The following is a 54,831-nucleotide window of genomic DNA, read 5'->3' as shown; positions in this document are numbered from 1 at the left end:
CGCCGATGCCGAACCAGAGGGCGTGCCCGAGGTCGGGGACACCGGCGTAGCCCCACACGAAGTCCAGGCTCACCGCGACGATCGCGTAGAGGAACGCCTGCGCGAGGAGCTGCTGGTAGTAGGTGCCGGTGAGGTACGGCGCGACCAGCACGACCACGGCTGCCGCCGCCGTCGCGACGACGACCGGCCTAGACATGGGCCCTCCTGAAACGCCGCAGGTCGATGCCGTCCGGCAGGACGCCGAGCACGACCACGGCCACCGCGATGACCGCGACGGTCGCGTACGCGGGCTTGGACCAGTAGGCGAACCCGACCTGCACGACCGCCAGCGCGATACCGGAGATGACCAGGCCGTGCAGCGTCCGGCCGGACATCATCACCGCGAGGAAGGCGGGGATGAGCAGGTTGCCGGCGAAGTTCGGGTCGATCCCGGAGATCGGGCCGAGCAGGACGCCGACGAACCCGGCGAGCGCGCAGCCGAGCACGAACGTCGCCTGCCGGACCAGCAGCGTGTTGATGCCGCTGTCCTCGGCGAGGTCCGGGTCGGCCATGCACATCCGCACCCGCAGCCCGACCCGGGTGAACCGGGTCAGCGCCCACATCGCGACGACCAGCAGGATCGCGGCGACCACGAGCAGCACCCGGTACTTCTGCCAGGTGGTGCCGAACAGGTGGAACGAGCCGTGCAGCGGGGTGGCCATGACGCGGCTGTCCGGGCCGTACCGCAGCGTGATGAGCTGGGTCAGGATCAGCGACAGGCCCCAGGTGGCGAGCATCGTCTCCAGCATCCGCTCCCGAACGCGGCGCAGCAGCAGCGTCTCGGCGGCGGCGCCGATGAGCCCGGCGAGCACGGCGGCGGCGAGCGCGCCCGTCCAGAAGCCGAGCCGCGGCCCGATTTCCAGTCCGGTGTAGACGCCGACGGCCATGAAGCCGGTCTGGGCGAGGTTGACGATGTGCATCAGGCCCAGCACGATCGCCAGCCCCATCACGACGAGCAGCGTGGTCGCGCTCGCGTTGACCATGCTGATGAGGACGGTCATCGCGGCTCCCGCCCGCTCACTGCCGGCACCCGACGGACGGGTCGGCGGACGGCACGGTCTGCAGCACCGACGAGGCGGTGCCGTCCGCGCCGACCTTCCAGATCCGCATCGGCATCGTCACGTAGCGGTTCGCGGCGGCGGTGAGGGTGCCGCTCGGCGTGTCCGTGCTCGCCGACGACAGCGCCTTCCCGATGGCCGCCGACGTCGGCTTCGTGCCCTTGGGCAGGCCGTCGAGCGCCTTGCCGACCAGCGTCATGCCCTGGTAGCTGAGGATGGCGTCGCCCGGGTTCACCTTCGGAGCCGCCGCCTTGAGCGCCGCGACGTAGGCGGTGTTGGCGGCGTTCCGCGCGGACGGGTCGTAGGGGCCGGCGTAGACCACGCCCGCCGCCGCGGAGCCCAGCGCCCGGGCGGTCTTGGTGACCATCTGCATGTCGCCCTGGATCAGCTTCTTCGTGCCCGCGTTCGCGGCGAACTGCTTGTGGTAGGTGATGTTGTCGCCCGCGACGACGGCGCTGAACACGGTGTCGGCGCCGGACGAGACGATCTTGGCGATGTCCGGCGAGAAGTCCGAGGTGCCGAGCGGCTCGTACCCGGTCCCGACGACCGTGCCGCCGGCGGCCTCGACCTGCGACTTCACGATGGCGAAGGTCGCCTTCGGCGAGGCCGAGTCGGTGCCCATCAGGTAGAACCGCTTCGACCCGTGCGCGAGCAGGTACCGGATGAGCGGCAGCGCCGCCTGCTTGGGCGAGGGGCCGTAGTTCCACATGTTCGGGAAGCAGAACTCGGCCGCGCCGGTGGCGAACGAGACGTACGGGATCTTCCGGGCGGCGGCGACGGCCCGGCACGCCTGGGCGTTGGCGGCGGGCTGCCCCGCCACGATCAGGTCCACGTGGTCCTGGTTGACGAAGCGCTGGCACACCTGCGTCGAGGTGGCCGGGTCGCTGGCGTCGTCGCCCTTCTTCAGGACGATCTTGCGGCCGCCGGCCTTCTCGTGCACCTTGGCGGCGCTCTCGACGCCGCCGGTGAAGCCGCCCGCGTACAGCGCGGCGGTCCCCGACAGCGGGGCGATGTAGCCGATCTTGATGGTCGAGTCGTCGCCGCCGGCCTCGCTCGTCCCGCACGCGGAGAGCGGAAGCAGCAGGGCCGCGATGGCCGCGCCGAGGGTCCGCGCGCGGACCCTCGATGGACGGGCGGGGGTGGATGGACGGCTTCTCCCGGTGTTGGCGAACATCCGGGCACCTCCTTGGTGACACGACGCCGCGCAGGGCGCGAAGGAGTGCGTGGGGTGGGGTGGTGCAAGGCCGCGGACGTCACCGCCGTCCCGGCATGCGGGCAGGACGGCGCAAGCGCACGGTGCGCCGCGTCGTGGTGCGGGTGATAGGTGGCGCGTGTGATCAGTGATGCAGGTGATGGACGGGGGTCACCACCACACGTCGCGGTGGGCGTCCTCGACCACCTCGACGAGCCGGGCGACGGACGGGGCCTCGAGGTCGTCGAAGCGCAGCGGCCGGCCGTCCCGGTGGGCGCGGACGGTCCCGAGGGCCAGGTCGGCGAACTGGGCGGCGACCGCGTCCAGGCCGAGCGAGCCGCCGTCCTTGTACCACTGGGTCACCAGCGTGGTGGAGCGCATCAGCGCGATGCGCGCCAGCGACGCCGACCCGAAGTCGAACACGCCCTCTGCCCGGCCGCGGGTCAGGACACCGGTCCACAGCCGGTTCGTGTGCGCGCGCTGACGGCTGATCGCCGGATGGTCGGACCAGTCGCGCGCATGCAGTTCCTGCTGCAGCAACTGGCCCATCTGCGGGTGCTTGACGGGGATGATGATGTGCACGCCGATCAGGGCGGCGAGCTGCTCCTCCGGGCGGTCGACGATCGCGCAGGCGTTCTCCAGCGCCCGGCCGTGTCTGCTGAGCCCTTCGAGCACGAGGTCCGTCAGCGCCTCGTCCTTGGAGCTCAGGTAGTGGTAGAGCATCGAGGTGCTCACGCCGGCTGCCGCGCCGATCTCGCGGATCCCGGTCGCGTGGAATCCTTTGCGCGAGAACAGCTCCAGCGCCGCCTGCGAGAGCCGGACGCTCGCGGGCGCGTCGTCCGCGGCCCGGCGGCCGCGCCGCCCCCGCGCCGTTCCGTCGGCGTTCCCGCTCATCCGGCCTCCTCGATGCGCCGCTCGGATGTCTGTCGATCGATCGGTCGATCGAACTCTTTCCGCCGACGGTACCGATCGACCGATCGATCGGTCAATAGCGCGGCGAGAAGGTTTTACGGGCACGCCTGCCCTGGTCGCGGCGGGGTCAGTCGGTGGTGAGGGTGTTGAGGTCGTGCGCGGCCTTCGTGAGGAGGTCGTGCATCGCCCGCTCCGCGCGGTCGGGGTCGGCGTCGCGGACGGCGTCGCGGACGGCGCGGTGGCTCGGGACCGGGTCGTCGTGGGGGCGCACGCCGTGCACGAGGCGGTCGCGCTCGGCGAGGCCGACCTCGATCACGACCTCCATCCGCTCGAGCAGCTCGTTGTGGGTCGCGGTGAGCAGGGCGCGGTGGAAGTCGAGGTCGGCCTGGACGGCGCGGGTCAGGTCGCCGTCGGCGGCCTTCATGGCGGCGAGGGCATCATCGAGGGCGGCGAGGTCGTCGGGGGTGCGGCGCAGGGCGGCGTAGCGGGCCGCCGGGGGTTCGATGATGCCGCGCACCTCGGCGAGGTTCTGCAGGAACGCCTGGTCGTCGCGGTTGGCGAACTGCCAGCGGATGACGTCGGGGTCGAGCAGGCTCCAGTCGGAGCGGGGGCGCACGAACGTGCCGCGCTTCTGCCGCGAGGCGACCAGGCCCTTCGCCGCCGGCACCGTGAGCGCCTCGCGCAGCGCGGTCCGAGGCGCGCCGCGCCTGGGCCGGGAGGCGGCGGCCGAGGCGCTCGCCCCGCTCGCCGCCGGCGCCGACGTCGTCATCGCGTCCCCGGACGAGCTGACCCTGCTCGGCGACGGCCCGCCGGACCGCACCGCCGCCCGGCTGCTGGACGGCGGCGCCACCGAGGTCGTCGTCAAGAACGGCGACGAGGCCCGCTCGTACACCGCGGACGGCGCGCGCGCCGTGCCCGCCCATCGCGTCGACCCCGTCGACTCGATCGGCGCGGGCGACGCGTTCGTCGCCGGGTACCTGTCCGGCCTGCTGGACGGCCTGGACGCCGAGGCACGCCTGCGCCGCGCGCACACGGTCGGTGCCTTCGCGGTGCTGACCCGCGGCGACTGGGAGGGCCTGCCCCGCCGCGACGAACTCGACCTCATCGGCCTTCGGGAAGGAGCCGCGCTGCGATGACCTGGACCGTCCTGGAGAACACCGGCCCGTGGGAGCTCGGCGAAGGCCTGCGCGCCCCTGGCCCGGCGGACGGCCGCGTCCTCACCACCGCGGCGACCGCCGGCGGCCACCCGGTCGTCCCCTTCCGGCTGGGACGCCGTACCGTGGATGTTCGGTGAGCCTTACCTTATATTCGACCGATGCGCCCTTCTGAGATCCGGACGGTGACCACCGAGGCCGAGCTGCGGGAGATCGTCCCCGACCCGCCGCGGCCCATCTGGGACAAGGACATCGGCCGGATCGACGAGCACGCGCGCACGATCATCGCGCACTCGCCGTTCGTGCTGCTGGCGACCGCGGACGAGCAGGGCGCCTGCGACGTCTCGCCGCGCGGCGACCCCGCCGGCTCGGTGCTGGTGCTGGACTCCCGCCGGCTGGTGCTCGCCGACCGTCCCGGCAACCACCGGGCCGACAGCTTCCGGAACGTGCTGCGCAACCCCCGGGTCGGGCTGCTGTTCCTCGTGCCGGGGATGAACGAGACGCTGCGGGTGAACGGGCGGGCGACGCTCGTGTCGGACGCGCCGTTCTTCGACGACCTGGCGGTGCGGGGAAGGCGGCCGCGGCTGGCGCTGCTCGTCGACGTCGAAGAGCTGTACATGCACTGCGCGAAGGCGTTCCTGCGGTCGGCCCTGTGGGATCCCGGCACATGGCCGGACCGCAGCAGCCTCCCCACGCTCGGGCGGATTGCCAAGGACCACATGGGGCTCGAGCACCTGTCCGCCGAGGAGATCGACGCGGACCTCGCGGTGGACGCCGCGACGAACCGGTACTGAGGCGGGCGGCCCGGCGCCGGTCAGCGGGGCGCGGCGACGACGCTGTCGCGCAACCGGGCGAGGGCGTCGGCGCGGACGGCGGCGAACGGCGCCGCGGGAACGGTCGCCGGGCGCAGGGACGGGGCGCGCGGCCGGCGGGACGCGACGTCGCCGAGCGCGCCGAGGATCTCCGGATGGCCACCCCACGGGCCGCCGACGACGACGTGCTCGGGATCGGCGAGCGAGGCGATCGCGGTCAGCGCGCCGCCGACCGCCTCGGCGAGCGCCGTCCGCAGCGCGGCGGCCTGCGGGCCGCCCCCGGTCGCCGCCGCCAGAAGCCGGTCGACGTCGATGGCGGTGGAGCCCGGCTGCCGCAGGCCGAGCAGGCCGAACACCTCGATCAGCGGGATGGCGCGGCCCCCGGGCCCGGCCGTGACGAGGTAGGCGATCTCGCCGGCGAGCCCGCCGTGGCCGCGCAGCACGCGCCCGTCGTGCACGATCGCGCAGCCGAGGCCCTCGCCGAGGTAGAGGTAGGCGAAGCTGTCGCCGCCGGGGCGGGCGGCGAGTTCGGCGCGGGCGGCCCAGTTGACGTCGTTGTCGACCGTGACGGGCCCCGCGACGTGCCGGGCGAGGACCTCGGCCGGGTCGAGTTCGCCGATCAGGAAGGGCGCGCCGGGCAGGTGCACCAGGCGGCCGGTGGCGCGGTCGACGGGATCCGCGGCGCTCACCACGGCCAGGCGGGGAGGCGTCCCCGCGAGCCGTCCGGCGACCTCGTCGAGGACGGCGGCGACCCGGTCGGCCGGCGCGGGCCGGCCGGCCTGCGCCTCCGCGCGGCCGACGGTCTCGCCGTAGACGTCGATCGCCTCGGCGACGACGCCCTCGGGCGCGATGCCGACCGCCCATGCCGTGCCCGCCGCCGCGGCGAGCGTGTAGTACGAGCCGACCCGGCCGCGCCCGCGCCCGCCCGGGGTGCGCTCGCCCGAGTCGACGACCAGTCCCGCCTCGACGAGCCGCCGGACGCTCTGCGCCGCCGTGGGCTTGGACACCCGGGCCTCGACCGCGATCTCCGCCCGCGTCAGCCGCCGGTGCCGGATCAGCGCGCGCAGGACGTGCTCGTCGGTCGCGCTGCGGACCAGGTCCAGGGACGGTCTGGGGGCGGTCATGGCCGGATTCTAATAAGGGGCCTTGCCTGGAAAGGTGCGCGGGGCGTAGCGTCCGATACAAGTAAGGAGTCCTTTCTAGAAGGAGCCGCCATGACCGCACCCACCGCCCCGGCGGGCACGTCCCAGCCGCCCCTGCCGCCCCTGCCGCACTGGGAGGAGGCGCCCGCCGACCTGCCCGCGGCGATCCGCCAGGTCAAGGCCGCACTGCGGGCCAGGATCGCCGCGTCCGGACGCACCGTCGAGGAGGTCTTCGGCGTCGTCGAACGGCTCGTCCGCGCCGAGGCGGACGACGTCGCCGCCGCCCGCGCGCGAGGCGAGACGGTCTGGCCGGTCGTCGACTACGCCGACATCGAGGCCGGGACGGTCCCGGACGAGCAGGTCCGCGCCCTGCACCGGCGCGGCTGCCTGGTCGTGCGCGGGCACTTCCACCGCGAGCAGGCGCTCGAATGGGACCGCGACATCGTCGGCTACACCGAGCGCAACGGGTTCTTCGACGCCTACCGCGGGCCCGGCGACGACTTCTTCGGCAGCGTCGGCTCCAAGCCCGAGATCTACCCGATCTACTGGTCGCGGGCGCAGATGCAGGCCCGCCAGAGCGACCGGACGGCCCGCGTGCAGGCGTTCCTGAACGCCCGGTGGAAGCACGAGTCCGAGGGCATCCGCTGGTTCGACCCCGGCCGCGACTCCCTCTACCCCGACCGGATCCGCCGCCGCCCACCGGGAACCGCCTCGGGCGGCCTCGGCGCCCACCTCGACCCCGGGACCCTCGACCTGTGGATGACCGGCGCCTACCAGCGGGCGTTCCGGCACCTGTTCGACGGCACCGTCGAGCAGTACGACCCGTGGGACGCCGCCCACCGCACCGACGGCCCCCAGTACCCGGGCACCACCATGTGCTCGGCGTTCCGGACCTTCCAGGGCTGGACGGCCCTTTCGGACATGGAGCACGACCAGGGCGTCCTGTACGCCGTCCCGATCCCGTCGGCGATGGCGTACCTGATGCTCCGGCCGCTGCTGCCCGACGTCCCCGACGACGACATGTGCGGCGTCACCGTCAACCGCGTCTTCCCGGTCAGCGAGCGCTGGCACCCGCTGCTCCTCGAGGCCGTCGCCGGCATCCCCGACGTCCGCGCGGGCGACTCGGTCTGGTGGCACTGCGACCTGATCCACGGCGTCGCGCCGGTCGAGGACCAGAAGGGCTGGGGCAACGTCATGTACATCCCCGCCGCCCCGTGGTGCCCGCGCAACGAGCGCTACGCCGCCGCCGTCCGGGAGGCGTTCGCCACCGGCTCCAGCCCCGCGGACTTCCCCGCCGAGCACTACGAGCGGTCCTGGCCCGACCGCTTCCGGCCCGCCGACCTCAACGCCACCGGCCGCCGCGGGCTCGGTCTCGACCGGGCCGGCACCGAGCCCGGACGGGGGTGATCGCGGTTTCACCACGGGGGCGGTTACCGCCCGGAAACGCGTCGCGGACAATGGAGCGCGGGCGGCGGCGGGTCCGCCGCACGACGTCTTCCAGGAGGCACCGATGTTCGGCTTCAAGCTCCTCCCGACCATCGCGGCCGTGGTGCTCGGCGCGGGCATCGCCACGGGAAACGGACGGGGCGCGCTCATCGCCGCCGTGGGGATCCTCGCGCTCCAGTGGGTGATCGGGAAGGTGCGCTCCTGACCGGCGTCCGCGACGCTGCCCGGCCGGCAGCACGGACCAGGGCGCCCGGCGCCGCCGGCCGCGCGGTGTTCGCCGGTTGCGCGGGCGGGGAGCGCAGCACGAGAGGCCGACGCGGACGATCAGGGAGGGCACGCGATGGGCCGCTTGCGCATGGACGGGCTCTGATCGGGTACCGCACGTCCGTCGCCGCGGACCCCCTCGGTGACCGCAGAAGGAGGCTTATGACCACCGTCGCGACGAGCGCGTCCCGGGCCGGCGCGCGGCCGCCGCTGCCCGCCCCCCGAGGACCGCTGTCGGAGGCGGTGCTGGCCGCGCTCGCCCGCCTCGGGCCCGCGGACCCGGCACCGATGCTCGACGCCGCCTGCGGGGCGGCCGGCCGCGACGGCACCGATCCGTTCGGCGACGACCTGCACCTGGCTCTGTACGTCTGCTACGAACTGCACTACCGGGGCTTCGACGGCGTCGACGACGGCTGGGAGTGGGCGCCCGGGCTGCTCGCGCTCCGCGCCGCGATGGAGCACCGGTTCCTGGCGGCCCTCCGCGCGGAGACCGGGCAGGGCGACGACGTGGAGGGCGTCCTCGCCGAGGTGCTCGCCGAGCCGGCGGACGCGTACGGCGTCTCGCACTACCTGCGCGACGAGGGGGAGTGGTGGCACATGCGCGAGCACGCCGTCCACCGCTCCGCCTACCACCTCAAGGAAGCAGACCCCCACGCCTGGCTGATCCCGCGCCTGCGCGGGCAGGCGAAGGCCGCGCTGGTCGCGGTGGAGTTCGACGAGTTCGGCGGCGGTCGCGGCGAGGACATGCACGCCCGGCTGTTCGCCGACCTCATGGAGGACCTCGGCCTGGACCCGGGCTACGGCCGGTACCTGGACCTGGTTCCGGGGCGGATGCTCGCGATCGTCAACATGATGTCGCTGTTCGGCCTGCACCGCTCGCTGCGCGGCGCGATGGCCGGGCACTTCGCCGCCGCCGAGATCACCACGGCGCCCGCCGCGCGCCGGATGGCCGCCGCGCTGGAGCGCCTCGGCGCGAGCCCGCGCTGCGTGCGCTTCCACACCGAGCACATCGAGGCCGACGCCGTCCACGAGCAGGTGCTGCGGCACGACGTCCTCGGCGACCTGCTCGCCGGGGAGCCCGGACTCGCCGGCGGCGTGGTGTTCGGCATCCGCGCCACCGAGTTCCTGGAGGGCCGGTTCGGCGAGCACCTGCTGGCGTCCTGGCGGGCGGGCCGCACTTCGCTCCTCCAGGCGCTCCCGTCCGGCTCCGTCTGAACCGGCTCCGTTGCTCCTCCTCGGCTCCGTCCGGCCCGACCAGGCCGGACGGAGCCGGACGTGCTAGCTCGACTCGGCTGGTTCGCGGCGAGGCTTGCGGCGGTGGCTGGTGTCGCAGAACGGGTAGCGGCGGCTCCGGCGGCACGCGCACAGCGCCACCATGAACCGGTCGGACGACACGGTCGTGCCGTCCGGCATCTCGATCTCGACGGGACCCTCCACCAGCACGGGCCCGTACGGGTCCAGCCGGACGCGGACGGGAGCGCGCCGGTCAGTTCCGGTCGGCACGGACCACCACCAGCTCCTCGGAGCCGCTGCCGGGACGGGCGAGCCCCGCGGCCTCCAGCTCGGCGGCCCGCGCCCGCAGCACCGGGCCGTACGGCTGGGTGCGCCGCGCCGCGACCGACGCCGTCATCCCCTGGGCGCGCAGGGCGTCCAGCGTCTCCTGGACGCCGGAGACCGCCGACTGCACGATCAGCAGCGTGCCGCCGCGGCGGAGCTGGCGGGGCGCCCGCTCGCAGATCCGGTCGAGCAGCGCCCGGCCGTCCGGGCCCCCGTTCCACCAGCGGGCCGCCCGCCCCGGCGTGGTGGACCCGCTCGGCACGTACGGCGGATTCGTCACGATCATGTCGAACGCCTGGCCGGCCACGGGACCGAACAGGTCGCCCTGCAGGACTTTGATCGGCAGTCGGTTGAGCAGTGCGTTGGCGCGGGCGGCGAGCACGGCTCTCGTGGACACGTCCACCGCCGTCACGCGTCCCGCGCCCGCCCGCGCGGCGGCGAGCGCGAGCGCACCGGTCCCGGTGCACACGTCCAGTACGCGGGCCCCCTTCAGCAGCGGAGCCTTCCATAGAACCTCGACCAGAAGGAAGGTATCGCCTTGGGGAGCGTAGACCCCTGGCGGCTTCATCAGCCTCATGCCTCCCGGCTACCCCCCACCTGCTCGGCAAACATGGGGGGCGGGGGAGCCGGTGAGACGTCTGTTACGTCCGCGGCTTGTCGCGCAGCCGCTCGACGGGGTGGGGGCCGTCGGTGGCGAGGCGGTACTCGTCGCCGAACTTGTCGCGGTGCTCGTCGATGACGCGCTCCTGCGGCGGCCGCTCCGCGTTGATCTTGTCCTGCATCCGCTCGAACCGCTCGTGCATGTCCTGGACGTAGCCCGTGCCGAGGGTCGCCCAGTCGATCTGGGTGCCGAGCAGTTCCCGGACGAGCTGCTTGTTGGGCTCGAAGGTGACCGGTTCGGGCAGCGCGGGCGCCAGGACGCTCTCGGGGTCGCGGTCGTCGTGGCGGCGCATCAGGTCGCAGGCGAGCCGCAGGTGCTCCAGCTCCATGTTCAGGTGCAGCTCCCAGATGCCCTTGACGCGCGGGTCGGTCTCGGTCTGCATGAACGAGTAGTACAGGTAGCACTCGTTGTACTCGTGGTTGACGAGCCGCTCCCACCAGGACTCGCCCGGGTCGACCAGCGACTCGTAGTGGGTGACGTGCTCCTCCTCCACCAGCCCGATCTCCTGGTAGAGCTGCCGGGCGATCGGCTCCATGTACATGGGGCCGACGTTCATGTAGAAGTTCATCGTCTGCTGCTCGGCCGCCATGATCGTCAGGGCGTGCAGCTTGGACAGCGGCGCCGTGGAGGCCTTGTCGTAGGGCTCGCGGACGTTGTCGGTGGGGTCGCGGTGCTGCAGGTGGACGAGCGGGGGCGTTCTGCACGCGCGGATCCGGGACCTGTTCGACGAGGTGATGCACTCCGACGGGCGGGAGCGCACGGACGCCTTCCGGCAACTGGTGCGGCTGCTGGCGATCCACGAGACCGCCGAGGAGGAGATCATCCACCCGGTCGCGCGCCGGCTGCCCGGCGGCGACGGCATCGTCGACGACCGGCTGGCCGAGGAGCGCGAGGCCAAGGAGCTGCTGTCCGAGCTGGACGGCATGGACACCGACGACCCCCGGTTCCTCAAGTCCATCGACAGGCTCCGCATGGACGTGCTGTCCCACGCCCGCGCCGAGGAGCGCTACGAGTTCGACCGGCTCAAGGACCAGTTCAGCCCGACCCAGCTCAAGGGCTTCGCCGCCGCGGTCCGCGCCGCGCAGGCCACCGCGCCCACGCACCCGCATCCCGGGGTGGAGTCGGCGACCAAGAACATGCTCGCCGGCCCGGTGGCCGCGGTCGCCGACCGCGTCCGCGACATGATCCGCAACGCCCGCGACAAGGGCTGACCGCCCGGGGAGCCGTCCGCCGGCAGAGGAGGACCGATGGCAGACGTGTTCGGGGTGCTGGCACGCGACCACACCGAGGTCAAGCGGATGCTGGACGACCTGGAGGCCGGGCCCACCGCGGCGACCGGCGCGAGCGAGGACGCGCTGGCGCGGCGCCGCACCCTGCTGCAGAAGCTCATCACCGCGGAGTCCATGCACGAGGCGGTCGAGGAGCAGTACTTCTGGCCCGCCGTCCGCGAGCACGTCCCGGACGGTGACGCGCTCGCGGCCCACGCCATCGCGCAGGAGCAGTCCGCCAAGCTGGAACTGGACGACCTCATCGCCGCGCACCCCCTGCAGGACCGGTTCGAGGGCCTGCTGTCGGACTTCGTCGCCGGCGCCCGCGAGCACATCGCCTTCGAGGAGGAGCGGGTGTGGCCCCTCCTGCGCGGGGTCATCACCGCCGAGCAGGCGAACGCGCTCGGCGGCAGGCTGCGGGCGGCCAAGAGGTTCGCGCCGACGCGTCCGCACTCCAATACCCCGCCCAAGGCGGGGCTGCTGAAGGCGGCCGGCCCGGTGGTCGGCGCGGCCGACCGCATGCTCGACCGGATGACCGGCCGCGACCGGGGCTGAACCGGCGCCCCCGGACACCGATGCCAGGCCCGGACCCGGCCCCGGACCGGGTTCTCCGGCCGCGTCGCGCCGAGGACGCGGCCGGAGAGGCCAGGTCAGTAGTCGGGGTTGTTGGTCGTCGGGATCTGGATGCTGATCGGGTAGTTCGCTCCCGACAGCACGAGCAGCACGCCCTGCCGGATGATCTCGTCGAACACCCAGTAGAACTCGCGCAGCTCCTTGGGGGCCTTGGTGATGTCGAGGACGCCCTCGCGGACGGCGACGAACGGCGGCCAGAGGTTCTCGAAGACCGGATCCCACACCGGCTCCTCCGGGATCTTCAGCCAGGTCGCGATCTGGTCGCCGAGCACGTAGCGGGTGAGCGCGCCGAGGATGTGCTTGGTGAGGATGCCGCCGTCGATGAAGGCGGCGAGGTTCAGCAGGATGTCGGCGAGCTTGATGCCCTCGGGGGTGGGCGCCAGGATCGGGTCGAGGACCTGCGCCGCCTGCGCGTTCGCCTCGTCCCAGGACTTCGGGATGTACTCGTCCCTGATGCCGAGCATGTGCGCGGCGAGCTGCCAGGAGTGCAGGAAGGCCGCGGACTCGTCGGCGGGGACCGCGATCTTCCACTTGGCGAACTGCTTCATGACCGTCGTCGGCAGGCTGTGCCAGGTGACCATCATGTCGGCCTGGCTGATCGGGATCTTCTCGTCGGCGACCTTGGTCCAGTACGCGGACCTGGGCAGCAGGTTGCGCACGCCCGCGTGGGCCAGCCGGGTCTTGACGCAGGTCACGATCATCTCGCCGGCGGGCTGGAAGGCCTGCTCGGTGCCGATGTCGTAGCCGAGCTTGGCGGTCTTGGTGATGCGGTCGCGCATGTCCGCGCCGCCCTTGGAGTAGTAGACCGCGCGCGCCTCGTGCGGGATGGCCGTGCTCATCATCCCGCTGGCGAACCCGTAGGTGACGCCGAGGTAGAGGCCGCGCTTCTGGTTGAACTCGAACGCCTTGGCGAGCTTGTCCTGGTCCGTCCAGGACGGGAGCCGCCGGGCACGCTCCACGAAGTCGCGCAGGTCCGCGGGCAGCCCGCTCGGCAGTGCCTGGCCGTTCTTGGTCCAGGTCTTCAGCAGCTCGTTCACCTTGGGGACGTCGCCCCGTTCGAGCAGTGAGGCGACCAGCGAGTCGGCCTCCTCGTCCCACACCCACTTCGGGTCGGCGCCCTCGCCGCGGCCGGCGACCGACCCTTCGGGCGACCACGTCCACAGCGAGTTCGCTCGCGCCGGCGTCGCGACGGTCAGCGCGCCGAGCGCGCCGAGCGTCCCGCCGGCCATCAGCACGCTGCGCCTGCTGGGTTCATCCATGCTTTCGCTCCTCCTCGGGGCCAGAGCACCTTCCTGACACGCGGTGACGCATCGTCGTTTCCGACGAGCCACCCGGAACACTAGACCGCTATTGGCGTTCCGCCAATAGCTACTGGCGATCTGGTTATCGCACGCGGCGACCCAGCCGCCGCGGCACCTACGCCGGCGGAGAGTATGACCGGTCCCGAGCCCGCCGCGGCTGACGTCAAGGGGCGGTCGGGATCTGCTCTGGGGGCGGCCAAGGAGAGCGTCCGCGCGGATCGGACCCGCCGGGCCAGGGCAGGGGCGGCGGAGGACGTCACCGGAACGGAAGGAGAGCCGTCATGAGGATCCTGGTCATCGGCGGCACCGGCCTGATCGGCTCGAAGGTCGTGGCCATGCTCGAAGCACAGGGGCACGAGGCGGTCCCGGCCTCCCCGAAGACGGGGGTGAACACGATCACCGGCGAGGGTCTGGACGCGGCGGTGGCCGGCGCGGACGTGGTGGTCGACGTGTCGAACTCCCCGTCCTTCGAGGACGAGGCGGTGCTGGCCTTCTTCACGACCTCGACCGGCAACCTGCTGGCGGCGGAGAAGAGAGCCGACACCGGCCACCACGTCGCGCTGTCGGTGGTGGGCACCGAGAGGCGGCCGGACGTCGGCTACTTCCGTGCGAAGCTGGCCCAGGAGCGGCTGATCGAGGAGTCGGGCGTCCCGTTCTCGCTCGTGCACGCCACGCAGTTCTTCGAGTTCGCCCACCAGATCGCCGACGCGGCCACGGACGGCGGCACGGTCCGGATGCCTTCGGTGCTGTTCCAGCCCATCGCGGGCGAGGAGGTCGCGCGGGCGGTCGCCGACGCGGCCGTGGGAGCGCCGCTGAACGGGCGGGCCGAGATCGCCGGACCCGAACGGTTCCGGATGGACGAGTTCTTCCGCGCGGCCCTGGCGGCGTGGGGCGACGCGCGCGAGGTCGTCACCGACCAGGACGCGCCCTACTACGGCAGCGTGATGCGGGAGCCGGACCTCGTGCCGGTGGACGGTGCGTCGCTCGGCGACGTCACGTACACCGCCTGGCTGGCGGAGAGCGGCGGGTAGCGTATCGCTCCGGGGCGATGACCGCCCCGGCCTCGTCGCCGCCCAGCACGGCGACGCGTCCGTCACGGAGGATCGGGATGAGGGACCTGCCGCACGTCTACTGGATCGGCGGCGGGTCGGGCGCGGGCAAGTCCACCATCGCCCGCCGCATCGCGGAACGGCACGGCTTCCGGGTGTACGCGACCGACGACGCGATGCCGGAGCACGCCCGCCGGACCGCACCCGGCGACAGCCCGTTCCTGAGCGGGTTCAAGGCCATGGACATGGACGAGCGGTGGGTGAACAGGACCCCGGAGACCATGCTCGAGACGTTCCACTGGTTCCGGGGCGAGGCGTTCGAGGCGATCGTCGAGGACCTGTCGCGCCTGCCCCGGGAGCCGTGCGTGATCGCCGAGGGGTTCCGGCTGCTGCCGCGCCTGGTGAAGCCCCTGCTCGCCGCGCCCGGCCGCGCCGTCTGGCTGCTGCCGACGCCCGCGTTCCGCCGGGCCGCGCTCGACCGCAGGGGCTCGACGTGGGACATCGCCGGCCGGACGGGCGATCCGGAGCGGGCGCTGCGCAACCTGCTCGACCGCGACCGGATGTTCACCGACCGCGTCCGGGACGAGACGAGATCCCTGGGCCTGCGCGGCATCGAGGTGGACCTCGCCATGACCGAGGACGAGCTGGCGGACCGGGTGACGGCGGCGCTCGGGCTGTGACCCGGACGGAGGCATCGGCGAGGAGCGGCAGGCCGCGAAGCGCGCCGCTCATGCAGCGGGAACGGTCCCTTCCTCAGGGAAGAACGGGAGGTCGAGGCGGACGTGGTCGGCGGCGGCGAGGATCGCCGCGGCGTCGTCGAACGGCGCTGCGACGGTGTCGCCCGCGGCGAACACCTCGGGAAGCGCGCGCAGCCGCCGGTCCACCGGCACCCGCCCGAGCGGATCGAGGTCGCCGGAGATCTGCCGGGTGAGGTCACTGGCCCTGAGCCCGGCCGACCAGACGACCGCGTCCGCCTCGACCACGGTCCCGTCGGACAGGACGGCGTGCCCGTCGCCGACCTCCGCCACCGTCGTGCCGAGGCGGCGCTCGATGCCGAGGTCGTCCAGCGCCGCCTCGATCACCGGGCGCGGGCCGGGGCCGAGCCCGTCGCCGACCACCGGTGACCGGTCCACCAGCAGCACCCGGCCCCGGGCCGCGAGAGCGGTCGCGGCCTCCAGCCCGACGAACCCGGCGCCGGCGACCACGGCGGCATATCCATCGCGGCCCCGCAGGTGGCCGGTGAGGCGCCGGGCGCCGTCCAGGGTGTCGATGTCGAAGAGCCGTTCGGCGCCGGGAAGACCGCGCGGCCGGACGAGCGCGCTGCCCGCCGCCAGCACGAGGCGGTCGTAGCCGATCTCGCGGCCGCCGGCCGTGACCGTACGGGACGCACGGGGCCGCTCCCGGACCGCGGCGACCCGCGCCCGCGCGGGAGGCGAGCTTGCGGCCGGCCGCGGGCGTGCCGCCGAGGACCTCGGCGATCCGCGTGAACGGGAAGCCGAACACGTCGTGCAGCACCAGCGCGACGCGTTCGGCGGGGGCGAGCGTCTCCATGACGACCAGCATCGCGGTGCTCACCGACTCGTCCATGAGCACCCGCGCGGCGGTGTCGGGCCTGGTCAGCAGCGGCTCCGGCAGCCACGGCCCCACATGACTCGCGCCGGACGCGCACCGACTTCAGCACGTTGTAGGACGTCCGCGCGGCGACGGTCACCAGCCAGGCCCGCAGGTCCCGCACCCCGGACAGGTCCGCGGCGGCGGCGCGCAGCCAGACCTCCTGCGTGACGTCCTCGGCCTCGGCCACGCTGCCGAGGATCCGGTAGGCCGCCCCGAACACCGCGGTACGGTGCGCCGCCCAGACGTCCTCCGCCATCGCGCCGGCCGGTTCCACCTTCGGCTCCCGCTCCTCGCATCAGTGACCGGCGTCCGATCCTAGACACCGCGGCCCGAGGTCCGCGCGCCGCCGGGAACCCCCGACCCCGGAAACGGCATGAGCGGAGAGAATATCTTCGAGTCATGTATCCCGGTTCTGCGCTTGGTGAGTTCCTGCGGTCCCGCCGTGCCCGGCTCCGGCCCGAGGACGTCGGGTTGAGCCCGGGGCGCCGGCACCGGCGGGTGTCCGGGCTGCGCAGGGAGGAGCTGGCGCCGCTCGCCGGGGTCAGCGTCGGGTACTACACGCGGCTGGAGCAGGGGCAGGGCCCGAACGTCTCCGCCGAGGTGCTCGACGCCATCGCCCGCGTCCTGCGGCTGGACGACGACGAGCGGGACCACCTGCACCGGCTCGCCCGGGCGGCGCGGGCCCGCGAGCGGGTCAGGCCGGAGCGGCTGCGGCCGGGCATCAAGCTGATGGTGGACTCGTTCACCGAGGTGCCCGCGATGGCGGTGGGGCGCCGGGGCGATGTCCTCGCGTGGAACCGCCTGGCGCACGCCCTCCTGGCCCCGCACTGGGACTTCGACGGCGCGGAGAAGCCGAACTTCGTCCGCGTCGACTTCCTGGAGACCGGCTTCGCGCGGGAGCTGTACGTCGACTGGGAGCAGAAGGCCCGCGACGACATCGCCTACCTGGAGGGTTCGCTGAGCCGGTTCCCCGGCGACGAGGGGCTGGCCGCGCTGGTGGAGGAACTGTCGGCGCTCAGCCCGGAGTTCCGCGCCATGCGGGCGGAGCACCCGGTGGCGAACTGCGCGTCCATCTCGCGCGGCTACCGGCACCCCGAGGTGGGCGTCATGACCCTCACCTCCGAGCTGCTGCGCACGCCCGACGACGAGGGGCAGGGCGTCGCGGTGTTCCAGGCGGAACCGGGCTCGCCGTCGAGCGAGCGGCTGCGGCGCCTCGCCGGGCTCGTCGCCGCGACCGCCCGCTGAGCGGCGCCGATCAGGCGGTCAGGCGATGCTCGGCCGGAGCGTCGGCGGAGCGCCCGGCCGCCCGGCCGGCGCCGGCCCGGCGGAGCAGGACGCCGCCCGCGACCGCGCCGAGCAGCGCGACCGCGCCGGCCGCGAGGAAGGCGGCGTGCAGCCCGCCCAGCGTGGCCGCGGCCGGGGTCGCGGCGCGGGCGAGCGCCTCGGTCCGGGCGGCGGCGATCGCGGTGAGCCCGGCGACGCCGATCGCGCCGACGTAGGTGGGCATCTGGGCGAGGCCGCCCGCGACGCCCTGGTCGTCCCGGTCCAGGCCGGACGTGATCGTCGTGACGGCGGCGACCACGGTCAGGACGTGGCCGAAGCCCATCGCGGCGGACAGGGCGAGCAGGACCGCGAGACCTCCGTGCTGGGGCAGGGCGGCCATCGCCGCGGTGCCCGCGGCCTGCACGGTCAGGCCGAGCGCGGCGGTCGCGGCCGTCCCGCGCGCGTTGATCAGCCGGGCGGCGAGGGTGCCGGCGGCGAGGGCCGCGACGCCCTCGCCGAGGAAGCCGAGCCCGGTCCGCAGCGGCGAGTAGCCGAGGACGTCCTGCATGTAGATGCTGAGCAGCAGCGTCGCGCCGCCGCACATGCCGAAGGTGACCAGGCCGATCGCCATGCCCCACGCGACGGTCGGGCGGCGCAGCAGGTGCGGCGGGACGAGCGGAGCCGCATGCCGGGCCTCGACGGCGAGGAACGACCCGAGCAGGACCGCCGCGCCCAGCAGGGCCGCGAGCGTCGGCGCGCTGCCCCAGCCCGCCTCGCCGCCGGTGGAGACGCCGTAGACCAGGGCGAACAGCCCGCCGCTCGCAAGGATCGCGCCGGGGACGTCGAGCCCGGTCCGGGTCCGCCCGGCCGTCTCGCGGACGACCGTGAGCGCGCCGGCCAGCACCAGGGCGCCGATGCCGGCGAGGAGCAGCATCGTCCAGCGCCAGTCCAGCCCGCTGGTGATGAGCCCGCCGCCGATCGTCCCGATGACGAACCCGAGCGACAGCAGCGCGCCGTTGACACCGAGGGCCCGGGTGCGCCGCGGCCCTTCGGGGAACGCGGCGGTCAGCAGCGTAAGGGCGGTCGGGCCGATCATCGCCGCCGCGACGCCCTGCCCGGCGCGCGCCGCGATCAGCAGCCCCGGGCTCGGCGCGAGCGCGGCCGCCAGCGACAGCGAGGTGAAGCCCGCGACGCCGGCCATGAACAGCCGGCGCCTGCCGAGCATGTCGGACGCGCGCGCGAACAGCGGCATCAGCGCGGCCGTCGGCAGCAGGCACGCGGTCGCCACCCACTGGAGGGCGGAGGTACTGGTGAAGCCCAGGTCGCGGCCGATCTCCGGGAGGGCCACGGTGATGATCGAGTAGTCCAGGCCGGTCATGAAGGTCGCGCCGCACAGCGTGACGAGGATGAGCCATCCGCGCGGCCCGAGCCGCGCGGCGCCTGGAGAAGTCCCTGTCGTCATGCCCTCGAGGCTGCTGCCCGCGCGGACGACCTGCCAGCGCCCTGCTGAAGGTACATCCGCCAGGTGCAGTTTGAGCGCGCGGTCGCGGGACGCGGCGGATCTTTGCCCGCGTGCGCGTGTGGCGGCGGCCGGTTCCGGTGATCGCACAGGTAGTGACCGCCTGACGACGCGCCGACCGCAGAGGAACCATGTCGAAGCCCGGACGACCGCCCGCCGCCCTGGCCGCCTGCGCGGTCCTCGCCCTCGCCGCCCCGCCGCACGCCGTGCCCGCCGCAGCGCGGGAGAGCGCCGGACCCGCCGTCCTCGCGCCCGCCGGGGAGGACGGCGCTTCGGACCTCGTCCGGGGGTGGCGGATCCAGTCCTCGGCCGTCGCCGGGACCGACGGCGCGCGGATCTCGCGACCGGGGTACCGGACGTCCGGCTGGCTGCCGATCGGCCGTCCCGGGACGCTGATGGCGGGCCTGCTGGAGAACGGCCGCTACCCGCACGTCTTCCGCTCGGACCGGCTGGCGTCGGTGCCGGCCGGGCAGTTCGCCGTGAACTGGTGGTACCGCGACGAGGTGGTCCTGCACCCGCGGCGCGGCGGCCGCACCTTTCTGGTCATGGACGGCGTCTCCGGCACCGCCGACCTGTGGCTGAACGGCGTCCGGATCGACGTCCGCTCGCGGCTCCAGGGCTCCTACTCGCGCTTCGAGTACGACGTGACCCGGCAGGTGCGGGACGGCGCCAACGCGATCGCGCTCGACGTCGCGCCGAACAAGGCCAGGACCTACCTCACCGGCAGCCGCCTTGACTGGAACCCGGCCGCGCCGGACCAGGGCACCGGCCTGGAACGCCCGCCGAAGATCGTCCAGGAGGGGCCGGTGTCGCTGCGCGACGTCCATGTCGTGCAGCGCAACGCTCGCGACTTCTCCCGCTCGGACCTCACCGTCAAGGCCGTGCTGCGCAACAACACCGGGACGGAGCGGCGGGCCGAGTTCTCCGGCACGGTCGGCCGGGGCGCGACGCGCCTGCCGTTCGGCACGGCGGTGACGCTGCCGCCGCACGCCGTCCGCCCCGTCGCGCTCGGCCTGCGCCTCGACCACCCGGACGTGTGGTGGCCGTACCGGCTCGGCGGCCAGCCGCTCTACCACCTCGCCGCGCACGTCCGCGCGGACGGCCGGGAGAGCGGACGCTACGCCGAGGACTTCGGCATCCGCACCGTCACCTCGTCGCTGACCCGCGCCGTCCCCGGCAGGACGCACGTGCCGCACGGCTACCGGCGGTTCGCGGTCAACGGCGTGCCGATCGTGATCCGCGGCGGCGGCTGGTCGCCCGACATGTTCCTGCGCTACTCGTCCCGGAACGTCCGCGACCAGCTCGCCTACGTCAAGAACCTGGGTCTGAACGCGCTGCGGTTCGAGGGCAACTTCCCGCCGGACGACATGTTCCGGCAGATGGACCGCGAGGGCGTCCTCGCCATGACCGGCTGGCAGTGCTGCGACCGCTGGGAGGACCCGTACGCCGAGTGGAGCGAGGAGCTCAAGGCCAACGCCGCCGTCCAGGCGGCGGCCGTCGCCCGCCGGCTGCGCGACCACCCGAGCGTGTTCGCGTTCTTCCAGGGCAGCGACGCGGCGCCGGACGCGGCGAAGGAGTCGGTGTACGTGCCGGCGTTCGAGGCCGCGGACTGGGGCACGCCGCAGATCGCGTCCGCGCAGGACAAGGCGTCGCCGCGGCTCGGCCCGTCCGGCGCCAAGGAGGGACCGTACAACCACGTGCCGCCGGTGTACTGGTGGAGCAACGGCCGCGAGACCGCCGCCGTGCACGACCCGTCGTACACCAACGCCGGGAGCGCCTGGGGCTTCGACACCGAGACGAGCGCGGGCAACACCGTCCCGACCCAGGACTCGCTCGACCGCTTCCTGACCCCGGACGAGCAGTCCGCGATCTGGGATCCGGCCACCGCGCGCGGTCCCCGTTCCGGCCGGGACCTGTTCCACGTGTACGCCTACAACGACTACACCAGGACCGCGCGGATGGGGCAGTACAACACCCCGCTGTGGCACCGGTACGGGCCCTGGTCCGACATGGCGTCCTACCAGCGGATCGCGCAGATGGGCGGGTACGAGGCCGCCCGCGCGCAGTTCGAGGCGTACATCGGCAACTCCAAGGATCAGGCCAACCCGAGTACGGGCGTCATCTACTGGATGCTGAACAAGGCCTGGCCGTCGCTGCAGTGGAACCTGTACAACCAGGACTTCGACCAGCCCGGCGTGTACTTCGGCGCTAAGAAGGCCGGAGAGCCGGTGCACATCATGTACGACTACGCGTCCGGTGCGGTGAAGGTCGCCAACCTGACGGGGAGGCGGCAGGCAGGGCTGGCGGCGCGGGTGCGGCTGATCGACCTCGACGGCACGGTGGAACGGACCCTCCGTCCCGCCGTCCCGGCACTGGCCGCCCAGGACGTCCGGACCGTGGCCACCGCGCCGCCACCCGAAGGCATCTCCCGGACGTACTTCCTCGAACTGGCGCTGACCCGGCATGGAGCGACGGTGAGCCGCAACGTCTACTGGCTGTCCACGAAACCGGACGCGGTGGACTGGAAGAACACCCTCGGCAAGGGCAGCGGCGCGACCTTCCGGCCGGACGGGTACGCCGACCTGACCGGCCTGCGCACGCTGCCCCGCGCCGCGGTGCGCGCCACGGCGGCCACCCGCCGCGACGGCGCCGACCTGGTGACCACGGTCACGATCACGGCGACCGGGACCGCGCCGACCGTCTTCACCAGGGCGGACGTGCGGCGCGGCGCTCCCGGCGGGCGCCCGCTGCCCGGCGACGACCAGGTGCTGCCGATCCGCTGGAACGACAACGACGTGACGCTGTGGCCAGGGCAGTCACAGACCCTGACCGCCCGCTACCGCGCCTCGGACCTGCGCGGCGCCGTCCCGGTCGTGAGCCTGGCGGGCTGGAACCTGCCCCTTCGCACCGTTCCCGCCGAGTCGCGGGCGTGAGGAGCGGGCCTCACGGCCTGGTCCCGGCGAGCGCGATGGCGCCGATGAGCGCGGCGTCGTCGACGAACCGGGCCGTCACCACCTCCGGCGGGAACGGGACCGCCCGCGCGACGGTCGCGCGGATCGCGGGCAGCAGGGACGGCTCGGCGGCCATGCCGCCGCCGAGGACCACCCGCTCGGGGTCGAGGGTCGTCGCGAGGTTGGCGACCGCCAGGCCGAGCGTCCCGGCGGCGTCGTCGAGCAGCGCCGCCACTCGCGGGTCGTCCCGGCGGGCGAACAGGCCGGCGGCCGTCACCGGCCCGCCGAGCGCGGCCGAGGCCCGCGCGGCCAGGCCGCTGCCCGAGGCGTGCTCCTCCAGCGGCGCGCGGCCGTCCGCGCACCCGGGCTCGCCGGGGCGGCGCAGCAGGTACCCGATCTCGCCGGCGGCGCCGTGCGCGCCCCGCACGACCCGCCCGCCGACGACGAGCCCGGCGCCGAGACCGGTGCCGAGGTTCACGTAGACGCCGGTGCCGACGCCCGCGAGCCGCCCCCAGCGCGCCTCCGCGGCGGTGGCCGCGTTCACGTCGTTGTCGATGCGCACGGGCGCGCCGAGGCCGCCGGAGACGAGGTCGGGCAGCGGCAGGTCCTCCCAGCCGGGAACGTTCGGCGCGAGCCGCACCCGCCCGTCCCGGACGACGCCGAACGTCGAGACGCCCACCGCGGTCACCGTGCCGGGGGTCTCGGCGACGAGGCGGCGCGCCGCGTCCAGCGCTCGGCGCACCACCTGCTCCGCACCGTCCGCGGCCCGGGTCTCCAGGCGGGCGCGGCGGAGCGGCGTCCCGGCCGCGTCGGCGGTGGCCAGCGCGACCTTGGTCCCCCCGAAGTCGATCCCGAGGATCATGCGGCCTGCGGTTCGGCGCCGCCGGGCTCGGCGAAGGGCTCGCTGATCTCCTTCGGCCCGAACGGCCAGGTCCGCTCCAGCCGCGCCCAGACCAGGTAGGCGACGACGCCGGCCGCGAGCCAGCCCAGCGACAGCACGATCGGCCTGGTGCCCGCCGACTTGTAGATGTAGATCCAGCCGGCGAGCGCGACCAGGCTCGGCAGCGGGTACAGCCACATCCGGTACGGGCGGGGCAGGTCCGGCTGCCGGCGCCGCAGCACGGTCAGCGCGACGATCTGCGCGACCGACTGCACGAGCACGAACACCGCGGTCAGCATGCTGATGACGTCGGTCAGGGTGAACAGCGAGCCGATCGCCGTGATGACGCCCATCGCGTACAGCCCGAACGTCGGGAACTTCAGGCGCGGGTGCAGCCGCGCGAACCACGGCAGGAACAGCTTGTCGCGGGCCGCGTTGTAGGGCACCCGCGAACCGCCGAGAAGCCCGGCGAACACCGACGCGAACGCCGTGATGATGATCCCGACCGTGAAGACCCGCGCGGCGCCCTTGCCCCACGTCCGCTCGAGGACGAGGGACGCGAACGAGCTGGACTCCTGCGTCTTCTCCCACGGGATGACGCCGAGGATGCCGACCTGGAACAGGAAGTACAGCGCCATGATGCCGAGGATCGAGAAGATGATCGCGCGCGGGATGACCCGGCCCGGCTGCCGGACCTCCGCCCCGAGGTAGGCCGCCGTGTTGTAGCCGAGGTAGTCGTAGACGGCGATGACGAGCCCGGCGCCGAGCCCGTGGAAGAACTTCGACCCCGCGTCGTGTGGGTAGGTGAACGCCAGGTCGGAGTGGAAGTGGGTGAACGCGGCGAGGATCACGCCGAGCACGGAGACCAGCATGACGATGAAGAAGACCGTCGTGAGCAGCCCGATGTCGCCGATCGTGCGGTACAGCGCCGCGACGACGACCGCGACGACGGCGATCGCGAGGAGGTGGCCGCCGGTCGACAGGCCGGAGCCGTCCACGAGCGAGGGCCACAGGTAGCCGGCGTACTGGACGAGCCCGATCACCCCGGTCGACATGATCAGCGGGATGAACAGCACCGCCGACCAGACGAACAGGAACGGCATCAGCCGGCCGGTGCGGTACTGGAACGCCTCGCGCAGGTACAGGTAGGTGCCGCCGGCGCCGGGCATGGACGCGCCGAGCTCGGCCCAGACCAGGCCGTCGGCCAGCACGATCAGCGCGCCGACCAGCCAGCCGAACATGGCCTGCGGGCCCTCCATCGTGGAGATCATCGCAGGGATGGTGACGAACGGCCCGATGCCGCACATCTGGGTCATGTTCACGGTGGTGGCCTGGAACACGCCGAGCCGCCGTTCGAACCCCGAGCCCGCGGGAGCGGTCATCTCGGTCCTCCCTTCCTCGTGACCGGACGCCGCACCCCCGCCGGACGTCGATGCGAATGTAAGGGAGGCTCCCTAACAAATCAACACCCGGCACGTGCGCCGTGCCGGATATGTCAGTCTTTACGCGTGCCGAGCAGGGAGACCGCCAACACCACCAGCGTGCTGCGGATCATGAACGAACGCGCCGTGTACGAGCGGATCCGGCTGCTCGGGCCGGTCTCGCGGCCGCAGCTCGCCGCCGCGACCGGGCTGTCCAAGCCCACGATCTCGCTCGCGCTCGCCGACCTGGAACGCGCCGGGCTGGTCAAGGCGATCGGCCGCCGCACCGGCGGCGCCGGGCGGTCCGCCCGGCTGTACGGCATCCGCCCCGAGACGGGCTGGGTGATCGGGCTCGACGTCGGCCGGGAGTGGATCCGCGCCGCGCTCGCCGACCTGTCCGGCGAGATCGCGGTGCGCGAGGACGTCCGCTCGGTCGGCGCCGGCGGGGCCGCGGAACCGGCCGCGCTCATCGACCGGCTCGGCCGGATCGTCGACGACCTTGCGAAGGCCGCGGACGGCGCCGTCACCCACATCGTGCTCGGCACCCCCGGCGTCCACGACGTCGAGAACGGGCGCCTCCGGCTGGCGCCCAACCTGCCCGGCTGGGACGAGCCGGGCATCACCCGGCGGCTCGCGCGGCGGCTGCCCGCGCCCTGCACCATCGAGAACGACATCGACCTGGCCGCGCTGGGGGAGCAGGGGTACGGGCTGGGCGAGGGCGTGCCGCACTTCGCGTTCGTGTCGATCGGCACCGGCATCGGCATGGGGATCGTCCTGAACGGCGAGCTGCACCGCGGCGCCCGCGGCGCGGCCGGGGAGATCGCCTGGCTGCCCTTCGGCGAGGCCGACCCGAGGGAGACCCGCTCGCACGGGATGCTGGAGTCGGTCGCCTCCGGCCCCGGCGTCGTGGCCGCCGCGAAGCGGCTCGGCATGACCGGGCCGGTCACCGCCAAGCGCGTGTTCGACGAGGCCAGGGCCGGCGACCCGCTCGCGGCGCGGGCCGTCGCGCACGAGGCGGGGCACGTCGCCCGCGCGCTCGCCAGCGTCGTCGCGCTCCTCGACCCCGACCTGATCGTGCTGGGCGGCGGCATCGGCGGGCACGGCGCCGACGTGCTCCTCGGCGCCGTGCGGGACCGCCTCGAGACCATGACCCCGCTCGGCGCGCCGCGCGTCGAGGTCTCCGCCCTCGGGGACGACGCCGTCGTCCTCGGCGCCCTCGCCACGGGTTTGGAAACGGCCCGCGACCTGGTCTTCACCCGCGCCGTGACCGAAGCCTGAACCGCCGCGGGGCCCGGCCGGCTTCACGGGGTCGGCAGGTCCAGCTTGGCGGCCAGAGCCTCCAGCAGGTCCGCCTGCCGTTCCGGGGGCACGTCCGGGAGATTGGTGACGATGTGCAGCTCGTCGGCGCCGGCCCCGGCCGCCCGGTCGAGGTCGCGCAGCGCGGCGTCGACGAGGCCGGCGCCGCGGCGCCCGGCGGGCACGCCGGCAGCGGTGGTTTCTGCTCGCCCGGGCATGCGCGCGGGCGGGGACGTCCTTTCCGGGTGGGTCGGAGCCGCCTCGCCGTTCTTGCGCCCTCCGGAGCGGGATCAACGAATGATTTCCGGCGCGGCGGACGCGTCCGCCTGGAACGACCGGATCATCAGGGCCGCGAAGCGGCGCGAGGCCGCGAGCCGCGCCGCCCGCGACCCGGCGCGGATGCCCTCGTTCGCCATGAGGGCGAGCACGACGTCCTCGATGGCGATGTCCTTGCGCAGCCCGCCCGCCGCCTTCGCCCGCCGGATCAGCTCGGCCAGGGCGCGCAGCGTGCGCTCGCGGCCCTCCATCAGGTCGAACGCCTGCGGGTACTGCGAGGTGAGGGCGTGCGCGAAGCCCCGGTCGAGGGCGTGGACCTCCATCAGCCGCTCGATCGCCGCGGCGAACCCCCGCCACGGGTCGGCGGCCGCGAGGCCGTCCTCGACGATGCCGATGCACGCGGCCATCTGCTCGGCGAAGGCCGCCGCGAGCAGCGCCTCCTTGGTCGGGAAGCGGCGGTAGAGGGTGGCCGGGCCGACATGGGCGCGGCGGGCGATCTCCCGCATCGGGACGTCCAGGCCCTCGGCGGCGAACGCCTCCCGCGCCACCTCGAGGATGCGCTCCCGGTTGTCCCGGGCGTCCGAGCGCAGCTTCCGAGCCACTTCGTCCGTCACCGCTCTCACATTAGCCAAACGGACGGGGTGTTCCGTTACGGTCGCCGGCATGAGAGCAGTCCAGTTCGAGAAGTACGGTCCGCCGAGCGTCCTGCACGTCGCCGAGGTCGACGCGCCGCACGCCGGGCCGGGTGAGATCCGCATCGCCGTCCGGGCGTCGGGGATCTCGCCGGGGGAGACGCTGATCCGCTCCGGGGCGATGCGCGACCTGGTCCCGGCGACGCTGCCGTACCGGACCGGGTTCGACGCCGCCGGCGTCGTGGACGAGGCCGGCGAGGGCGTGACGGGCGTCGCGCCCGGCGACGCGGTGTTCGGCATGACCACGATGGAGGCCCGCGGCGCCAACGCCGACTTCGCGGTCCTGGCCGCCTGGGCGCCGAAACCGGCCGCATGGAGCTGGGAGGAGGCGGGCGGCGCCGCCGGGGCCGTCGAGACGTCCACGCGGGTCCTCGACCGGCTGGCGGTCGGCGCCGGGCAGACCCTGCTCGTGCAGGGCGCGGCCGGAGGAGTGGGCACTGTCGCCGTGCAGATGGCGGCCGCGCGCGGCGCCACCGTCATCGGGACCGCGAGCGAGCGGAACCACGACTTCCTGCGCTCGCTCGGCGCGGAGCCGACGACGTACGGGGCCGGGCTCGCCGGCCGGGTCCGCGCCCTCGTCCCGGACGGGGTGGACGCGGTGTTCGACTGCGCCGGAGGGGCGCTGCCCGACCTCGTCGCCATCGCCGGGGACCCGGCCCGCGTGGTGACGATCGCCCCGGACCTCACCGCGGCGTCCCACGGCGTGCACATGTCGCACGGAGCGCCGGCGGACGAGACGGGCGAGGCCCTCGGCGCCGGCGCCGACCCGCTGGCGGTGCACGGCCTCGCGATCGCCGCGGACCTCGCCGGTCAGGGGCGCCTGCGGGTGCCGGTCGCGGCGGTGTTCCCGCTCGCCGAGGCCGCGGCGGCGCACGAGCTGAGCGAGACCCGCCACGCCCGCGGCAAGATCGTGCTCGTGCCCTGACCGTGCCGGCGGGCTAGGGGCCGGTCAGGGGCGGGCCGCGCAGCTCCTTGGGGCAGGACGTGCCCCGGGGCATCTTGTAGGGGGCGGCGAGCCGGTAGGTGCCGGCCCTCGGGGCGACGAGCTCCGTCCAGGAGTCGCCCGAGGCGTCCGGCGCGGTCGGCGCCAGGCAGCCTTCGGGGTTCTCGTACTGCGGCGGCCTGCTGTCGTCGTACTTGCGGATCTGCTTGGACGCGTCGGTCTCGAAGGGAGGCTGGACGCTGTGGCCGTCCCCGTCGAGCAGGCTCAGCCAAGGCGAGTAGGGGAGGCGGACGAGGATCCGGCCCGGTGCGCCGACCTTCAGCGTCATCTCGTTCTGCTCGGCGCGGACGACCGTCGTGTTCGGCTCGGCGAGCGGAGCGGGGTCGGTGACGGCGTACAGGTGCCAGTTGCTGTCGCTCCAGATCTTCTTCAGGTACGGCAGGCCGTTGCCGACCAGCTCCCGCTCGCGCTCGGCGCCGTTGTCGGGCGCGTCCGCGGGGAGGACGACGTAGTGCACGGCCCAGTGCCTCAGCCACTCGTGGTACGTGCCGACGGTGAGCGTGTCGTCGTAGAAGAGGGGGTTGCGCTTGATGTCGGCCTGGCGGTTCCAGCCCCGCGCGAGGTTCACGTAGGGGGCGAGGGCGGAGGCCTCCCGGTGCGAGCGCGCCGGCACGACCTCGACCCGCCCGCGCTCGGCCCCCGCCTTGCGCAGCTCGTGGACGAGCGGCGCGAGGCGGCGGGTCCAGGCGGCGGCCGGGTGGGCGCGGACGACGTCCTGGACCGTCTTGATGCCGATCCAGGTCGTGAAGCCGAGGAACACCAGCACGATCGCGTACCACTTGCGCGAGCGGGGCGCCGTGAAGGGCAGCGCGGCGATCAGCGCGACGCCGGTGAACAGCATCGGCAGGCGGGTGATGTTCGTGCCGATCTGCGAGGTGATCAGCGTGGCGAACAGCACGGTCGCGGAGGTCACGACCGCCGTGATGCGGACCGTCCGCCACTGCCTGGGCACCAGGAGGATGACGGTGATCCCGAAGACGATCGGCAGGATCGCCGAGCCGAGCGGCATCGGCTGCGTGCCGGAGAAGGGGAACAGCCAGGCCGACAGCGCGACCACGACGACGGGCGCGACCCCGAGGGCGTAGGCGGCCGGCCTGCGCTTCTGCAGGAACAGGGCGACGGCGACGAGCCCGATGTACAGCCCGGCGACCGGGGAGCAGGCGGTCGCGAGGCCGGCGAGCGGCCCGGCGGCGGCGGCCTTGGCCCAGCGGCTGCCGCGCAGCGGGCGAGGGGGGCTGAAGACGATCGCGGCGGCGGCGATGGCGAACATCAGGCCGAGCCCGAACGTGACGCGGCCCGACACCGCGTTGCAGACCAGCGCGACGACGCCGGCGAGCGAGGGCCACAGCGGCCGGCGGACGTGCCCGCCGCGGGTGAGGATCACGGTCATCAGCGCCGCCGAGACCGTGCCCGCGATGATCATCGTGGTCCGGACGCCGAGCAGCGACATCACGTACGGCGAGACGGCGCTGTAGGAGACCGGGTGCATGCCGCCGTACCAGGCGAGGTTGTAGGCCGATCCTGGGTGGCGGCCCGCGAACTCGGCCCAGGCGTCCTGCGCGGCGAGGTCGCCGCCGCTGCTGGCGAGCGTGCCGAGCCACAGCAGGTGCAGGACCGCCGCGATCGCCGTCGCGAGCGTGACGGGGTGGCGCAGGAACCGGTTCAGCGACGGGGCCGGCGTCCCGCCTTCGGGCTGCTGCGGCGGCGGTGGCTCGCCGCCGTCCAGGGTCGTTCCGGGCCCCGGGTCGGGATCATGGGCGCGCGGGGCCTGCGCTGCGGTCACTGACGGGACGCTCCATGTCTTGTGCTCATGCCCGGCAGGGCGCTCTGAACCGGTATATGAACACTATGGGGGAAACGCCGGACCCTTCATATCGGGCGCCCCGCGAAGCCGTCCGGCGGACGCGCGGGAGACCCGGTCAGCCCAGGCCGGTTGAGCCCGGGGCCTGGAGCTGCCCGGCCGCGGCCTCGGCGTCGCGGCGCAGCTCGGGCGGGATCAGCTCGAGGAGCTGGTCCGGACGCAGCGGCAGGTCGAGGAGGCTGAGCTTCACCCGGCTGCGGCTGGCGTGGTCGCGCGCCGACAGCCGGACGACCTGGCCCGCCTCCGGCCGCAGCGTCGCGGTGAGGTGGTCGCCGTGCCCGAGCTCGGCGGCGGGCGTCCCGTCCATGTCGAGGGTGACGGGCGCGCTGTCCTCCGCGACGCGGAGCCGGATCTGGTCGGCCGCGCCGAGCACGACGGGCCGGCTGATCCCGGACATGGGGGCGACCGGGGTGATGGCCACCGCGTTCGAGGACGGCGACACGATCGGGCCGCCCGCGGCGTAGTTGTACGCGGTGGAGCCGGTCGGCGTCGAGACGACCAGCGCGTCCGCCCGGTAGTAGCCGTACCGCAGGTCGTTGACGGTGAGGTCGAGGGAGACCGCGCCGGTCCGCGACGGCCGGCCGAGGACGACGTCGTTGAACCCGGACCGGGTCGTCAGCCCGACCGGCCCGGCGTCCACGCACAGGGCGGCGTGCCGCTCGATGGTGAAGTCGCGGTCGGCGAGCCGCGCCAGCGCCCCGGGCAGCTGCGCCGGGTGCACCTCGGCGAGGAAGCCGAGGTTGCCGTGGTTGACCCCGAGGACGGGCACGGGCCGGTCGATCACCAGCCGCATCGCGCCGAGGATCGTGCCGTCGCCGCCGAGCGCGACGAGGGCGTCGACCTCGGCCGCGAACCGGGCGTCCGGCACGACCTCGACCCCGGACGGCACCCGGTGCCGGTCGGCGGGCCGGGCCAGCACCCGCGCCGGGCGGCGGCGCGCGGCCGCCACGATCGCGTCGATCGACGAGCCCACCGCCGCCGTCGGATGGAGCACCAGCCCGACCGTGCTGACCTGCGGTTCCGCACCCATATCCTCACCCTACGGGCCCCTTAGGCCGGGCTCGCGGCGCGGGGCGGCGCGGGGCGGTCCGGGCGGGATCCCGTAGACCGTCAGCCAGATCGACCGGGCGAGCGTGCGCGCGATGCGCTCGTCGCCCGTGCCCTCGTCGTGGTGGCAGTGCGCCGAGATCGTCCGTTCCACCGTCCAGATCAGCACCTGCGCGGTCGTGCGGACGTCCATCTCCGGGTCGACGGTGCCCGCCCGCAGCTCCGCGTCGAGCCGGGCCTGGACGACCTCGGTGAAGCGGCGCATCCGGTCGCGCCAGAACTCCGCGACGTCCGGGTCGTAGCCCGCCACCTCGCCCAGCGCGTGCAGTACCCGGCGGTGCTCGCGGTAGGCGGCGATCATCTGCCGCATGGCGTGCGCGACGCCGTCCACCCCGTCGGCGTGGTCGGCCCGCCACCAGACGACCGCCTCGCCGAACAGCGCCTCGACCGCCTCGTCGGCCAGCGCGATGAGCAGCCGGCTCTTGTCCGGGAAGTGCAGGTAGAAGGTGGAGCGAGCCACCTGGGCGCGCTCGGCGATGCGCTGGACGGGCAGCTCGGTGTACGGCGTCCCATCGGCCATCATCTCCGCGGCCGTCCGCAGCACCCGGCGCCGGACGTCCTCGCGCCGTTCACGGACCTTGCTGCGCGGCTGGGTGGTGGACGCCATGGCGGCAGCGTACCCGCGGCGGCGCCGCCGCGGGCGGCCGTTATCGGACAGTGTGTCGACACAGTGCTTGACACCCTCTGGGGACCGAATCACACTCGGTCCACGGCCCACCAGCAGGGGCCGGACGTCACGGGGGCTCAGCCGAGGAGGCTCAACGTGCCACGTCGCCGCAACTCCCGCCGCCCCAACGCCCGCCGCTTCCCTCTCCGCCGCGCCGCCGCCGCGCTCGCCCTCGGGGCCGCCGCGCTCGTCCCGGTCGCCGCCCCGCCGGCGGCCGGCGCGCAGCCCGCACCGTCGCGGTCCGGCCTGGACGACTGGATCCCGCACACCGACATCAAGCGCTCCGACCTCACCCAGGTGCCCGGCAAGCTCGCCGAGCCGTCCGACGACGGGCCGCACCCCGGGTCCACCACCGAGTGGTGGTACACGCACGTGATGGACCCCGCGACGCACCGCACGTTCATCGCGATGCTGTTCACGGCGCCCGTCCCCACCGCGGTGATCTTCTGGTACCCGGAGAAGGGGGACAAGGTCGTCCTGCCGGAGCCGACCGCGCAGGTGACCGCGAAGCCCGGACCGTCCGTCGACAGCAGCGCCGGCAGCCTGGTGTGGGACGGCGCGCGCCGCGCCTACCACCTGCAATGGCACGGGCTCTTCGCCAAGGCCGACATCTGGTTCGACCGCGCGCTGCCCGGCGTCACCGGCGGGCCGATCCGCTACGACGGCGGCCAGACGATGTACTGGAGCGCGCCCGTCGCGACGAGCCGGGTGCGCGGCTGGCTCCAGCCGCCCGGGTCGTCCTCGCGGATCGGCGTGGACGGCTGGCGCGGCTACCACGACCACAACTGGGGCGAGTTCAGCGTCGTCGACCAGCGCTACTCCGGCTGGGAGTGGGGCGTGTCCCACGAGCCGGACGGCACGGCCACGCTGCTCGGCGGCGTGGTGAAGGGCGACGGGACGTGGCAGGGCGTCGTCGGGCGCGTCACCGCCCGCGAGACCTACGGCTGCATGACCACCATCGAGCTGTCGGACTGGCGGACGTCCGGGCTGTTCTCCTACCCGGAGACGACGACGCTGTCCTGCCCGTCCTCGCTGCTCGCGACGCCGAAGGGGCTGGAGGGAGCCCGGCCGGGGCTGCGCACGAGCTTCCACGTCGTCGACCCGTTCATCCTCGACGCCGGGCTGCTGGCGCTGCCCGAGTCGCTCGGCCGCACCGTCCCGGGCTCGCTCGGCCTCATCGAGCACATCCGCACGCTGCCGCCGCGGCTGCCGCACTCCTGACCGGCGGACGCCCGGCACCGGACGCGTCGACCCCGTACGTTCACCCACCCCCGAGGAGGCGGCGACCCATGACCACCCAGCACGGGAACGACACCGGCGGCGGCACGGACGGCGTCTCGCGCCGCCGGGTCCTGTACGGCACGGCGGCCGCGGGCGCGGCGACCCTGCTCCCCGGAACGCGCGCGGCCCGCGCGGCGGGCAGGCGCAACGCGGAGACGGTCGCCGTGCTCGGCGGCGGCATGGCCGGGCTGGCCGCCGCCCATGAACTGATCGAACGCGGATTCGCCGTCACCGTCTTCGAACGCAAGGCGCTCGGCGGAAAGGCGCGGAGCATCCCCGTCGAAGGGACCGGGAAGGGCGGACGGCGGGACCTGCAAGGCGAGCACGGGTTCCGCTTCTTCCCCGGCTTCTACCGGAACGTGCCGGACACGATGCGGCGCATACCGTTCCCCGGCAACGCCGACGGCGTCCACGACAACCTTTTCCCGCTCAGCTCGACGCGCATTTCCCGCAACGCCGGCCGGTCGGACGTCATCGTCCCGGAAGTGCTCGCGCCGGGCGGCGGGAGCCTGGACCTGGACGTGCTGAAGGAGACCCTGACCGGCCTCGCCCAGCAGGCCGCCGCCATTCCCGCGTCCGAGTTGGCCCTTTTCCTCAACCGCTTCATCGTCTACCTGACCAGCAGCGACGAGCGGCGCCTCGGGCAGTGGGAGCACGTCCCGTGGTGGGACTACATGCGCGCCGACGGCAAGTCCGAGGACTACCGGGCGATCATGGTGCGGTTCCTGACGCGCGGGCTGGTCGCGGTGAAGGAGGAGGTCGCCAGCACCAAGACCGTCGGCGCGATGGGGGAGGCGTTCCTGCTGTCGGGCCTCGGCCTCGGCACCGACGGCGGCCTCGCCCGCATGCTGAACGCCCCCACCAACGAGGCGTGGATCGACCCGTGGGTGAGGTACCTGCGCGGACGCGGCGTCCGGTTCGAGGTCGGGCAGACCGCCGAGGCGCTGGAGGTCGGCGGCGGACGCGTCCGCTCCGTCCGCCTCGTGGACGCGGCGGGCCGCCGCCGCGACGCCGCCGCGGACTGGTTCGTCTGCGCGATGCCGGTGGAGCGGGCGACCGGGCTGCTGTCGCCGGCCGTCCTCGCGCTCGACCCGTCGCTGGCGTCGATGCGGGATCTGCACACCGAGTGGATGAACGGGCTGCAGTTCTTCCTGCGCCGCTCCCCGCACGGGATCGACCAGGAGGTCAATTTCATGGACTCGCCCTGGCAGATCACCGCGGTGCTGCAGAGCAGATTGTGGAAGCATGACTTCGCCCGCGACTTCGGCGACGGAAAGGTCGCCGACTGCCTCTCCCTCGACATCTCCGACTGGGACACCCCGGGGATCGTGTACGGGAAACCGGCGAAGAAATGCACGCGCGCGCAGATCGCGAAGGAATGCTGGGCGCAGATGAAGGATCACCTGGAGGACACCGGCCGGTCCGTCCTCCCCGACGACCTGCTGCACTCGTGGTTCCTCGATCCCGCGATCAGCTGGCAGGCGTCGGCCGGCGGCAACGCCAACGACGAGCCGCTGATGGTGAACACGGTCGGCAGCTGGGAGAAGCGCCCGGAGGCCCGGACGAGGATCCCGAACCTGTTCATGGCGGGCGACTACGTCCGGACGAACGTCGACCTGGCCACCATGGAGGGCGCCAACGAGTCGGGGCGCGCCGCCGTCAACGCGCTGCTCGACGCGTCCGGCTCGCCCGCCGGCCGTGTCGAGATGTGGACGCTGTACCGGCCGCCCGAGCTGGACGGCCTGAAGAAGCTCGACGCCCAGCGCTACCGCGCCGGCGAGCGCAACCTCTTCGACACCCTGTGAGCCCTGGCCGCGCCCCGCGCGCCGTCCGCCGAGCCGGTGCCCGCCGCGGCGGGCACCGGCCCCCGCGTCAGGCGTTGTAGCCCATGATGGCCTTGGTCTCGAGGTACTCCTCGAAGCCGAGCGCGCCCCACTCACGCCCGTTGCCCGACTGGCGGTAGCCGCCGAACGGGGCGTTGAAGTCGGGGCCGGCGCCGTTGAGGTGGACGTTGCCGGTGCGCAGGCGGCGGGCCATCGCCTTGGCCCGGTCGGCGCTGCCGGAGATGTAGCCGGACAGGCCGTAGAGGGTGTCGTTGGCGATCCGCACCGCGTCGTCGTCGTCCTCGTAGCCGATCAGCACGAGCACCGGCCCGAAGATCTCCTCGCGGGCGATCGTCATGTCGTTGGAGACGTGCGAGAACACCGTCGGGCGCACGAAGTAGCCGGTCTCCAGGCCCTCCGGCTTGCCGGGGCCGCCGACCTCCACCTTGGCGCCCTCGCCGATGCCCTTCTCGATGAGCTGCTGGATGCGGCCGTACTGCGTGGCCGACACCACCGGGCCGATCCGGGTGGTCTCCTCGCGCGGGTCGCCGACGACGATGTTGCGCGCGGCCTCCGCGGCGATGGCGGCGGCCTCGTCCATGCGCGCGGCGGGGACGAGCATCCGGCTGGGTGCGTTGCACGACTGGCCGGAGTTGGTGCACATGTTGCCGACGTCCCGGGTGATGACGGCCTGCAGGTCGGCGTCGTCCAGGATGATGTTGGCGGACTTGCCGCCGAGCTCCTGCGCGACCCGCTTGACGGTCGGGGCCGCGGCCCGCGCCACCTCGATGCCGGCGCGGGTGGACCCGGTGAACGACACCATGTCGACGTCCGGGTGCGCCGACAGCGGCGCGCCGACGCCGAGGCCGTCGCCGTTGACGAGGTTGAACACGCCCGCCGGGACGCCCGCCTCGTCGAGGATCTCGGCGAACAGGATGGCGTTCAGCGGCGCGACCTCCGACGGCTTGAGCACCATCGTGCAGCCGGTCGCGAGGGCCGGGCCGACCTTGCAGGCGATCTGGTTCAGCGGCCAGTTCCACGGGGTGATGAGCCCGCAGACCCCGACCGGCTCGCGGGCGACCAGGGTGCCGCCGAGCGGGCGCTCGAACTCGAAGTCGGCGAGCACGGCGCGGGCGGTGCCGAGCTGGCCGAGGCCGGCGACCGCCTGCGCGGCCCGCGCCAGCGAGAGGGGTGCGCCCATCTCCTGGCTGATGATGTCGGCCAGCTCCTCCAGCCGCCGGGTGTAGACGGCGACGACGGAGTCGAGCAGGTCGAGGCGCTCCTGCCTGGTGGTCTGGGAGAAGGTCTCGAACGCCGCCTTCGCCGCGGCGACGGCCGCGGCGACGTCGGCGGCGCCGCCCATGGCGATGGAGGTGATCGGCTGTTCCGTGGCCGGGTTCACGACCTCGAGCGTCGTGTCGGTGCGGGGGGCGACCCACTGGCCGCCGATGTAGAACTGCTTGACGTGGTCCACGGGCTTCCTCCGGCAGTGAACTGGCCTTTTCTCGTTGCAGGCTCAACATACGAAACCTGTTCGGTCCGGTAAACGCCCGCCCCGGGCGCGCCGCCGAAACATGGACGGCCGCGCCGCGACGATCCGCTTCCCGCAACGGCGGCGCCGGGTTCCGGCGCGGCGGCGGCATGCCCGGCCGAGCAGGGCGCCGTGACGGACTACTTGCCGAGATGTGCTCATTCTTGTACGTTACTGGCGCATAAGGTGCACAAACGAGCAATTAGGAGCCTCGGTGTCGTTCGTTCTTGAGGAGATCGCGTCGCAGCCGCGCTGCTGGGAGCGCGCCGCCGAGCTGGCGGACGGGGTGGACGGGCTTCCCGCGCGGGGCGAGCGCGTCGCGGTCGTCGGATGCGGCACCTCGCTGTTCGTCGCCCAGGCGTACGCGGCGCTGCGGGAGGCGGCCGGGGCGGGGGAGAGCGACGCGTTCCCGGCGTCGGAGTTCCCGCACGGGCGCCGCTACGACCGGGTGGTGGCGATCTGCCGCTCCGGCACCACGACCGAGGTCCTGGACCTGCTGCGCCGCACCGACCTGCCCACCACGGCGCTGATCGGGGACCCGCGCACGCCGATCATGGACCTCGCCGGCAGCCGCGTCGTGCTCGACTTCGCCGACGAGCGCTCCGTCGTGCAGACGCGGTTCGCCACGACCGCGCTCGCGCTGCTGCGCGCGCACCTCGGCGCGCTGCCCGCGGACCTGATCGAGCAGTGCCGCGCCGCCGTCGAGGCGCCGCTGCCCGAGGGCGCCGTCGAGCGCGGCCAGTTCACCTTCCTCGGCACGGGCTGGACGAACGGGATCGCCAACGAGGCGGCGCTGAAGGTCCGCGAGGCCGCCGGCGCGTGGACCGAGTCCTACCCGGCGATGGAGTACCGGCACGGCCCGATCAGCGTCACCGACGAGCACAGCCTGACCTGGTTCTTCGGGACGCCGCCGGAGGGCCTGCCCGAGCAGGTCGCCGCGGCGGGCGCGCTGGTCGAGGCGTCCGGGGCGGACGCGATGGCCGACCTCGTGCGGGCCCAGCGGCTCGCGGTGGCGCTGGCCGAGGCCAAGGGCCTGGACCCGGACCGGCCGCGCAACCTGACCCGCTCGATCATCCTGTCCTGATGATCCTCACGGTCACCCTCAATCCCGCCTGGGACGTGACCTACCGGGTCCCCAGGCTGACGCCGCACGGCTCGCACCGCGTCGCGTCGGTGCTGCAGCGCCCCGGCGGCAAGGGGCTGAACGTGGCCCGCGTGCTGCACGCGCTCGGCGAGGAGGTGCTGGCGACGGGCCTGGCGGGCGGCGCCACCGGGGCCCTGGTGACCGGCGCGCTGGACGTTCCGCACGCCTTCGCCGCCATCGCGGGGGAGACGCGGCGGACCGTCACGGTCGTCGACACCGACGCGACGATCTTCAACGAGGCCGGGCCGGACGTCCGCCCGGACGAGTGGGCCGCCTTCCAGGAGTCGTTCACGTCGCTCGCCGCCGGGGCGTCGGTGGCGGTGCTGTCGGGCAGCCTGCCCCCCGGCCTGCCGCAGGACGCCTACGCCACGCTGACCCGGCTGGCCCGGGACGCCGGCGCCCGGGTGCTGGTGGACGCGGGCGGCCCCGCGCTGCGCGCCGCCGCCGAAGCACGTCCCGACCTGCTCAAACCCAACGAGGCGGAGCTGACCGCGGCGGGCCTCGACGCGGCGGCCGCCGGTGAGGCCGGCGCGCTGGTCGTCTCGCTCGGCCAGGCCGGCATGGTCGCGGTCACCCCCGCCGGCTGCTTCGAGGCCGTCCCGCACGAGGTCGTCCCCGGCAACCCGACGGGGGCCGGCGACGCCGCCGCCGCGGCGCTCGCCGTGGCGCTCCGCGACGGGACGCCCTGGCCGCGCGCGCTCGGCGAGGCCGTCGCGCTGTCGGCCGCCGCCGTCGCCGCGCCCGCCGCCGGCGAGTTCGACCCCGACGTCCTCCGGCGGCACCGCCGGGCCACGAAGGTGAGGGAGACATCATGCCCCTGGTGAACACGGCCGAGCTGGTGCGGCCCGGCCGCGGCGTCGCCGCGTTCAACGTGATCACGCTGGAGCACGCGGAGGCGATCGTCGCGGCCGCCGAGGAGACCGGACGGCCGGTCATCTGCCAGATCAGCCAGAACGCGGTGCGCTTCCACGGCGGACGGCTCGGGCCGATCGCCGCCGGCACCCGCGCGGTGGCGGAGGGCTCGGCGGCGCGCGTCGCCCTGCACCTGGACCATGTGACCGACGAGGACCTGATGCGCCGGGCCGCCGACCACGGGTTCGGCTCGGTGATGTACGACGGCTCCGAGCACGACTACGACGAGAACGTGGCCCGCACCTCCCGCGCCGCCGGCTGGGCGCACGAGCGCGGCCTCTGGCTGGAGGCCGAGCTCGGCGAGGTCGGCGGCAAGGACGGCGCGCACGCCCCCGGCGTCCGCACCGACCCCGGCGAGGCCGCCGCGTTCGTGGCCGCGACCGGCGTGGACGCCCTCGCGGTCGCCGTGGGCAGCTCGCACGCGATGACCGAGCGCACCGCCGCACTCGACCACGACCTGATCGCGCGGCTGCGCGACGCGGTGCCGGTCCCGCTGGTGCTGCACGGCTCGTCCGGGGTGCCCGACGACGAGCTGCGCCGCGCGGTCGGTCAGGGAATGACAAAGATCAACATCGGCACGGCCCTCAACATCGCCTTCACCGGGGCGGTCCGCGCGAACCTGGACCGGGGGGTCGACCCCCGCCGCTACCTCGCGCCCGCCCGCGACGCCATGCGGGAGCGGGTGGCGCACCTGCTGGAGGTCATCGCGCCCCGTCCCGCCGAGAGCATTGGACGACTCGCATGCTGAACATCGCCTTCGTCGGCGCCGGCTCGGTCGAGTTCACCCGCCAGCTGCTGCGCGACATCTTCTCCTACCCCGAGCTCGGCGGCGTCCGGCTCGCGCTGCACGACATCGACCCCGAGCGGCTGGAGGTCGCCGAGGGCCTGGCCAGGCTGACCGCCAAGGAGCACGGCGCCGCGCCCGTCGTCACCGCGTCGCTGGACCGCCGCCGCGCCCTGGACGGCGCCGACGTCGTCGTCAACATGGTCGCGGTCGGCGGGCACGCCGCGACGCTGAAGGACTTCGAGGTCGCCGCGGAGTTCGGCGTCCGGCAGACCATCGGCGACACCCTCGGCGTCGGCGGCATCTTCCGCGCGCTGCGCACGTTCCCGCTGCTGGAGGGCCTGGCCGCCGACATCCGGGCCGTCTGCCCGGACGCGTGGCTGCTCAACTACACCAACCCGATGGCGATGAACCTGCAGTACCTCGCGGCGATCGCGCCGGAGGTGAAGGCCGCCGGGCTGTGCCACTCGGTGTACTGGACGGTCCGGGACCTGTCGGAGCTGGTCGGCGTCCCGTTCGAGGAGGTCGACTTCCACTCGGCGGGCGTCAACCATCAGGCGTGGGTGCTGAAGTGGGAGCACCGGGGCCGCGACCTGTACCCGGCGCTGGACGCCGCGATCGAGGCCGACCCGGAGCTGAGGCGCCGCGTGCGCGTCGACATGTACCGGCGCTTCGGCCGCTACCCGACCGAGACCAGCGAGCACTCGTCCGAGTACGTCCCCTGGTACCTGAAGGACGCGGCGGAGATCGAGCGGCTGCGCATCCCGGTCGGCGACTACGTGACGATCAGCGAGGGGAACCTCGCCGAGTACGCGCGAGTCCGCGACTGCCTGGCCCGCGGCGAGTACCCGGCGCCGCGCGAGGACGAGGACGCCACCGAGTACGCACCGCAGGTGATCCACAGCCTCGCCACGGGCGAGCGCCGCACCATCCAGGTGACCACCGCCAACACCGGTCTGATCAGCAACCTGCCGGCGGGCGCGGGCGTCGAGGTCCCCGCCACGCTCGACCGGATGGGCGTGCACCCGCACCACGTCGGCGCGCTGCCGCCGCAGCTCGCGGCGCTGAACCGCGCCTTCCTGAACGTGGTGGAGCTGACCGTCGCCGCCGCCGTCGAGGGCGACCCGGCGCACGTCCGGCACGCCGCGATGTGCGACCCGGCGACCGCCGCCGCGCTGCCCGTCGAGCGCATCGCCGAGCTGTGCGACGCGCTCACGGCCGCGCACGGCGACGGGCTGCCCGCCGCGCTGCGGAGGACGTGATGCTGGACCTGCTGGTCGTCGGGGACGCCAACCCGGACGTCCTCGTGCACGGCGCCCCCGACGTCCCGCCCTACGGCCAGGCGGAGACGCTGGTCGGAGGCGGCGTGCTCGCGCTCGGCGGGTCCGCGGCGATCGCCGCGCACGGCGCCGCCCGGCTCGGCCTGGCCACCGCGTTCGCGGGGCTGGTCGGCCGGGACGCCGCCGGCGACTTCGTCCTCGACGCGCTGAGCGGCGCCGGTGTCGACGTGTCCCGCGTCGTCCGGCACGACACGCTGCCGACCGCGCTGACCGTGTGCCTCAACCGGCCCGGCGGCGACCGGGCGATCCTCACCGCGTCCGGCTGCCTGGCCGAGTTCGGGCCCGAGCACGTCCCGGACGTCGCGGCCCGGCACGTGCACGCCGCGTCCTACTTCCTCCAGCCGCGGCTCGCCCGGGCGCTGCCCGGACTGCTCCGCGAGCACCGGGCGTCCGGCGCGACGACCTCGCTGGACACCAACGACGACCCGTCCGGGCGCTGGGAGCTCGCGCCCGGGCTGCTCGCCGCGTGCACGTTCCTGCTGCCCAACGAGGCCGAGGCGATCGCGCTGAGCGGCCGTGGCACGCTCCCCGAGGCGCTGGACGCGCTGGCGGGCGCCGGCTGCGTCCCGGTCGTCAAGCGCGGCGGCGAGGGCGCCGTCGCGCTGCTGGACGGCGAGACGGTGCGCGCGGACGCGCCGTCCGCCGACCCCGTCGACACCGTCGGCGCGGGCGACAGCTTCGACGCCGGATTCCTCGCGGGCTGGCTCGACCGCGGCGACCTCGCCCACGCGCTCGCGCTGGGCGCGGTGTGCGGCGCGCTGTCCACCCGCGCGGTCGGCGGCACAGCGGGCCAGCCTTCGCTCGCCGAAGCACTCGCGCAAATTGCCTGATTATTTCCGGCTGAAACATTTACGTTCGCGCATCCTCAAGACTCTATAATGATCGGATGCGTCAGCAGGACCGCCTTCCCCTCATCCTCGAACGGCTCGCCGAGCACGGCTCGGTCAGCGTCGTCGACCTGTCGGCCGAGCTGCAGGCCTCGCCCGCCTCGATCCGCCGCGACCTGCAGGTGCTCGAGGAGCAGCAGCTCCTCAAGCGCACGCACGGCGGCGCGATGGCGGCCGAGGTCATCTACGAGCTGCCGATGCGCTACCGCGGCGGCCGCAGCCAGGAGGAGAAGCGCCGCATCGCGCAGGCCGCGGTGCGGCTGGTCGACGGCTCGGTGCACTCGGTCGGCTTCAACGGCGGCACCACCATCACCGAGCTGGCCCGGCTGCTGTCCACCGGCCGCGCGCTCAAAGTCGTCACCAACGCCCTCAACATCGCCGCCGACCTGTCCGTGCGGCCCGCGATCGACCTGGTCGTCACCGGCGGCGGCGTCCGCCCCGAGTCCTACGAGCTGGTGGGGCCGATCGCCGACCGCACGCTCGCCGACATCAGCCTGGACCTGGTCTTCCTCGGCGTGGACGGCATCGACGCCGAGGCCGGCATCAGCACCCACGACGAGATCGAGGCGCGCACCGACCACTGCCTGATGCGGGCCACCCGCCGGGTCGTGGTGCTCGCCGACGGCTCCAAGATCGGGCACCGCGCCTTCTCCCGGATCGCCCCGATCGGCGAGGTCGACCTGCTGATCACCGACGCCGGCGCCGACCGCGCCGAGCTGGACCGGATCCAGGCGGCGGGCGTCGAGGTGACCGTGGCCTGAGGCCCCGGCCGCCTCGACGCCCGCGCCCCCGCGACGCCCCGCCGGGCTACTTCAGGCCCGCGGTCGCCACCGACCGCACGAAGAACCGCTGCGCGACGAAGAACAGCACGAACACCGGCAGCTGGCTGATCACCGTCCCGGCCATGAGCCGCGGCCAGTTCGTGGTGTGCGCGCCCTGGAACGTCTGCAGGCCGAGCTGGACGGTCATGTGCTCCGGGCTCTGCACCGCGATCAGCGGCCACAGGAAGTCGTTCCAGGTCTGCAGGAACGTCAGTACCGCGAGCGTCGCCAGCGTCGGGCGCATCAGCGGCAGCATCACCTGGAACAGGATCCGCAGCCGGCTCGCGCCGTCGATCCGCGCGGCCTCCTCCAGTTCGCGCGGCACCGTCATGAAGAACTGCCGCAGCAGGAAGATGCCGAACGCGGTCGCCAGGTTCGGCACGATCAGCGCGCCGAGCGTGTCGGTGAGCCCGAGCGTCCGCACCATGATCAGCGTCGGCAGCATGACGATCTGGAACGGCACCATGAGCGTCGCGAGCACCGCGACGAACAGCGCCTTGCTGCCGAGGAACCGGATCCGCGCGAACGCGTAGCCCGCCAGCGAGCAGAACACGAGGTTCCCGAGCACGCAGCTGACCGACACGATCGCGCTGTTGCCGAGCCAGTGCCCGAGCGGCGCGTCCCGCAGCGCGTCGGTGTAGTTGTGCCACTCGATCCCCGACGGCAGGCCGGGCGGGAACCGCCGCGTCTCCGCCTCGGTGGAGACCGACAGCAGCACCATCCACAGCAGCGGCGTCACCATCACCAGCGCGATCGGCAGCAGGACCAGGTGCAGCGGGCTCGGCCGCCGGAACCGAGGCCGGCGCGCGGCCGGGGCGTTCATCGTCGTCATGCTCATCGGCCCTCGTAGAAGGAGGTGCGGCGGGTGATCGCGAGCTGCGCGACGGTCACCAGCAGGATCACCAGGAACAGCGCGCAGCCGACCGCGGCCGCGTAGCCGCCGTCGAAGTCGACGAACGCCTTGTTGTACAGGTGGTAGACGACGACGGTGGTGGCGCGCAGCGGCCCGCCCTTCGTCGTCACGTACACCTCGTCGAACAGCTGCAGGGAGTTGATCGTCAGCCAGACGACCAGGAAGCCGGACGCGGGCGCCAACAGCGGCAGCTCGACGTGCCGGAACGCCTTCAGCCGGCCGCAGCCGTCCAGCGCCGCCGCCTCCATCAGATCCTTCGGGACGCTCTGCAGCGCGGACAGGTAGATGATGACGGCGAAGCCGAGCCACCCCCACACCGTCATCGCCACCAGCGCGAACAGCGCCTGGTTCGGGTCCTGGAAGAAGCCCTGCTTCGGCAGGCCCGCCTTGGACAGCGCGGCGTTGACCGGGCCGAACTGCGGGTTCAGCAGCCAGTTGAAGATGATCCCGGTCGCGACCGTGGAGGTCACCAGCGGGACGAACACCGCCATCCGGTACAGCGTGATCCCGCGGATCCTCTGGTTGAGCAGCACCGCGATGGGCAGCGCGAGCACCATCGTCAGCGGCACGAACAGCACCGTGTAGATCGCCGACCGCTTCGCGGCGTCCCACATCATCGGGTCCTTGACCAGCTCGGCGTACTTGGCGCCGCCCGCGAACGTGCCGGGGGAGGTCAGGTCGGTGTCCTGGAACGACAGCCAGAACGACCACAGCACCGGCAGCATGCCGAAGATCCCGATCAGCAGGATGGCCGGGGAGACGAACCCCCAGCCCGCCAGGTGCTCGCCGAGCCGCCGCCGCGACCGGCGCCGCCGCCGGTTCTTGGCGGCGGGCGCGGTCAGCGCGGTGGACGCCATCAGGAGCCCGCCAGGATGTCGTCGACCTGCTTGGCGGCGTCGGCGAGCGCGGCCTGCGGCTGCTTCTTGCCGAGCAGCACCGCCTGCACGGCGGTGCCGAGCACCTGCGAGATCTGCGGGTACTGCTTGATGTTCGGCCGCGCCTTGGTGACGTTCTTGCTGAGGTTGTCGATGAACACCTTGTTGCCGGGGTACTTGGCCAGGTAGTCCTTGTAGGCGGGCAGCTTCTCCTCGGACGCGCGCAGCGGCAGGTCACCGGTCTGGGTGGCGTACCGCAGGTGGATCTCCGGGGAGGTCAGCCACTTCAGGAACGCCCATGCGGTCTTCGTCGCCTTCTTGTCGAAGAGCATGTAGTAGTCGGGGCCGGAGATCGTGGCGTGCGTGACCTTGGCGGGCAGGTACTGCACGCCGTAGGAGACGTCCTTGTTGATCTGGCCGAGGTCCCACGGGCCGGTCCACAGCATGCCGACGCGGCCGGAGTTGAACAGGTTGAGGTACTGCTGGTCGCCGGTGTCGAGGTAGACCGACTTGTCGGTGACGGCCATGTCGTGCAGCAACTGCATGGCCTGCCGCCCGGCGGGCGAGTCGAACGCGGCCTTCTTGTTCGCGGAGTCGAGCAGGTCCCCGCCGGCCTGCCAGAGCAGCGCGAGGAAGCGCCAGACGGTGTCCTCGGTGCCGTCGTTGACGTAGGCCCATCCGTACTTGTCGTTCCCCGACAGCTTCTTCGCCGCGTTCCTGAAGTCGTCCCACGTCCAGTCCGGCGTCGGGTACTTCAGGCCGGCGGCGTCGAACATCTTCTTGTTGTAGACGAGGCCGAGGTTGTCGACGAGCGCGGGGAGGCCGTAGATCTTGCCGTCCACCGTGGCGCCCTCGCGGGCCGCCGGGAAGAAGTCGTTCCAGGCGATGTCGGGGCTGCCCTTGACCAGGGAGGTGAGGTCCTGGGTCTGGTGGCGTCCGGTCAGCGCGGTGATCGACGAGCCGTACTGGTAGGCGACCGAGGGCGCCTTGCCGGACACGAAGGACGCGAGGGTCTTCTGCAGGGTGTTGTCGTTGTTGCTAAAGACCGGCTCGACCTTCTGGTCGGGATGGGCGCCGTTCCACTCGCCGACGAGCCTGGTGATCGTCTCGGCCTGGACGTCGGTGTACCCGTGCCAGAAGGTGATCTTCTTCGCGTCTCCGCCGCCGCCCGAGCCGCAGGCCGAGGAGAGGCCGGCCACCAAGGCGACCCCGGTGACCAGCGCGGTGATCCGGCGACCGCTCGGCTGCCTCATGATCGCCTCCAGATGCTCGTGCTCGATTGTGCAGGTTGCGCGGCACTTTAGAACACAATCGCTCATGGAGCAAGGGATCGCGGGACCTCAACGAGGATTGGTGGTCGGTAATCCCGTCAATCGATCACAATGTTGCAATACCGATGCGTGATCGTGCGTGGGCGGCGCTTCTCGCGGCGACCTGCACGTCCGCTTCGTCCGCGTGGTCCTCCGCACCGGCCCCGGCGACGGCCGCCGGGGCGTCCACCTCGCCGCCGTCCGGCGTTTTGCCTCCCGCAGGGCGGATAAGGAGCGGACGAGTGACTTCGTGCGATCGCGGGACGCGACCGTTCTCTTGGGCCCTGGGGAGGCAGTGATGAGCATGCCGCACAAGATGGTGCGACGGCTGGAGCAGGCGGAAGTGCTGGACAAGGTCGCCGGGCCGCTGAGCTCCGCGGTCCAGCGCGCGGTACGGCCGCGCATCATCCGCAACCTGCTCAGCGGGACCTATACGGGGCATGCGCTGCATCCGCCGCTCACCGACGTCGCGATCGGCGCCTGGAGCATGTCGACGCTGCTGGACGCCGTCGGGGGACCGGACACCGAGTACGCCGCCGACATTCTGGCGATCACCGGAGTGGCCGCCGCCGTGCCGACCGCCGTCACCGGGCTGAACGACTGGGCCGACACCCTCGGCGCCGAACGGCGGGTGGGCCTGGTGCACGCCGCGGCCAACGTCATGGGGCTGGCCCTGTACGGGGCGTCCATCGCCATGCGGGCCCGCGGGGACCGCCGCGCCGGCAAGGCCCTCGGCTTCGCGGGCTACGGGGTGCTGGGGCTCAGCGCCTACCTCGGCGGCCACCTGGCCTTCGCGATGGGCGTCAACGTCAACCGCACCGCCTGGCAAGAGGGCCCGCAGGACTGGACACCGGTCCTGGACGAAGGCGAGCTGCCCGACAGCGAGCACCGCACGGTGGAGGCGGACGGCGTGCGGATCATGCTCTACCGGGCGGACCGGGAGATCTACGCCCTGAACGCCACGTGCACGCACATGGGCGGGCCGCTGGACGAGGGCACGATCGCGGACGGCTGCGTCACGTGCCCGTGGCACGACAGCACCTTCCGGCTCTCCGACGGCGGCATCGTGCGGGGCCCCGCCAGCTCGCCGGAGCCCCGCTTCGAGGTGCGCGTCCAGGACGGCCGCATCGAGGTCCGCGTGCCGCCGGCGGGCGCGCCGGCCCGCAAGGCCGAGGGCGCGCACGCCGGCGCGGGCGAGCGGATGGGCCGGGCGGCCCGGCGCCGGATGGCGCGGGTCTCCTGAACGGTCAGCCGAGGACGGCCGGCTTCAGCTCCTCCTCGCACCACTGGCGGAAGGTGGTGGGCGAGGCGGTCTCCGGGGTGCGCGGCACGGCGTCGTCGAGACCGTTCTCCTTGGCCACCACCATCTCGGCGAGCCCCTGGGCGTTCGCCTCCGACACCCCGCGCGCGAGCATGCTCTCCTTGAACGCCTCGACGGAGACCCGCTGGTAGCGGACGGTCCGGCCGAGCACCTCGGACATGATCCGCGCTATGTCGTCGTTCGACAGGTCCTCCGGGCCGAGCACCGGGACCTCGCCGCGGCCCGTCCACGACGGGTCGAGCAGCAGCTTCACGGCGGCGTCGGCGATGTCGCGGCAGGCGCACGTCGGCAGCTTGCGGTCCGCCGGGAGCGCCGAGAAGAACACGCCTTGGTCCCTGATGCTGCTCACCTGGCCGAGCATGTTGTCCATGAAGGTGGGCAGCGCCAGCGCCCGGTAGTGCACGCCGGTGCCCGCGATGAGGTCGTCCATCGCCAGCGTCGCCGTCACGTGCCCGGCGTCGGGGAGCACGCCGCGGCCGAGGGCGGAGACGCCGACGACCCGCTGGACGCCCTGGGTCTTGAACGCCTCGCAGGCCGGCCCGGCGAAGCGGGAGTAGATGTCGTCGAGGCTCTCGGCCCGGTGGTCCGGGGGCGCGAGCCAGAAGACGGTGTCGGCGCCGGCGAACGCCTTTGCCACGACGTCGGCGTCGCCGTGCGAGCCCTCGACGACCTCGGCGCGCTCGCGGACCTCGGCGGGCAGCCGGGACGCGTCGCGGACGATCAGCCGGGCGGGTGCCCCGGCGGAGAGCACGCCGTCGACGACCCGCCGGCCGATCCTGCCGGTGGGCGTGGTGATGACGATCATTAGGTCTCCAGAGGTGAGGGGCCGGCGCCGCGGCGGCGCCGGTACCGACCAGTCAAGCCGCGGCCGCCGCGCGGCTGAAGGATCGATCCGGTCGGCATTGATACCCTGGGGATATGAATGACCTGGAGTCGCGGCAGCTCAGATACTTCGTCGCCGTCGCCGAGGAGCTGAACTTCGGCCGCGCCGCCGAGCGGCTGGGCATGGCGCAGCCGCCGCTGTCGCGGGCGATCCGGGAGCTGGAGCGCGGTCTCGGCGTGCGGCTGTTCGAGCGCACGACCCGCCAGGTCAGCCTGACCCCGGCGGGCGAGGTGCTGCTGCGGGACGCGCGGACCGCGCTGGAGGCGATCACCGCCGCCGCCCGGCGGGCCGCGCACGCCGGACGGCCCGCGCCGGAGCTGCGGCTCGCGCTCAAGGCCGACTTCGACGCCGGGCTGCTGCCGCAGTTCCTCGCCGCGTACCGGCGCGAGCCCGAGGCGATCCCGGTGGAGCTGGTGCTCGGCGGCCGGGGCGACCAGGAGGCCGCGCTGCGCGACGGCCGCGCGGACGTCGCGGTCCTCCCCGAGCTGACCGACGGCCGCGGCCTGGACGTCGAGCCGCTGCTGACCGAGCCGCGGCTGGTCGCGCTGGCCGCGTCCGACCCCCTCGCCGCCCGTCCGTCGCTGTCGCTGGCGGACCTCGCCGGCCGGGTGCTGCCCGACGGCAGGCCCGCGGAGCTCGGCGGCCCGCCGCCCGGCCCGGGCGGCGCCGGGCTCGGCGCTCCCGGGCGGCCCGCGGCGGGCGGGCCGTTCGCCGGGAGCCGGCGCCCCGTCCGCGACCTGACGGAGCTGTTCAGCCTGGTCGAGCTGGGCGGCGTCATCTGGTTCGTGCCCGTCTCGATCGCGCGGCGGCACGCCCGTCCCGGCATCGCCTACCGGGCCGTCCGCGACCTGCCGCCGGCGGAGTTCTGCGTCGTCTGGCCGCAGGACTGCCGCTCGCCGGCCGTCGCCGCGTTCGTCCGCGCGGCCACCGCCGTCGCCGCCGCCGCGCAGCCCGTGATCGACGCGCAGCCGCTCGACATGGCCGGCCCGGCGGGCCCGGCGTGGCCGACGGACTCCGGTCAGCCGGCCGACGCCGCCGGGGCGGCGCCCTCGCCGCGCCCGGGCAGCAGCGTGACGAACCCGGTGACGGCGCGCAGGTAGCGCCGCAGGTCGTCGGGGTCGTCGGCGTCGACGCCCGCGCTGTTGACGAAGACCAGCGACAGCACGACGCGGGTCAGCACGTCGATGAGGACCGGCACGTCCACCGGCGGCAGCTCGCCCCGGTCGATCTTGTCCTGGACGACCGGCGCGGCGAGGGCGGTGACCCGCGCGACGGTGATGTCGGCGCGGACGGTGAACCACGGCAGCACCATGTCGGGGACGTCCCGGACGGCCGCCGACAGCAGCGGGTGCGCGCGGGCCCGGCCGATGAGGAAGGCGAGCAGGTCGGCGACGTAGTCGGCGTCCCAGCGCGCGGCGTCGATGAGCGGCACGGCCTCGGCGAGGTAGGCGGTGAGCTCGCGCTCGATCAGCGCTTCCTTGATCTCGTCGAGGGTGCCGCCGTACTTGTACAGCGTCGGTCGCGACACCCCGGCGCGGCGCGCGATCGCCGACAGCATCCGGTTGGAGGTGAACCCGCCCTCGGTCAGGCACGCGGCGGCGGCGTCGAGGATGCGGGCGTGCATGTCCCCGTCGTGCCTCGGCATGGGCCCCATTTTATGGCCGGTCTCCCGGGTCTATGGCCGGGCCCACACCGCGCCCCCATTGACCCGGTGAGCGGCCACTGTTTACAGTTCCCATAGGAAGTGTAAACGATCTAGGAGGTCCCCGATGGCACAGGTGACCGAGTACCGCGAGTTCCTGCGGACCCTCTCCAACGGGTCCGTCCACCGCCGGTTCGACCCCTACCTGGACATCGACTGGGACTCCCCGGACTTCGCCATCGACCGGTCCGACCCGCGGTGGATCCTGCCCGACTGCGACCCGCTCGGTGCGCACCCCTGGTACCAGGCGCAGCCGGACGAGAAGAAGATCGCGATCGGGCTGTGGCGCAGCGCCAACATGCAGAAGGTCGGGCTGAGCTTCGAGAGCGTCCTCATCCGCGGGATGATGCAGTACGCGATGAAGCTGCCCAACGGCTCCCCGGAGTTCCGGTACTGCCTCCACGAGATGACGGAGGAGTGCAACCACATCCAGATGTTCCAGGAGCTGGTCAACCGCACCGGCGTGGACGTGCCCGGCATGAAGGCGCCCTACCGGGCGACGTCCTCGCTCTGGCACCTCGCCGCCTACGCCCCGGTCATCTTCTTCATCGGCATCCTGGCGGGCGAGGAGCCCATCGACCACTTCCAGAAGGACGTCATCCGGGACGGCGCCGCGCGCCCGCCCGCGCTGCTGCGCACCATGGAGATCCACATCGCCGAGGAGGCGCGGCACATCTCGTTCGCGCACCGCTTCCTCAACGAGCGCGTGGCCCGGCAGGGCAAGGCCGGCAAGGGCGTCACCTCGGTCGCCTTCCCGCTGATCATGCGCTGGCTGGCCGGCGCGATCATGGCGCCGCCGCGGCAGTTCGCCAAGGAGTTCGAGATCCCGCGCAAGGTGATGCGCGAGGCGTTCTGGCAGCGCGAGGAGTCCAGGGCGATCCTGCGCGGCTACTTCGGCGACGTGCGGATGCTCGCCGAGGAGCTCGGCCTCATGAACCCCGCCTCCCGCAAGGTCTGGGAGCTGTGCCACATCGACGGCAGGCCGTCCCGGTACCGCGGCGAGCCGCACCGCCAAGCACACGCCGCCTGACTCGGTTAGGAACCACCCCCGCCATGCCCCACGTGGTCACGCAGTCCTGCTGCGGCGACGCGTCCTGCGTCTACGCCTGCCCGGTGAACTGCATCCATCCCACTCCGGACGAACCGGACTTCGACACGTCCGACATGCTCTACATCGACCCGGTCGCCTGCGTCGACTGCGGCGCCTGCGTCACCGCGTGCCCGGTCGACGCGATCGTCCCGCACGACCGGCTGCCGGAGTCGCAGGAGCCGTTCGTGCCGATCAACGCGGCGTTCTACCGGGACGGACGGGTCCGGCCGCTGCTGGCGCCGCACACCCCGCCGCTCACCGTGCCCGCGGGACGCGAGCCGCTCGACGTCGCGATCGTCGGGACCGGACCGGCCGCGATGTACGCGGCGGACGAGCTGCTCACCGTCCCCGGCGCCCGCGTCACGATGTACGAGCGGCTGCCCGTCCCGTACGGGCTGGCGCGCACCGGCGTCGCCCCCGACCACGTGAAGACCCGCCAGGTCAGCGACCTGTTCGACCGGATCGCGGCGCAGGACGGGATCCGGATCGTGCACGGCGTGCAGGTCGGGCGCGACGTGACGCACGAAGAGCTCCTCGACCGGCACCACGCGGTGGTCTACGCGGTGGGCGCGTCCGCCGACCGGCGCCTGGACGTCCCCGGCCGCGACCTGCCGGGCACGGCGACCGCCACCGAGTTCGTCGCCTGGTACAACGGCCACCCCGACCACGCCGGCCGCCGCTTCGACCTGTCGCACGAGCGCGCCGTCATCGTCGGCAACGGCAACGTCGCGCTCGACGTCGCCCGCATGCTGACCGCCGACCCCGAGCGCCTGGCCGGCACGAGCATCGCCCCCCGCGCCCTGGACGCGCTGCGCGGCAGCCGCGTCGAGGAGGTCGTCATCGTCGCCCGCCGCGGCGTCGCGCACTCGGCCTTCACGCTGCCGGAGCTGGTCGGCCTCATGCAGGTGCCGGGCATCGACCTGGTGCTCGACTCCGCCGACCTGGACCTCGACACCAGCGGCCTCGACCACGCCGCCGCGCGGAAGACCGAGCTGCTCCGCGAGCTGGCGGAACGGCCCGCGGCGGGGAACGGGAAACGGATCGTCTTGCGGTACCTGGCGTCACCCCTCGCCATCCTCGGCGACGACCGCGTCCAGGGCGTCGAACTCGTCCGGAACGCCTACGCCGCCGGTTCGAGTGATCGGGTCGAGCCGACGGGCGAGCGCGAGACGCTCGACGCCGGGCTGGTGCTCAGCTCGATCGGCTACCGGGGGACCGCCGTCCCCGGCGTCCCGTTCGACCAGGCCCGCGCGGTCATCCCCAACGCCGGCGGCCGGGTCCTGACCGAGCCGGGCGGCGCCGTCCTGCCCGGCGTCTACGCCACCGGCTGGATCAAGCGCGGCCCGACCGGCTTCATCGGGACCAACAAGCAGGACGCCATGGAGACCGTCCGTCACCTCGTCGAGGACTACGCGCAAGGCCGCCTGCGCGCGCCCCGCCCGAGCCTCGTCTGACCGTCAGCTCACCCGGTGCCGGATACGCCAGAGCCCGAACGCCGCGAGGAGCCCGGCGAGCAGGTCGTAGACGATATGCATGAGGTGCGCATAGCCCTGAGCGGCCGTCACCGCTCCCTTGTAGGACAGCGCCGCGGCACCGAGTGAGGCGGCCGGCAGCCACCACATGCCGGGCTCGTCATACACGGCGGCGGCCGAGACGAGCGCGCACGCCAGGAAGCTGTAAGAGAGGTTGACGGAGGTGTCGAGCGTGTCGCGCGCAGATCCCACCGCCGAAGCCAGAGGGCGGGACAACTGCGGGTAGATGCGCGGCCACGACGCGAGCGTCGCGAGTCCGTACCGCTCGCCGGCACGGAGTTCGCCCGCACGTAGCGCGTTGCCGAGAGCGGTCGGGAGCAGGACGTCGAGGGGCGGGAGGGCGGCGAGGCGGTGTTCCGCATTGGCGCGGACGCGCTCTCGCGCGGAACCGTCCCCCATCGGGGAGCCGCTGTCGCGGCGCGGCCGACGTCGGCCCGTTCCGCGGGCCCTGGCGTCGATCGCCCGCCATCTGCGCCGCTGGTGCCCGATGAGGACGTCCGCCAGACGCGCGGTGAGAGTCCAGCGGTCCCAATAGCCCTCGAACAGGCGAACCGCCCGGATCTGGAACGGGTGCAGTACCAGGCCGAGGACGGCGGCGCCCGCGCCGATGACGAGCACGGAGGTCGCGGTACCGGCCAGGGTCTGCGGGACGATCTCAACCCATTGGCCGCGTCCGGAAAAGGCGTGCGCCCGCAGCAGCGCGCAGAGCCAGGTCAGGAGGACCGCGTGCGGTGCGAAGCCCACCGACAACGCTCGCCGCAACGGTCCCGCCTTTCCCAGCAGTCACACGAAGACAAGTATCGCTTCGTGCGATCACGCGGCAAGGACGGGCGCCCTCAGCGGTGCCGGTCGGCGATCGCCATCGCCCACGCGTAGAACGCGGCGGGTTCACCGAGGTCGGCCTGCAGACCGGGGTCGACGACAGGGGCGTTGGCGGCGTGGAGGAGATCGAAGAGGCCGAGGTAAGCCCACGCCCAGACCATGGCGTCGAAGTTGTAGGCGAGCATGAGCGGAGTGAGGCGCCGCCGGATCGCCGAGACCTCGTGAGCAGCGAACCCGGCATCGCGCAGCCGGTCGAGGGTCGCCGATTCCTGGTCGGGGGCGATCCGAGTGTCGAGGAACGGTTCGAGCAGGTCCTCCCAGACGTCCGGCCGGGCCACTCGCTCGATCCCATGGCGGCGGCAGAACGCCTCGAGATCGGACTTCCGTTCGCGGGGCACGAACAGCGTCTCGCCGAGGACGGTCCGGATCTCGGGCACGATGGCCGTCCAGTCGGCATCACGGATCCGAGCGGGCGTGACCTTCCCCCTGGGGTGCACGGACGCACCGCGAAACTCGTAGCCCAGGAAACTGATGTGGTCCTCGTCCATGCGCACCTCCACCCGCTCAGGATGCCGTGGCAATGATCTGTACGAGGTCGCCGGGGTCGGATGCGTTGGCCAGGCGCCAGCGGGTGCCGCCTGGGATGAGCGCCCACCACTCACCGGTGTAGGCACCCCACCAGCAGACGACATCCGGGAAGCGTCGTTGCAGGTCGGTGATGATCGTCGCGTGCTCGGGTCGAATCGGCGGATGGAAGCTCGTCTTCGGGGCCTGAGCGATCTGCCGGTGGCGCGATCGGGCGGCCTGGATCGCGGCCACGTACGGGGTGTGAATGCGGGCGATCCTCTCCGCTGCCTGAAACGGCTTCGTGTGCGGCGCCAGGTTCTCGCCCATGCTGGACCGGTACCACCATGTGCCCGCCTCGGTTCCCGGCACGAGCATGATGCCCTCCCCGAGGTGCGGTACGTCGCGGTCGTAGACGTGCAGGACCGGCCTCTGCCCCTTGTAGATGGGTACGACCGTCCATCCTTCGCGGACGAGTTCCTTAGCGAGACGGTCAAGCGCGTCCGTGATTTCATCCGGTGTCATTACCACTGTGCCCAACCGTTGGGCTCGGACGTCGTTTTGCTGGCTGCCTTAGCGCGTTCTATGTCCAACGCCTTACGAAGGTCCTCCGCGCTAGTGCGCACAACGGTCGGGTATACGCCGGCCGTAGGGTCATGCAGTGTCGCGACCCAGTCGCCTAGTAGGCCGTCATGGCGTGTCGCACGCCAGATGCGGTGCCCTTGATAGTCCGCGCGTAGCTCGGCCAAGGCCTGGTCGGCGGGGTCGACAGGCGTTTCCATGATCGTTCGACTTTCTTCTCTGATTTCTCTCCGTAACCACTCCCCATCTTGCGGTAATCGGGTTATGGTCTGGAAGAGCGAGAAGCCCAACGCCAGAAAACCCCCGGCGGCCGGTAGGAAAATCGCCGCCTTTTCGGATCTTGGAGTCTGCCATGCCTCGCCGTCCGCGCGACCCCGGTGTGCCCTCGTCCCCGACCGAATACTTCGGCACCGAGCTGCGCGCCTATCGGGAAGTCGCCGGGCTGTCCCGCCCGCAACTCGCCGAAAAGCTGGGATACACCCCGCAACGGATCGGCCAGGTCGAGTCCGGCCAAAACGGACCCTCCGAAGACTTCGCCAACGACTGCGACACATGCTTCGCCACCAACGGGACATTCCACCGCATCTGGGAATGGATGCAGCGCTTCGGTCGCCTCGCCGTCCTCCCACCCGGCTTCCCCGACTTCATCGAACGGGAGCGCGAGGCAGAGGTGATGCACATCTTCGAGACGATGGTCATCACCGGTCTCTTCCAGACCCCCGAGTACGCCTGCGAGGTGCTCAAGGAGGGGAGAGGGCAGCAGGATGCCGAGCAGCTCGTAATGACACGAATGGAGCGGCAGGAACTTCTCGTGCGGGAGAGGCCGCCCTACATAGTGGCCGTCTTCGATGAAGCCGCCATACGGCGCCCGATAGGAAACGCCGAGGTGATGCAGGAGCAGATTCGTCGGCTGATAGAGGTGTCCGTGATGCACAACATCACCGTGCAGATCGTCCCGACCGGCAGGGGGGCTTACGCTGGCCTTCCCGGCTCGTTCACGATCATGGAATTTGCTGACGAATCAGGCGTGGCGTATGTCGATGGCTACTTGGGTGCACAGCTCATCGACCATGTCGACGCCGTCCGAACCTATGGGATACAGTTCGATTTGATCAGGGGTGCGGCGATGTCCGCCGACGACTCCCTGGGTCTACTCCGAGCAATCTTGGAGAGCCTATGACGCACCAAGCCCCAGCGACAGGGTGGCGAAAGAGCACTCACAGCACTGACACTGGTGGGGCGTGCGTCGAAGTCGCGCCGGTGCTGTTGCGCTGGCGTAAGAGCAGCCACAGTGACAACACGGGCGGCCAATGCGTGGAGGTGGCGTCCATGGTTCCGGTGTCGGAAGCAGAGTGGCGGAAGAGCAGTCGGAGTACTAACACTGGTGGTCAGTGCGTCGAGGTGGCCGATCTGGCGTCGGCGGTGGCGGTGCGGGACTCGAAGGACCCGGACGGGCCGATGCTCGTCTTCGGAGCGTCCGCCTGGTCCGCGTTCGCGGCCCGCGCCAAGGGCGGCCATCTCGACCTGACCTGACCCAGCTCACCCGGAGGCCCCGGTCCGTCCACGTCGGCGGGCCGGGGCTTTCCGCATCCCACCCCTTCGTTGAGTTGCGGGGGGGGGGGGGGGGGGGGGGGGGGGGGCGCCCCCCGCCCCCCCCCCCCGGGGGGGGGGGCGCG

At 73.1% G+C, this 54,831-nt stretch carries 55 protein-coding genes and 3 pseudogenes (1 of these 58 cut by a window edge); 28 read left to right on the top strand and 30 right to left on the bottom strand.

Translation table 11 applies throughout. The features are described from left to right. The 5 genes from F8568_RS27855 to F8568_RS48670 all read right to left on the bottom strand — a co-directional run. A protein-coding gene (locus tag F8568_RS27855) for a branched-chain amino acid ABC transporter ATP-binding protein/permease (protein ID WP_151596658.1) crosses the window boundary here: on the bottom strand, positions 1-196 show its 5' end (the start). The gene continues 1,592 nt to the left of window position 1, outside the view; the window shows 196 of its 1,788 coding nt (coding positions 1-196); the start codon lies at positions 194-196; its stop codon lies off the left edge, out of view. Then, positions 189-1,040 carry a branched-chain amino acid ABC transporter permease gene (locus F8568_RS27850; RefSeq protein ID WP_151596657.1) on the bottom strand — a complete coding sequence of 284 codons (852 nt, stop codon included), beginning with the start codon at positions 1,038-1,040 and terminating at the stop codon, positions 189-191. Before F8568_RS27850 ends, F8568_RS27855 begins: the two co-directional genes overlap by 8 nt. Before the next feature lie 16 nt (positions 1,041-1,056). Next, positions 1,057-2,271 carry an ABC transporter substrate-binding protein gene (locus tag F8568_RS27845; RefSeq protein ID WP_151596656.1) on the bottom strand — a complete coding sequence of 405 codons (1,215 nt, stop codon included), beginning with the start codon at positions 2,269-2,271 and terminating at the stop codon, positions 1,057-1,059. Positions 2,272-2,460: 189 nt separating this feature from the next. Further along, entirely contained in the window at positions 2,461-3,183 is a 723-nt protein-coding gene (locus F8568_RS27840) for a TetR/AcrR family transcriptional regulator (RefSeq protein ID WP_151596655.1), read from the bottom strand. A gap of 145 nt (positions 3,184-3,328) precedes the next feature. Beyond that, a complete protein-coding gene (locus F8568_RS48670) occupies positions 3,329-3,868 on the bottom strand; it encodes a FadR/GntR family transcriptional regulator (RefSeq protein ID WP_328601044.1) in 540 nt (179 codons plus the stop codon). Between the two features lies 1 nt (position 3,869). On the opposite strand from F8568_RS48670, the gene F8568_RS27830 reads away from it, so the two are divergent. The 3 genes from F8568_RS27830 to F8568_RS27820 are packed head-to-tail and all read left to right on the top strand — an operon-like array spanning position 3,870 to position 5,149. Then, complete coding sequence (locus tag F8568_RS27830) at positions 3,870-4,337, top strand: carbohydrate kinase family protein (protein ID WP_202125417.1); 468 nt, start codon at positions 3,870-3,872, stop codon at positions 4,335-4,337. Next, positions 4,334-4,495 carry a hypothetical protein gene (locus F8568_RS27825; protein WP_160573781.1) on the top strand — a complete coding sequence of 54 codons (162 nt, stop codon included), beginning with the start codon at positions 4,334-4,336 and terminating at the stop codon, positions 4,493-4,495. The genes F8568_RS27830 and F8568_RS27825 overlap by 4 nt, the downstream gene beginning before the upstream one ends. A 21-nt stretch (positions 4,496-4,516) precedes the next feature. Next, the gene (locus F8568_RS27820; protein WP_151596652.1) at positions 4,517-5,149 is read left to right on the top strand and encodes a pyridoxamine 5'-phosphate oxidase family protein; all 633 of its coding nucleotides are present in this window, start codon (positions 4,517-4,519) and stop codon (positions 5,147-5,149) included. A 20-nt stretch (positions 5,150-5,169) separates the two neighbouring features. On the opposite strand, the gene F8568_RS27815 is transcribed toward F8568_RS27820, so the two are convergent. After that, entirely contained in the window at positions 5,170-6,291 is a 1,122-nt protein-coding gene (locus F8568_RS27815) for an ROK family transcriptional regulator (protein ID WP_151596651.1), read from the bottom strand. Between the two features lie 90 nt (positions 6,292-6,381). On the opposite strand from F8568_RS27815, the gene F8568_RS27810 reads away from it, so the two are divergent. From F8568_RS27810 to F8568_RS27800, 3 genes are all read left to right on the top strand, one after another. After that, positions 6,382-7,716, top strand: coding sequence for a YbiU family protein (locus tag F8568_RS27810; protein ID WP_151596650.1), 1,335 nt, complete (start codon positions 6,382-6,384; stop codon positions 7,714-7,716). A 103-nt stretch (positions 7,717-7,819) separates the two neighbouring features. Beyond that, on the top strand, positions 7,820-7,960 hold the full coding sequence (locus F8568_RS27805) for a hypothetical protein (protein ID WP_160573780.1): 141 nt from the start codon (positions 7,820-7,822) through the stop codon (positions 7,958-7,960). A 221-nt stretch (positions 7,961-8,181) separates the two neighbouring features. Next, a complete protein-coding gene (locus F8568_RS27800) occupies positions 8,182-9,234 on the top strand; it encodes an iron-containing redox enzyme family protein (protein WP_151596649.1) in 1,053 nt (350 codons plus the stop codon). Positions 9,235-9,297: 63 nt separating this feature from the next. Here F8568_RS27800 and F8568_RS27795 read toward each other — a convergent pair whose 3' ends face one another. The 3 genes from F8568_RS27795 to F8568_RS27785 all read right to left on the bottom strand — a co-directional run bounded on the left by F8568_RS27795 (position 9,298) and on the right by F8568_RS27785 (position 10,997). Next, positions 9,298-9,522: a CDGSH iron-sulfur domain-containing protein gene (locus F8568_RS27795; RefSeq protein WP_151596648.1), complete on the bottom strand. Its 225-nt coding sequence runs from the start codon at positions 9,520-9,522 to the stop codon at positions 9,298-9,300. Then, on the bottom strand, positions 9,506-10,153 hold the full coding sequence (locus F8568_RS27790; RefSeq protein WP_151596647.1) for a HemK2/MTQ2 family protein methyltransferase: 648 nt from the start codon (positions 10,151-10,153) through the stop codon (positions 9,506-9,508). The genes F8568_RS27795 and F8568_RS27790 overlap by 17 nt, the downstream gene beginning before the upstream one ends. Before the next feature lie 64 nt (positions 10,154-10,217). After that, complete coding sequence (locus tag F8568_RS27785; protein ID WP_236009221.1) at positions 10,218-10,997, bottom strand: hypothetical protein; 780 nt, start codon at positions 10,995-10,997, stop codon at positions 10,218-10,220. Here F8568_RS27785 and F8568_RS27780 point away from each other — a divergent pair. Both F8568_RS27780 and F8568_RS27775 read left to right on the top strand, forming a co-directional pair. Beyond that, positions 10,972-11,448, top strand: coding sequence for a hemerythrin domain-containing protein (locus tag F8568_RS27780; protein ID WP_151596646.1), 477 nt, complete (start codon positions 10,972-10,974; stop codon positions 11,446-11,448). The genes F8568_RS27785 and F8568_RS27780 overlap by 26 nt on opposite strands. Before the next feature lie 36 nt (positions 11,449-11,484). Next, on the top strand, positions 11,485-12,060 hold the full coding sequence (locus tag F8568_RS27775) for a hemerythrin domain-containing protein (protein ID WP_151596645.1): 576 nt from the start codon (positions 11,485-11,487) through the stop codon (positions 12,058-12,060). 95 nt (positions 12,061-12,155) lie between these two features. Here F8568_RS27775 and F8568_RS27770 read toward each other — a convergent pair whose 3' ends face one another. Beyond that, entirely contained in the window at positions 12,156-13,397 is a 1,242-nt protein-coding gene (locus F8568_RS27770) for an oxygenase MpaB family protein (RefSeq protein ID WP_151596644.1), read from the bottom strand. Positions 13,398-13,720: 323 nt separating this feature from the next. On the opposite strand from F8568_RS27770, the gene F8568_RS27765 reads away from it, so the two are divergent. Together F8568_RS27765 and F8568_RS27760 are read left to right on the top strand one after the other, a co-directional pair. Next, entirely contained in the window at positions 13,721-14,470 is a 750-nt protein-coding gene (locus F8568_RS27765; protein ID WP_151596643.1) for an SDR family oxidoreductase, read from the top strand. Between the two features lie 77 nt (positions 14,471-14,547). Continuing rightward, a complete protein-coding gene (locus tag F8568_RS27760; protein WP_151596642.1) occupies positions 14,548-15,168 on the top strand; it encodes a hypothetical protein in 621 nt (206 codons plus the stop codon). A 48-nt stretch (positions 15,169-15,216) separates the two neighbouring features. Here F8568_RS27760 and F8568_RS47055 read toward each other — a convergent pair. From F8568_RS47055 to F8568_RS51140, 3 pseudogenes are all read right to left on the bottom strand, one after another. Continuing rightward, positions 15,217-15,858: pseudogene (locus F8568_RS47055) on the bottom strand (FAD-dependent oxidoreductase); the annotation flags it as partial. A gap of 112 nt (positions 15,859-15,970) precedes the next feature. Beyond that, positions 15,971-16,039: pseudogene (locus F8568_RS51145) on the bottom strand (hypothetical protein); the annotation flags it as partial. 178 nt (positions 16,040-16,217) lie between these two features. Continuing rightward, positions 16,218-16,358, bottom strand: a pseudogene (locus F8568_RS51140) (sigma factor); the annotation flags it as partial. Positions 16,359-16,501: 143 nt separating this feature from the next. On the opposite strand from F8568_RS51140, the gene F8568_RS27745 reads away from it, so the two are divergent. Continuing rightward, on the top strand, positions 16,502-17,347 hold the full coding sequence (locus F8568_RS27745) for a helix-turn-helix transcriptional regulator (protein WP_151596641.1): 846 nt from the start codon (positions 16,502-16,504) through the stop codon (positions 17,345-17,347). 10 nt (positions 17,348-17,357) lie between these two features. Here F8568_RS27745 and F8568_RS27740 read toward each other — a convergent pair whose 3' ends face one another. Next, positions 17,358-18,827 carry an MFS transporter gene (locus F8568_RS27740; protein WP_151596640.1) on the bottom strand — a complete coding sequence of 490 codons (1,470 nt, stop codon included), beginning with the start codon at positions 18,825-18,827 and terminating at the stop codon, positions 17,358-17,360. Between the two features lie 188 nt (positions 18,828-19,015). On the opposite strand from F8568_RS27740, the gene F8568_RS27735 reads away from it, so the two are divergent. Next, positions 19,016-21,817 carry a glycosyl hydrolase 2 galactose-binding domain-containing protein gene (locus F8568_RS27735; RefSeq protein WP_151596639.1) on the top strand — a complete coding sequence of 934 codons (2,802 nt, stop codon included), beginning with the start codon at positions 19,016-19,018 and terminating at the stop codon, positions 21,815-21,817. Between the two features lie 10 nt (positions 21,818-21,827). Here the strand turns inward: F8568_RS27735 and F8568_RS27730 are convergent, their stop codons facing one another. Further along, on the bottom strand, positions 21,828-22,697 hold the full coding sequence (locus F8568_RS27730) for an ROK family protein (RefSeq protein WP_151596638.1): 870 nt from the start codon (positions 22,695-22,697) through the stop codon (positions 21,828-21,830). Beyond that, complete coding sequence (locus F8568_RS27725) at positions 22,694-24,097, bottom strand: APC family permease (RefSeq protein ID WP_151596637.1); 1,404 nt, start codon at positions 24,095-24,097, stop codon at positions 22,694-22,696. The genes F8568_RS27730 and F8568_RS27725 overlap by 4 nt, the downstream gene beginning before the upstream one ends. 126 nt (positions 24,098-24,223) lie before the next feature. Here F8568_RS27725 and F8568_RS27720 point away from each other — a divergent pair, with 126 nt between their 5' ends. Next, positions 24,224-25,414, top strand: a complete 1,191-nt coding sequence (locus F8568_RS27720) for an ROK family transcriptional regulator (RefSeq protein WP_202125414.1) — start codon at positions 24,224-24,226, stop codon at positions 25,412-25,414. A gap of 23 nt (positions 25,415-25,437) precedes the next feature. Here F8568_RS27720 and F8568_RS27715 read toward each other — a convergent pair whose 3' ends face one another. Together F8568_RS27715 and F8568_RS27710 are read right to left on the bottom strand one after the other, a co-directional pair. Next, on the bottom strand, positions 25,438-25,617 hold the full coding sequence (locus F8568_RS27715; RefSeq protein ID WP_151596636.1) for a hypothetical protein: 180 nt from the start codon (positions 25,615-25,617) through the stop codon (positions 25,438-25,440). Positions 25,618-25,722: 105 nt separating this feature from the next. After that, positions 25,723-26,322: a TetR/AcrR family transcriptional regulator gene (locus F8568_RS27710; RefSeq protein WP_151596635.1), complete on the bottom strand. Its 600-nt coding sequence runs from the start codon at positions 26,320-26,322 to the stop codon at positions 25,723-25,725. Between the two features lie 49 nt (positions 26,323-26,371). Between F8568_RS27710 and F8568_RS27705 the strand changes: the two genes are divergently transcribed. Then, positions 26,372-27,325, top strand: coding sequence for an NADP-dependent oxidoreductase (locus F8568_RS27705; protein WP_151596634.1), 954 nt, complete (start codon positions 26,372-26,374; stop codon positions 27,323-27,325). Between the two features lie 13 nt (positions 27,326-27,338). Here F8568_RS27705 and F8568_RS27700 read toward each other — a convergent pair whose 3' ends face one another. The 3 genes from F8568_RS27700 to F8568_RS27690 all read right to left on the bottom strand — a co-directional run bounded on the left by F8568_RS27700 (position 27,339) and on the right by F8568_RS27690 (position 30,978). Beyond that, positions 27,339-29,186, bottom strand: a complete 1,848-nt coding sequence (locus F8568_RS27700) for an MFS transporter (RefSeq protein WP_151596633.1) — start codon at positions 29,184-29,186, stop codon at positions 27,339-27,341. Between the two features lie 136 nt (positions 29,187-29,322). Beyond that, positions 29,323-30,294: an NAD(+)/NADH kinase gene (locus tag F8568_RS27695; protein ID WP_151596632.1), complete on the bottom strand. Its 972-nt coding sequence runs from the start codon at positions 30,292-30,294 to the stop codon at positions 29,323-29,325. A 9-nt stretch (positions 30,295-30,303) separates the two neighbouring features. Further along, positions 30,304-30,978: a TetR/AcrR family transcriptional regulator gene (locus tag F8568_RS27690; RefSeq protein ID WP_151596631.1), complete on the bottom strand. Its 675-nt coding sequence runs from the start codon at positions 30,976-30,978 to the stop codon at positions 30,304-30,306. A 156-nt stretch (positions 30,979-31,134) separates the two neighbouring features. Between F8568_RS27690 and F8568_RS27685 the strand changes: the two genes are divergently transcribed. Together F8568_RS27685 and F8568_RS27680 are read left to right on the top strand one after the other, a co-directional pair. Further along, positions 31,135-32,259, top strand: a complete 1,125-nt coding sequence (locus tag F8568_RS27685) for a hypothetical protein (protein ID WP_151596630.1) — start codon at positions 31,135-31,137, stop codon at positions 32,257-32,259. 68 nt (positions 32,260-32,327) lie between these two features. Continuing rightward, a complete protein-coding gene (locus tag F8568_RS27680) occupies positions 32,328-34,124 on the top strand; it encodes a hydroxysqualene dehydroxylase (RefSeq protein ID WP_151596629.1) in 1,797 nt (598 codons plus the stop codon). Positions 34,125-34,191: 67 nt separating this feature from the next. Here F8568_RS27680 and F8568_RS27675 read toward each other — a convergent pair whose 3' ends face one another. Then, positions 34,192-35,616: an aldehyde dehydrogenase family protein gene (locus F8568_RS27675; RefSeq protein ID WP_151596628.1), complete on the bottom strand. Its 1,425-nt coding sequence runs from the start codon at positions 35,614-35,616 to the stop codon at positions 34,192-34,194. A 271-nt stretch (positions 35,617-35,887) separates the two neighbouring features. Here F8568_RS27675 and F8568_RS27670 point away from each other — a divergent pair, with 271 nt between their 5' ends. From F8568_RS27670 to F8568_RS27645, 6 genes are read left to right on the top strand one after another with little or no spacing between them, the layout of a single operon-like run. After that, entirely contained in the window at positions 35,888-36,757 is an 870-nt protein-coding gene (locus F8568_RS27670; RefSeq protein ID WP_151596627.1) for an SIS domain-containing protein, read from the top strand. Continuing rightward, complete coding sequence (locus F8568_RS27665; RefSeq protein WP_151596626.1) at positions 36,757-37,641, top strand: 1-phosphofructokinase family hexose kinase; 885 nt, start codon at positions 36,757-36,759, stop codon at positions 37,639-37,641. The genes F8568_RS27670 and F8568_RS27665 overlap by 1 nt, the downstream gene beginning before the upstream one ends. Next, positions 37,629-38,477, top strand: coding sequence for a class II fructose-bisphosphate aldolase (locus tag F8568_RS27660; protein ID WP_151596625.1), 849 nt, complete (start codon positions 37,629-37,631; stop codon positions 38,475-38,477). The genes F8568_RS27665 and F8568_RS27660 overlap by 13 nt, the downstream gene beginning before the upstream one ends. Next, complete coding sequence (gene melA / locus F8568_RS27655) at positions 38,471-39,775, top strand: alpha-glucosidase/alpha-galactosidase (protein ID WP_151596624.1); 1,305 nt, start codon at positions 38,471-38,473, stop codon at positions 39,773-39,775. The genes F8568_RS27660 and melA overlap by 7 nt, the downstream gene beginning before the upstream one ends. Continuing rightward, positions 39,775-40,683: a carbohydrate kinase family protein gene (locus F8568_RS27650; RefSeq protein WP_151596623.1), complete on the top strand. Its 909-nt coding sequence runs from the start codon at positions 39,775-39,777 to the stop codon at positions 40,681-40,683. The genes melA and F8568_RS27650 overlap by 1 nt, the downstream gene beginning before the upstream one ends. A 56-nt stretch (positions 40,684-40,739) precedes the next feature. Continuing rightward, the gene (locus F8568_RS27645) at positions 40,740-41,501 is read left to right on the top strand and encodes a DeoR/GlpR family DNA-binding transcription regulator (protein ID WP_151545349.1); all 762 of its coding nucleotides are present in this window, start codon (positions 40,740-40,742) and stop codon (positions 41,499-41,501) included. 46 nt (positions 41,502-41,547) lie between these two features. Here the strand turns inward: F8568_RS27645 and F8568_RS27640 are convergent, their stop codons facing one another. From F8568_RS27640 to F8568_RS27630, 3 genes are read right to left on the bottom strand one after another with little or no spacing between them, the layout of a single operon-like run. Further along, positions 41,548-42,399, bottom strand: coding sequence for a carbohydrate ABC transporter permease (locus tag F8568_RS27640; protein WP_151596622.1), 852 nt, complete (start codon positions 42,397-42,399; stop codon positions 41,548-41,550). Continuing rightward, positions 42,396-43,331 carry a carbohydrate ABC transporter permease gene (locus F8568_RS27635; protein WP_151596621.1) on the bottom strand — a complete coding sequence of 312 codons (936 nt, stop codon included), beginning with the start codon at positions 43,329-43,331 and terminating at the stop codon, positions 42,396-42,398. The genes F8568_RS27640 and F8568_RS27635 overlap by 4 nt, the downstream gene beginning before the upstream one ends. Next, on the bottom strand, positions 43,331-44,602 hold the full coding sequence (locus F8568_RS27630; RefSeq protein WP_151596620.1) for an ABC transporter substrate-binding protein: 1,272 nt from the start codon (positions 44,600-44,602) through the stop codon (positions 43,331-43,333). The genes F8568_RS27635 and F8568_RS27630 overlap by 1 nt, the downstream gene beginning before the upstream one ends. 355 nt (positions 44,603-44,957) lie before the next feature. Here F8568_RS27630 and F8568_RS27625 point away from each other — a divergent pair, with 355 nt between their 5' ends. Further along, complete coding sequence (locus F8568_RS27625; RefSeq protein WP_151596619.1) at positions 44,958-45,902, top strand: Rieske 2Fe-2S domain-containing protein; 945 nt, start codon at positions 44,958-44,960, stop codon at positions 45,900-45,902. 4 nt (positions 45,903-45,906) lie between these two features. On the opposite strand, the gene F8568_RS27620 is transcribed toward F8568_RS27625, so the two are convergent. Further along, positions 45,907-46,785 (bottom strand): NmrA family NAD(P)-binding protein, encoded by an 879-nt coding sequence (locus tag F8568_RS27620; RefSeq protein WP_151596618.1) that lies wholly within the window; start codon positions 46,783-46,785, stop codon positions 45,907-45,909. Positions 46,786-46,898: 113 nt separating this feature from the next. On the opposite strand from F8568_RS27620, the gene F8568_RS27615 reads away from it, so the two are divergent. Then, complete coding sequence (locus F8568_RS27615) at positions 46,899-47,963, top strand: LysR family transcriptional regulator (RefSeq protein WP_151596617.1); 1,065 nt, start codon at positions 46,899-46,901, stop codon at positions 47,961-47,963. Here the strand turns inward: F8568_RS27615 and F8568_RS27610 are convergent. Then, complete coding sequence (locus F8568_RS27610) at positions 47,882-48,508, bottom strand: TetR/AcrR family transcriptional regulator (protein WP_236009220.1); 627 nt, start codon at positions 48,506-48,508, stop codon at positions 47,882-47,884. The two genes, F8568_RS27615 and F8568_RS27610, sit on opposite strands and share 82 nt — an antisense overlap. 124 nt (positions 48,509-48,632) lie before the next feature. Here F8568_RS27610 and F8568_RS27605 point away from each other — a divergent pair, with 124 nt between their 5' ends. Continuing rightward, a complete protein-coding gene (locus F8568_RS27605) occupies positions 48,633-49,595 on the top strand; it encodes an AurF N-oxygenase family protein (protein ID WP_151596615.1) in 963 nt (320 codons plus the stop codon). 23 nt (positions 49,596-49,618) lie between these two features. After that, positions 49,619-51,109, top strand: a complete 1,491-nt coding sequence (locus F8568_RS27600) for an FAD-dependent oxidoreductase (protein WP_151596614.1) — start codon at positions 49,619-49,621, stop codon at positions 51,107-51,109. Between the two features lie 3 nt (positions 51,110-51,112). Here the strand turns inward: F8568_RS27600 and F8568_RS27595 are convergent, their stop codons facing one another. From F8568_RS27595 to F8568_RS27585, 3 genes are all read right to left on the bottom strand, one after another. Further along, the gene (locus tag F8568_RS27595) at positions 51,113-51,931 is read right to left on the bottom strand and encodes a hypothetical protein (protein WP_160573779.1); all 819 of its coding nucleotides are present in this window, start codon (positions 51,929-51,931) and stop codon (positions 51,113-51,115) included. Positions 51,932-52,023: 92 nt separating this feature from the next. Then, positions 52,024-52,557: a hypothetical protein gene (locus F8568_RS27590; RefSeq protein ID WP_151596612.1), complete on the bottom strand. Its 534-nt coding sequence runs from the start codon at positions 52,555-52,557 to the stop codon at positions 52,024-52,026. A 16-nt stretch (positions 52,558-52,573) separates the two neighbouring features. Then, positions 52,574-53,098 (bottom strand): hypothetical protein, encoded by a 525-nt coding sequence (locus F8568_RS27585; RefSeq protein ID WP_151596611.1) that lies wholly within the window; start codon positions 53,096-53,098, stop codon positions 52,574-52,576. A 409-nt stretch (positions 53,099-53,507) separates the two neighbouring features. Here F8568_RS27585 and F8568_RS27580 point away from each other — a divergent pair, with 409 nt between their 5' ends. Together F8568_RS27580 and F8568_RS27575 are read left to right on the top strand one after the other, a co-directional pair. Beyond that, a complete protein-coding gene (locus tag F8568_RS27580) occupies positions 53,508-54,335 on the top strand; it encodes a helix-turn-helix domain-containing protein (protein ID WP_151596610.1) in 828 nt (275 codons plus the stop codon). Then, on the top strand, positions 54,332-54,688 hold the full coding sequence (locus tag F8568_RS27575; protein WP_151596609.1) for a DUF397 domain-containing protein: 357 nt from the start codon (positions 54,332-54,334) through the stop codon (positions 54,686-54,688). Before F8568_RS27580 ends, F8568_RS27575 begins: the two co-directional genes overlap by 4 nt. Positions 54,689-54,831 lie beyond the last annotated feature (143 nt).

Source organism: Actinomadura physcomitrii (assembly GCF_008923205.2).
Lineage (GTDB): Bacteria > Actinomycetota > Actinomycetes > Streptosporangiales > Streptosporangiaceae > Spirillospora > Spirillospora physcomitrii.
This window is presented reverse-complemented; position numbering and strand designations above follow the sequence as displayed.

Excerpts from the sequence above, each read along its gene's own strand:
- F8568_RS27580 (WP_151596610.1), top strand. The coding sequence starts at position 53,508 with ATGCCTCGCCGTCCGCGCGACCCCGGTGTGCCCTCGTCCCCGACCGAA.
- F8568_RS27740 (WP_151596640.1), bottom strand. The coding sequence starts at position 18,827 with ATGACGACAGGGACTTCTCCAGGCGCCGCGCGGCTCGGGCCGCGCGGA.
- F8568_RS27630 (WP_151596620.1), bottom strand. The coding sequence starts at position 44,602 with ATGAGGCAGCCGAGCGGTCGCCGGATCACCGCGCTGGTCACCGGGGTC.
- F8568_RS27825 (WP_160573781.1), top strand. The coding sequence starts at position 4,334 with ATGACCTGGACCGTCCTGGAGAACACCGGCCCGTGGGAGCTCGGCGAA.
- F8568_RS27695 (WP_151596632.1), bottom strand. The coding sequence starts at position 30,294 with ATGGGTGCGGAACCGCAGGTCAGCACGGTCGGGCTGGTGCTCCATCCG.
- F8568_RS27725 (WP_151596637.1), bottom strand. The coding sequence starts at position 24,097 with ATGACCGCTCCCGCGGGCTCGGGGTTCGAACGGCGGCTCGGCGTGTTC.
- F8568_RS27790 (WP_151596647.1), bottom strand. The coding sequence starts at position 10,153 with ATGAGGCTGATGAAGCCGCCAGGGGTCTACGCTCCCCAAGGCGATACC.
- F8568_RS27590 (WP_151596612.1), bottom strand. The coding sequence starts at position 52,557 with ATGGACGAGGACCACATCAGTTTCCTGGGCTACGAGTTTCGCGGTGCG.
- F8568_RS27680 (WP_151596629.1), top strand. The coding sequence starts at position 32,328 with ATGACCACCCAGCACGGGAACGACACCGGCGGCGGCACGGACGGCGTC.
- F8568_RS27840 (WP_151596655.1), bottom strand. The coding sequence starts at position 3,183 with ATGAGCGGGAACGCCGACGGAACGGCGCGGGGGCGGCGCGGCCGCCGG.
- F8568_RS27745 (WP_151596641.1), top strand. The coding sequence starts at position 16,502 with ATGTATCCCGGTTCTGCGCTTGGTGAGTTCCTGCGGTCCCGCCGTGCC.
- F8568_RS27770 (WP_151596644.1), bottom strand. The coding sequence starts at position 13,397 with ATGGATGAACCCAGCAGGCGCAGCGTGCTGATGGCCGGCGGGACGCTC.
- F8568_RS27690 (WP_151596631.1), bottom strand. The coding sequence starts at position 30,978 with ATGGCGTCCACCACCCAGCCGCGCAGCAAGGTCCGTGAACGGCGCGAG.
- F8568_RS27600 (WP_151596614.1), top strand. The coding sequence starts at position 49,619 with ATGCCCCACGTGGTCACGCAGTCCTGCTGCGGCGACGCGTCCTGCGTC.
- F8568_RS27800 (WP_151596649.1), top strand. The coding sequence starts at position 8,182 with ATGACCACCGTCGCGACGAGCGCGTCCCGGGCCGGCGCGCGGCCGCCG.
- F8568_RS27775 (WP_151596645.1), top strand. The coding sequence starts at position 11,485 with ATGGCAGACGTGTTCGGGGTGCTGGCACGCGACCACACCGAGGTCAAG.
- F8568_RS27815 (WP_151596651.1), bottom strand. The coding sequence starts at position 6,291 with ATGACCGCCCCCAGACCGTCCCTGGACCTGGTCCGCAGCGCGACCGAC.
- F8568_RS27805 (WP_160573780.1), top strand. The coding sequence starts at position 7,820 with ATGTTCGGCTTCAAGCTCCTCCCGACCATCGCGGCCGTGGTGCTCGGC.
- F8568_RS27610 (WP_236009220.1), bottom strand. The coding sequence starts at position 48,508 with ATGCCGAGGCACGACGGGGACATGCACGCCCGCATCCTCGACGCCGCC.
- F8568_RS27660 (WP_151596625.1), top strand. The coding sequence starts at position 37,629 with ATGCCCCTGGTGAACACGGCCGAGCTGGTGCGGCCCGGCCGCGGCGTC.
- F8568_RS27735 (WP_151596639.1), top strand. The coding sequence starts at position 19,016 with ATGTCGAAGCCCGGACGACCGCCCGCCGCCCTGGCCGCCTGCGCGGTC.
- F8568_RS27585 (WP_151596611.1), bottom strand. The coding sequence starts at position 53,098 with ATGACACCGGATGAAATCACGGACGCGCTTGACCGTCTCGCTAAGGAA.
- F8568_RS27730 (WP_151596638.1), bottom strand. The coding sequence starts at position 22,697 with ATGATCCTCGGGATCGACTTCGGGGGGACCAAGGTCGCGCTGGCCACC.
- F8568_RS27640 (WP_151596622.1), bottom strand. The coding sequence starts at position 42,399 with ATGAGCATGACGACGATGAACGCCCCGGCCGCGCGCCGGCCTCGGTTC.
- F8568_RS27620 (WP_151596618.1), bottom strand. The coding sequence starts at position 46,785 with ATGATCGTCATCACCACGCCCACCGGCAGGATCGGCCGGCGGGTCGTC.
- F8568_RS27645 (WP_151545349.1), top strand. The coding sequence starts at position 40,740 with ATGCGTCAGCAGGACCGCCTTCCCCTCATCCTCGAACGGCTCGCCGAG.
- F8568_RS27760 (WP_151596642.1), top strand. The coding sequence starts at position 14,548 with ATGAGGGACCTGCCGCACGTCTACTGGATCGGCGGCGGGTCGGGCGCG.
- F8568_RS27765 (WP_151596643.1), top strand. The coding sequence starts at position 13,721 with ATGAGGATCCTGGTCATCGGCGGCACCGGCCTGATCGGCTCGAAGGTC.
- F8568_RS27605 (WP_151596615.1), top strand. The coding sequence starts at position 48,633 with ATGGCACAGGTGACCGAGTACCGCGAGTTCCTGCGGACCCTCTCCAAC.
- F8568_RS27845 (WP_151596656.1), bottom strand. The coding sequence starts at position 2,271 with ATGTTCGCCAACACCGGGAGAAGCCGTCCATCCACCCCCGCCCGTCCA.
- F8568_RS27635 (WP_151596621.1), bottom strand. The coding sequence starts at position 43,331 with ATGGCGTCCACCGCGCTGACCGCGCCCGCCGCCAAGAACCGGCGGCGG.
- F8568_RS27820 (WP_151596652.1), top strand. The coding sequence starts at position 4,517 with ATGCGCCCTTCTGAGATCCGGACGGTGACCACCGAGGCCGAGCTGCGG.
- F8568_RS27650 (WP_151596623.1), top strand. The coding sequence starts at position 39,775 with ATGCTGGACCTGCTGGTCGTCGGGGACGCCAACCCGGACGTCCTCGTG.
- F8568_RS27705 (WP_151596634.1), top strand. The coding sequence starts at position 26,372 with ATGAGAGCAGTCCAGTTCGAGAAGTACGGTCCGCCGAGCGTCCTGCAC.
- F8568_RS27665 (WP_151596626.1), top strand. The coding sequence starts at position 36,757 with ATGATCCTCACGGTCACCCTCAATCCCGCCTGGGACGTGACCTACCGG.
- F8568_RS27575 (WP_151596609.1), top strand. The coding sequence starts at position 54,332 with ATGACGCACCAAGCCCCAGCGACAGGGTGGCGAAAGAGCACTCACAGC.
- F8568_RS27850 (WP_151596657.1), bottom strand. The coding sequence starts at position 1,040 with ATGACCGTCCTCATCAGCATGGTCAACGCGAGCGCGACCACGCTGCTC.
- melA (WP_151596624.1), top strand. The coding sequence starts at position 38,471 with ATGCTGAACATCGCCTTCGTCGGCGCCGGCTCGGTCGAGTTCACCCGC.
- F8568_RS27615 (WP_151596617.1), top strand. The coding sequence starts at position 46,899 with ATGAATGACCTGGAGTCGCGGCAGCTCAGATACTTCGTCGCCGTCGCC.
- F8568_RS27780 (WP_151596646.1), top strand. The coding sequence starts at position 10,972 with ATGCACTCCGACGGGCGGGAGCGCACGGACGCCTTCCGGCAACTGGTG.
- F8568_RS27810 (WP_151596650.1), top strand. The coding sequence starts at position 6,382 with ATGACCGCACCCACCGCCCCGGCGGGCACGTCCCAGCCGCCCCTGCCG.
- F8568_RS27625 (WP_151596619.1), top strand. The coding sequence starts at position 44,958 with ATGAGCATGCCGCACAAGATGGTGCGACGGCTGGAGCAGGCGGAAGTG.